General features: G+C 62.8%; 50 protein-coding genes and 1 tRNA gene (2 of these 51 only partly in view). 18 read left to right on the top strand and 33 right to left on the bottom strand.

The annotated features are described in order from the left end of the window. The 13 genes from tssH to ACYASU_RS00500 form a co-directional block, all read right to left on the bottom strand. A protein-coding gene (tssH, locus tag ACYASU_RS00560) for a type VI secretion system ATPase TssH (protein WP_463581571.1) crosses the window boundary here: on the bottom strand, positions 1-1,669 show its 5' portion. The gene continues 965 nt to the left of window position 1, outside the view; the window shows 1,669 of its 2,634 coding nt (coding positions 1-1,669); its start codon is at positions 1,667-1,669; its stop codon lies off the left edge, out of view. A gap of 192 nt (positions 1,670-1,861) precedes the next feature. Then, positions 1,862-2,353, bottom strand: a complete 492-nt coding sequence (locus tag ACYASU_RS00555) for an Hcp family type VI secretion system effector (protein ID WP_065991578.1) — start codon at positions 2,351-2,353, stop codon at positions 1,862-1,864. A gap of 19 nt (positions 2,354-2,372) precedes the next feature. After that, entirely contained in the window at positions 2,373-4,154 is a 1,782-nt protein-coding gene (locus ACYASU_RS00550; protein ID WP_463581570.1) for an OmpA family protein, read from the bottom strand. A gap of 7 nt (positions 4,155-4,161) precedes the next feature. After that, positions 4,162-4,833: a type VI secretion system protein TssL, short form gene (gene tssL / locus ACYASU_RS00545; RefSeq protein WP_463581569.1), complete on the bottom strand. Its 672-nt coding sequence runs from the start codon at positions 4,831-4,833 to the stop codon at positions 4,162-4,164. 8 nt (positions 4,834-4,841) lie between these two features. Then, positions 4,842-6,197 (bottom strand): type VI secretion system baseplate subunit TssK, encoded by a 1,356-nt coding sequence (gene tssK / locus ACYASU_RS00540; RefSeq protein WP_463581568.1) that lies wholly within the window; start codon positions 6,195-6,197, stop codon positions 4,842-4,844. 23 nt (positions 6,198-6,220) lie between these two features. Further along, a complete protein-coding gene (gene tssC, locus ACYASU_RS00535; RefSeq protein WP_463581567.1) occupies positions 6,221-7,759 on the bottom strand; it encodes a type VI secretion system contractile sheath large subunit in 1,539 nt (512 codons plus the stop codon). 31 nt (positions 7,760-7,790) lie between these two features. Continuing rightward, positions 7,791-8,294, bottom strand: a complete 504-nt coding sequence (gene tssB, locus ACYASU_RS00530) for a type VI secretion system contractile sheath small subunit (protein ID WP_463581566.1) — start codon at positions 8,292-8,294, stop codon at positions 7,791-7,793. Positions 8,295-8,682: 388 nt separating this feature from the next. Beyond that, positions 8,683-10,308 (bottom strand): NADP-dependent glyceraldehyde-3-phosphate dehydrogenase, encoded by a 1,626-nt coding sequence (locus tag ACYASU_RS00525; protein ID WP_346628198.1) that lies wholly within the window; start codon positions 10,306-10,308, stop codon positions 8,683-8,685. A gap of 142 nt (positions 10,309-10,450) precedes the next feature. Next, complete coding sequence (locus tag ACYASU_RS00520; RefSeq protein WP_463581565.1) at positions 10,451-11,575, bottom strand: GGDEF domain-containing protein; 1,125 nt, start codon at positions 11,573-11,575, stop codon at positions 10,451-10,453. 149 nt (positions 11,576-11,724) lie between these two features. Further along, positions 11,725-12,492 (bottom strand): DUF72 domain-containing protein, encoded by a 768-nt coding sequence (locus ACYASU_RS00515; RefSeq protein ID WP_463581564.1) that lies wholly within the window; start codon positions 12,490-12,492, stop codon positions 11,725-11,727. After that, positions 12,489-12,920 carry an HhH-GDP family DNA glycosylase gene (locus ACYASU_RS00510; protein ID WP_463581563.1) on the bottom strand — a complete coding sequence of 144 codons (432 nt, stop codon included), beginning with the start codon at positions 12,918-12,920 and terminating at the stop codon, positions 12,489-12,491. Before ACYASU_RS00510 ends, ACYASU_RS00515 begins: the two co-directional genes overlap by 4 nt. Positions 12,921-13,006: 86 nt before the next feature. Next, entirely contained in the window at positions 13,007-13,699 is a 693-nt protein-coding gene (locus ACYASU_RS00505) for an RES family NAD+ phosphorylase (protein WP_463581562.1), read from the bottom strand. Beyond that, on the bottom strand, positions 13,693-14,097 hold the full coding sequence (locus ACYASU_RS00500) for an antitoxin Xre-like helix-turn-helix domain-containing protein (RefSeq protein ID WP_463581561.1): 405 nt from the start codon (positions 14,095-14,097) through the stop codon (positions 13,693-13,695). The genes ACYASU_RS00505 and ACYASU_RS00500 overlap by 7 nt, the downstream gene beginning before the upstream one ends. A 348-nt stretch (positions 14,098-14,445) precedes the next feature. Here ACYASU_RS00500 and ACYASU_RS00495 point away from each other — a divergent pair, with 348 nt between their 5' ends. Both ACYASU_RS00495 and ACYASU_RS00490 read left to right on the top strand, forming a co-directional pair. Continuing rightward, positions 14,446-16,503, top strand: a complete 2,058-nt coding sequence (locus tag ACYASU_RS00495; RefSeq protein ID WP_463581560.1) for a TonB-dependent siderophore receptor — start codon at positions 14,446-14,448, stop codon at positions 16,501-16,503. Positions 16,504-16,750: 247 nt separating this feature from the next. After that, positions 16,751-16,826, top strand: a tRNA-Asn gene (locus ACYASU_RS00490). A gap of 114 nt (positions 16,827-16,940) precedes the next feature. Here ACYASU_RS00490 and ACYASU_RS00485 read toward each other — a convergent pair. From ACYASU_RS00485 to ACYASU_RS00450, 8 genes are all read right to left on the bottom strand, one after another. Continuing rightward, positions 16,941-17,627, bottom strand: a complete 687-nt coding sequence (locus tag ACYASU_RS00485) for a RibD family protein (protein WP_463581559.1) — start codon at positions 17,625-17,627, stop codon at positions 16,941-16,943. A 433-nt stretch (positions 17,628-18,060) separates the two neighbouring features. After that, positions 18,061-18,468, bottom strand: coding sequence for an SRPBCC family protein (locus ACYASU_RS00480; RefSeq protein WP_423574546.1), 408 nt, complete (start codon positions 18,466-18,468; stop codon positions 18,061-18,063). Positions 18,469-18,627: 159 nt separating this feature from the next. After that, a complete protein-coding gene (gene ycaC, locus ACYASU_RS00475; RefSeq protein ID WP_463581558.1) occupies positions 18,628-19,251 on the bottom strand; it encodes an isochorismate family cysteine hydrolase YcaC in 624 nt (207 codons plus the stop codon). 125 nt (positions 19,252-19,376) lie between these two features. After that, a complete protein-coding gene (locus ACYASU_RS00470; RefSeq protein ID WP_463581818.1) occupies positions 19,377-21,215 on the bottom strand; it encodes an amidohydrolase in 1,839 nt (612 codons plus the stop codon). 145 nt (positions 21,216-21,360) lie between these two features. Continuing rightward, complete coding sequence (locus tag ACYASU_RS00465) at positions 21,361-21,990, bottom strand: antibiotic biosynthesis monooxygenase (protein ID WP_463581557.1); 630 nt, start codon at positions 21,988-21,990, stop codon at positions 21,361-21,363. Beyond that, positions 21,983-22,399: a DoxX family protein gene (locus ACYASU_RS00460; RefSeq protein WP_463581556.1), complete on the bottom strand. Its 417-nt coding sequence runs from the start codon at positions 22,397-22,399 to the stop codon at positions 21,983-21,985. The genes ACYASU_RS00465 and ACYASU_RS00460 overlap by 8 nt, the downstream gene beginning before the upstream one ends. Before the next feature lie 1,069 nt (positions 22,400-23,468). Beyond that, positions 23,469-24,389: a LysR family transcriptional regulator gene (locus tag ACYASU_RS00455; RefSeq protein WP_133771037.1), complete on the bottom strand. Its 921-nt coding sequence runs from the start codon at positions 24,387-24,389 to the stop codon at positions 23,469-23,471. Positions 24,390-24,522: 133 nt separating this feature from the next. Then, positions 24,523-24,945 (bottom strand): helix-turn-helix domain-containing protein, encoded by a 423-nt coding sequence (locus ACYASU_RS00450; protein ID WP_463581555.1) that lies wholly within the window; start codon positions 24,943-24,945, stop codon positions 24,523-24,525. 225 nt (positions 24,946-25,170) lie between these two features. On the opposite strand from ACYASU_RS00450, the gene ACYASU_RS00445 reads away from it, so the two are divergent. Further along, positions 25,171-25,815, top strand: coding sequence for a phosphohydrolase (locus tag ACYASU_RS00445; RefSeq protein WP_463581554.1), 645 nt, complete (start codon positions 25,171-25,173; stop codon positions 25,813-25,815). A gap of 67 nt (positions 25,816-25,882) precedes the next feature. Here the strand turns inward: ACYASU_RS00445 and ACYASU_RS00440 are convergent, their stop codons facing one another. From ACYASU_RS00440 to ACYASU_RS00425, 4 genes are all read right to left on the bottom strand, one after another. Beyond that, on the bottom strand, positions 25,883-28,168 hold the full coding sequence (locus tag ACYASU_RS00440; RefSeq protein WP_463581553.1) for an ATP-binding protein: 2,286 nt from the start codon (positions 28,166-28,168) through the stop codon (positions 25,883-25,885). Positions 28,169-28,371: 203 nt separating this feature from the next. Then, positions 28,372-28,989, bottom strand: coding sequence for a response regulator transcription factor (locus ACYASU_RS00435; RefSeq protein WP_282369867.1), 618 nt, complete (start codon positions 28,987-28,989; stop codon positions 28,372-28,374). 22 nt (positions 28,990-29,011) lie between these two features. Then, entirely contained in the window at positions 29,012-30,538 is a 1,527-nt protein-coding gene (locus ACYASU_RS00430) for an ATP-binding protein (RefSeq protein WP_463581552.1), read from the bottom strand. Between the two features lie 301 nt (positions 30,539-30,839). Further along, the gene (locus ACYASU_RS00425) at positions 30,840-31,850 is read right to left on the bottom strand and encodes an MBL fold metallo-hydrolase (RefSeq protein WP_463581551.1); all 1,011 of its coding nucleotides are present in this window, start codon (positions 31,848-31,850) and stop codon (positions 30,840-30,842) included. A 235-nt stretch (positions 31,851-32,085) separates the two neighbouring features. Here ACYASU_RS00425 and ACYASU_RS00420 point away from each other — a divergent pair, with 235 nt between their 5' ends. Next, positions 32,086-33,516 carry a cyclic nucleotide-binding domain-containing protein gene (locus ACYASU_RS00420; protein ID WP_463581550.1) on the top strand — a complete coding sequence of 477 codons (1,431 nt, stop codon included), beginning with the start codon at positions 32,086-32,088 and terminating at the stop codon, positions 33,514-33,516. Between the two features lie 122 nt (positions 33,517-33,638). On the opposite strand, the gene ACYASU_RS00415 is transcribed toward ACYASU_RS00420, so the two are convergent. After that, complete coding sequence (locus ACYASU_RS00415) at positions 33,639-34,124, bottom strand: Dps family protein (protein WP_282369874.1); 486 nt, start codon at positions 34,122-34,124, stop codon at positions 33,639-33,641. A gap of 210 nt (positions 34,125-34,334) precedes the next feature. Here ACYASU_RS00415 and ACYASU_RS00410 point away from each other — a divergent pair, with 210 nt between their 5' ends. Continuing rightward, positions 34,335-35,282 (top strand): VTT domain-containing protein, encoded by a 948-nt coding sequence (locus ACYASU_RS00410; protein WP_346629907.1) that lies wholly within the window; start codon positions 34,335-34,337, stop codon positions 35,280-35,282. A 248-nt stretch (positions 35,283-35,530) separates the two neighbouring features. Here the strand turns inward: ACYASU_RS00410 and hemB are convergent, their stop codons facing one another. Then, entirely contained in the window at positions 35,531-36,505 is a 975-nt protein-coding gene (gene hemB / locus ACYASU_RS00405; RefSeq protein ID WP_205483174.1) for a porphobilinogen synthase, read from the bottom strand. Positions 36,506-36,726: 221 nt separating this feature from the next. Here hemB and ACYASU_RS00400 point away from each other — a divergent pair, with 221 nt between their 5' ends. Beyond that, positions 36,727-37,971: an MFS transporter gene (locus tag ACYASU_RS00400; RefSeq protein WP_463581549.1), complete on the top strand. Its 1,245-nt coding sequence runs from the start codon at positions 36,727-36,729 to the stop codon at positions 37,969-37,971. 9 nt (positions 37,972-37,980) lie between these two features. Here the strand turns inward: ACYASU_RS00400 and ACYASU_RS00395 are convergent, their stop codons facing one another. After that, entirely contained in the window at positions 37,981-38,514 is a 534-nt protein-coding gene (locus ACYASU_RS00395; RefSeq protein WP_463581548.1) for a GNAT family N-acetyltransferase, read from the bottom strand. A 182-nt stretch (positions 38,515-38,696) separates the two neighbouring features. Here ACYASU_RS00395 and ACYASU_RS00390 point away from each other — a divergent pair, with 182 nt between their 5' ends. Next, positions 38,697-39,635, top strand: coding sequence for a class I SAM-dependent methyltransferase (locus tag ACYASU_RS00390; RefSeq protein ID WP_463581547.1), 939 nt, complete (start codon positions 38,697-38,699; stop codon positions 39,633-39,635). Between the two features lie 636 nt (positions 39,636-40,271). On the opposite strand, the gene ACYASU_RS00385 is transcribed toward ACYASU_RS00390, so the two are convergent. Both ACYASU_RS00385 and ACYASU_RS00380 read right to left on the bottom strand, forming a co-directional pair. Next, positions 40,272-41,891 carry a methyl-accepting chemotaxis protein gene (locus ACYASU_RS00385; protein ID WP_463581546.1) on the bottom strand — a complete coding sequence of 540 codons (1,620 nt, stop codon included), beginning with the start codon at positions 41,889-41,891 and terminating at the stop codon, positions 40,272-40,274. A 265-nt stretch (positions 41,892-42,156) separates the two neighbouring features. Beyond that, positions 42,157-42,993 (bottom strand): IclR family transcriptional regulator, encoded by an 837-nt coding sequence (locus ACYASU_RS00380; protein WP_463581545.1) that lies wholly within the window; start codon positions 42,991-42,993, stop codon positions 42,157-42,159. 246 nt (positions 42,994-43,239) lie between these two features. Here ACYASU_RS00380 and ACYASU_RS00375 point away from each other — a divergent pair, with 246 nt between their 5' ends. Genes ACYASU_RS00375 through ACYASU_RS00345 form a run of 7 tightly spaced genes read left to right on the top strand, consistent with a single transcriptional unit; the run spans position 43,240 to position 49,875 of the window. After that, the gene (locus ACYASU_RS00375; RefSeq protein WP_463581544.1) at positions 43,240-44,268 is read left to right on the top strand and encodes an ABC transporter ATP-binding protein; all 1,029 of its coding nucleotides are present in this window, start codon (positions 43,240-43,242) and stop codon (positions 44,266-44,268) included. Next, a complete protein-coding gene (locus tag ACYASU_RS00370) occupies positions 44,265-45,125 on the top strand; it encodes an ABC transporter permease (RefSeq protein ID WP_463581543.1) in 861 nt (286 codons plus the stop codon). The genes ACYASU_RS00375 and ACYASU_RS00370 overlap by 4 nt, the downstream gene beginning before the upstream one ends. A 6-nt stretch (positions 45,126-45,131) precedes the next feature. Further along, entirely contained in the window at positions 45,132-45,926 is a 795-nt protein-coding gene (locus ACYASU_RS00365; protein ID WP_037010374.1) for an ABC transporter permease, read from the top strand. A 43-nt stretch (positions 45,927-45,969) separates the two neighbouring features. Further along, positions 45,970-46,260: a (2Fe-2S)-binding protein gene (locus ACYASU_RS00360; protein ID WP_423574827.1), complete on the top strand. Its 291-nt coding sequence runs from the start codon at positions 45,970-45,972 to the stop codon at positions 46,258-46,260. Then, a complete protein-coding gene (locus tag ACYASU_RS00355; RefSeq protein ID WP_463581542.1) occupies positions 46,257-47,633 on the top strand; it encodes an FAD/NAD(P)-dependent oxidoreductase in 1,377 nt (458 codons plus the stop codon). Before ACYASU_RS00360 ends, ACYASU_RS00355 begins: the two co-directional genes overlap by 4 nt. After that, a complete protein-coding gene (locus tag ACYASU_RS00350) occupies positions 47,630-48,826 on the top strand; it encodes an NAD(P)/FAD-dependent oxidoreductase (RefSeq protein WP_463581541.1) in 1,197 nt (398 codons plus the stop codon). The genes ACYASU_RS00355 and ACYASU_RS00350 overlap by 4 nt, the downstream gene beginning before the upstream one ends. After that, positions 48,823-49,875 (top strand): ABC transporter substrate-binding protein, encoded by a 1,053-nt coding sequence (locus ACYASU_RS00345; RefSeq protein ID WP_463581540.1) that lies wholly within the window; start codon positions 48,823-48,825, stop codon positions 49,873-49,875. Before ACYASU_RS00350 ends, ACYASU_RS00345 begins: the two co-directional genes overlap by 4 nt. Before the next feature lie 985 nt (positions 49,876-50,860). Here the strand turns inward: ACYASU_RS00345 and ACYASU_RS00340 are convergent. Continuing rightward, entirely contained in the window at positions 50,861-51,397 is a 537-nt protein-coding gene (locus ACYASU_RS00340) for a GNAT family N-acetyltransferase (RefSeq protein WP_463581539.1), read from the bottom strand. Between the two features lie 322 nt (positions 51,398-51,719). On the opposite strand from ACYASU_RS00340, the gene ACYASU_RS00335 reads away from it, so the two are divergent. Next, positions 51,720-52,517: a CAP domain-containing protein gene (locus ACYASU_RS00335; RefSeq protein WP_407073224.1), complete on the top strand. Its 798-nt coding sequence runs from the start codon at positions 51,720-51,722 to the stop codon at positions 52,515-52,517. 43 nt (positions 52,518-52,560) lie between these two features. On the opposite strand, the gene ACYASU_RS00330 is transcribed toward ACYASU_RS00335, so the two are convergent. Both ACYASU_RS00330 and ACYASU_RS00325 read right to left on the bottom strand, forming a co-directional pair. Further along, a complete protein-coding gene (locus tag ACYASU_RS00330) occupies positions 52,561-53,160 on the bottom strand; it encodes a hypothetical protein (protein WP_463581538.1) in 600 nt (199 codons plus the stop codon). Between the two features lie 146 nt (positions 53,161-53,306). Continuing rightward, positions 53,307-54,458: an ABC transporter ATP-binding protein gene (locus ACYASU_RS00325; protein ID WP_463581537.1), complete on the bottom strand. Its 1,152-nt coding sequence runs from the start codon at positions 54,456-54,458 to the stop codon at positions 53,307-53,309. Positions 54,459-54,679: 221 nt separating this feature from the next. Here ACYASU_RS00325 and ACYASU_RS00320 point away from each other — a divergent pair, with 221 nt between their 5' ends. From ACYASU_RS00320 to ACYASU_RS00310, 3 genes are all read left to right on the top strand, one after another. After that, entirely contained in the window at positions 54,680-56,014 is a 1,335-nt protein-coding gene (locus ACYASU_RS00320) for an ABC transporter substrate-binding protein (RefSeq protein ID WP_463581536.1), read from the top strand. 155 nt (positions 56,015-56,169) lie between these two features. Continuing rightward, positions 56,170-57,075, top strand: coding sequence for a carbohydrate ABC transporter permease (locus tag ACYASU_RS00315; protein WP_463581535.1), 906 nt, complete (start codon positions 56,170-56,172; stop codon positions 57,073-57,075). A gap of 1 nt (position 57,076) precedes the next feature. Further along, on the top strand, positions 57,077-57,146 hold the beginning of the coding sequence (locus ACYASU_RS00310; RefSeq protein WP_192171927.1) for a carbohydrate ABC transporter permease. 797 nt of this gene lie beyond the right edge of the window; only the first 70 of its 867 coding nucleotides appear in the window; it begins with the start codon at positions 57,077-57,079; its stop codon lies beyond the right edge, outside the window.

Genomic DNA, 57,146 nt, shown 5'->3' with positions numbered 1-57,146 from the left:
TGAGCAGGCTGCTCAGGGGCACGCCGGTCCAGTCGGCGATGACCTGGGCGACGCTGCGATCGTCGACGTCCAGCGACAACAGCGGTGCGTCGCCCTGAACCGCCTTGAGCCGGGCCTGTAGATCCGCGCAGATGTCGGCGTCGAAGACCTCACCATGGCGGGCCGCGAGCAAGGTCTGCGCGAGATCGAGTTCGTTGGCATGCTGGTCCTGCAGTCGCGCCAGCTCATCACTCAGGGATAACAGCTGCTCGGCGATGGCCGCCAGACGTTCATCGACGCTGCGTCCGTTGTTAATGCGCCGATCGTCTTGCAGCGCCTGACGTTCCTGCTCCAGCGCAGACTGCCGGGCCTTGCTCGCGATCAGCGCCTGGGGCTCGCAATCCAGGCTCATGCGCACCCGGGCGCTGGCGGTGTCGAGCAGGTCGACGGCTTTGTCCGGCAACTGCCGACCGGGCAGATAACGGCGCGACAGCACGACTGCAGCCTGTATCGCCGCGTCCTCGATGTGTACGCCGTGGTGGCTGGCGTAGCGGGCCTTCAACCCGCGCAGCATGATCATCGCCGTGGCGTCATCCGGCTCGTCGACCTTGACCGTCTGGAAGCGCCGCTCCAGCGCCGGATCGCGCTCGAAGTACTGCTTGTATTCGCTCCAGGTGGTTGCGGCGATGGTGCGCAGTTCACCTCGGGCCAGGGCGGGCTTGAGCAGATTGGAGGCATCGGCGCCTCCCGCCTGATTGCCCGCGCCGATCAGCGTGTGGGCTTCGTCGATGAACAGCAGCACCGGGTGCTCGGCCTGCTGCACGGCCTCGATCACGTCTTTGAGGCGCTGCTCGAATTCGCCCTTCACCCCGGCGCCGGCTTGCAACAGCCCGAGATCCAGTGTCCGGACGCCGACCGGTTTCAGGCTGGCCGGCACGTTGCCCTCGACGATGCGCAGGGCCAGCCCTTCGACCAGCGCGGTTTTGCCGACGCCCGGCTCGCCCACCAGAATCGGGTTGTTCTTGCGCCGACGGCTGAGGATGTCGATGACCTGACGAATCTCGTCGTCACGGCCCAGCACGGGGTCGATCTCGCCCTTGCGCGCTTTCTCGGTGATGTCCTGGGTAAATCTTGCCAGCACAGGGTTGTCCGCAGCAGTCATCACCGAACCCACAGGCACAGGATCGGGAACAAAATCCAACCCCTGCCCCGCCTGCGCACGCTCATCGGAATGCTCGTCCAAAAACGGCAGCAAATGGCGCAACTGCACCTCGCTCAAACTCAGCAACGGCCAGGCCTCTACGCACGCCATCAAGTCGGGGCTTTCGATCAGCGCGCCCAGCACGTGGGCCGAACGCAGTTGCTCGTTGTCCTCGTCCAGCGAGGCGCGCACCCAGGCGTTCTTGATCAGCCGCTGCAATTTGTCGCACAGCTGCGGCTTGGCCTGGACGCTGCGCGGCAGGCGATCGAGGTGGTCGAGCAAGCCGGTCCACAGCGCTTCGATGTCCCACTCGTAACGCCGGCCGATCAGCACCAGATCGCCGTCGCCCTGCCCCAGCAGTTTCAGCAGCCAGTGCTCGATGGTGATGTGGCCGTGGCCGCGGCTTTGGCAAAGCGTCGCGGCCGCACTCAGGGCCTGGGCGCAGAAAGGGTTGAGGCGGCGAAGCAAACGGGAGGAGCTCTGTGCCATGGGTCATCGTCCTTGAACGGAAGGAGTAAGGAGCGGCGACGACCGTTGGCCGGTCAACGCCTCGCTGTGTTGTCTGGGGACACGTGCCGTGCCGATGTGCTTGGCGCAGCGACCGCGAACGGACGCTCGACCCAGCACACCGCGGCCGGCAGACAGGCACATAAAAGCTGCCTGTCTGCCGGCCATGCAGCGTCAGGCGGTCTGGCGTTCGTTCCACGAATCGGAGTGGATGATGTTGCCGTCCTTGTAGGTCCAGGTGACCTTCTCGTAGCGCAGCTCGACCATCTCCAGGTGGTTGTGCTTCTCCTTGGCCGGGTCCTTGACGTCGTGCATTTTCGGCGCGACGCGGACCACCTTCACGTTCTCCAGCAGGGTGTTGAAGTACTCGACTTCCTGGCCGGCGTCGTCGATGCGGTACCACTTGAACTCGGCGCTTTTCAGGGTCTGGCCGGTGCCGACGGCCTTGTACAGGTACGGGCTGCTGGCATCGATTTCCTTGGTGAACAGGAACGGCGTGTGCACCCGGGCGCCGGTCAATTTGCCGGTGTTGTTGTCGGTGGGGATGTAGACGCTGTGGTCCTGGGCGACCACTTCGACGCTGCCTTCCCGGGACTGCACGTTGACCGAGCCTTTGATGTCAGCGCCGCCGTCATCTTTGAGCCAGAGGTAAACGGGAATTGCCATGTGAAACTCCTTGCTTGGGTTATCGAGTGCCGCGAAATGCGACGGGGGTAGCCGGCCCGGCCCCGGCAGAAAGCGACCCGCAGGCCCCCTCTTCCGGCACCAGGCGGATGTCGACGCGGCGATTGGCCCGGCGTCCGTGTTCGGTGTCATTGCTGGCGATCGGTTGACTGGCGCCGAAGCCCTGCACGGCAAAGCAACTGCCGGGAATGCCGCCCATGCGTTGCATCCAGTCGCGCACCGAGGCGGCGCGGTCGCGGGACAGGCGCAGGTTCTGTTCTGCACTGCCGTTGGCATCGGTGTGTCCGGTGACGACGATCAACCAGCCGGGTCTGGCCTTGATGCCGACCAGTGCGTTGATCAGCACCTGGGTCGATTCCGGCTTCAGCTCGGCGCTGCCGATGTTGAACAGCGACAGCGTGTCCAGACGCACGGGGCCGGCCGCCTGCACCGTCTCGGTTGGCGGTTGGTAACGGCCGATGGCGTGCCAGACCCTGATGCGCAGCTGTTCGGCGCGGTACAGGCCGAGGCCCAGTGACCGAGGCTCGCCGCGGCGGTAGTAGTCATCCAGCCGTCGGGCGTCGTCGTGCAGGACGGTCAACGCCGCTTCGCGCAGCGCCACCGCCTGCGGGTCCTCGCGGGCGGTTTCGTTGATCGAGGCATAGCGGCGCAGGTCGTCACCGACCTGGCGGATCAACAAGGTGTTCTGCCGGGCCGAGCTCGACATCGCGATGACGGCGGCGAAAGCCGTCAGCCAGATGCCGATGACACTGGCGCGCCGCGCGGCGGTGTTGCCGGTGTGTCGGGGCAGCAGCTCCAGCAGGCAATCCGGCATGGGCAAAACACCGACCGTGCTGCCCGTCAAATGGGTCGGCACCAGCGCAGTCTTCGCCTGTATCCAGTGCTGCCAGACGCTGCCCGGAACCTGTTCCGGCAAACGCGGCACGCGGCAGATTGCGTAGGCCACCGGCAGCCGCGTGCTTTGACGGCCAAGGCGGGTGAAGTGCGGGGCTACAGACTGCTCCAGCCACGCGCCGTGGGTATTCATCTGCACCGCGATGTGCATTCGATGAGTGAGAGCGGCGCGGTCCTGTCGTTGCCAGTCCTCGACGCTGGCGCAGGTGCCGTTGCTTCTAACCCGCGCCGAGGGCCTGCCATTTTCCCAGCTGAACCACACAGATGGGTCGCTCGAACCGGCCTCTTCCCGGGTGAAGCCGGTCCCACAAACATCGCGCGTATCCTGGGACGCTTGCTGATAACTCACGACCCATAGCGGCAACGTCAGCGCGCGCTTGCGGACCACGGACAGCTGATGGGTCAGCGCACGAAGCTGGCCATCCAGTTCCGAGCTGTCAGTGTGTTGAGATGGATTGACCACACACATGACGCTCATCTGCGCACGCCATTGCGAACGCGTTGCCAGCAGCGCTGCGACCAGACCGGGCAATCGCTCAATGTTCGGCACGCTGACGTAGCACCCGCTCGCCGTCGTCCGCACGGCGGTTTGCTCGGCGATATCGACATCTGGATCAGCGGCAAAAAGCGCCGACGATCCCTCACCGCACACCAGCACCACGGGCAGGCTGTACTCACTGCCGGGCAAGGCTCGAAACTCATCCAGCCTTGGCGGACCACCTAGACGGGAAGAACCTCGACCCGCCAGCAGCCACGCCCCGGCTGCCAGCCCCAGGACGGCCGTGACAGCAAGGGCTTGAGCGACCAGGCTCAGGGGCAAGACGCTGATCAGCATCAGCGCCATAAACCCCGACCACAGCGCAAGTGCACGCATCAACTTGAGTGTCATGGGCGCGTCACACCCGCTCGGTCACAAGGGAGGCCACCAGAGCCGCCAGATGCGAATCCAGCACCCACCAGACGCCCGCCAGCAGCAAACCGGCCACCAGCAGATGCAGCAAGGGTGCGCGCAACCATCCCGGCAAAGGCTTGCGGCCCCGTGCGTCGATCCACGTCGGCAGCGGCTGATCCAGGGTCACCGGTGCAACCCGGGTGGTCAACTCAGCCATCAGTTGCTGACGCTCGGGGTGGTTCGGCTCTTTGTAGCGACCGAGAAAGCCCAGCATCAGCACGCGGTGATACACCCGCAGCACGCTCGGGTCCGGAGACGGCTCTTGCAGCACTTCGCGCATTTCTTCGTAGAGAAACTGTCCCGCCTGATGACGTCCGAAGTAATGCGCCTGAAGCGGTTCGTGGGTCCATTTGGCGCGGGCACTGGCATCGGCGTGGACCAGCACGGTTTCGTCCAGCAGCGCGCATTGCGCGTGGCTGATGAAATCGACATTGCGCTGGCTGACGCCGGCTTGCGTCAGCGCATCGCGGACCCCCACCACCTGCCGGGTGCACACCTCCCAGAGCGCGTCGCTGTCCGGAGCCGACGCGCCGTGGCGCAACTCGACCACCAACAGGTAACTGTCCTGCAGCAGTTGGTCGACATCGACGGACCCGGGAGCCGATTGGCTTTTCATTGGCCGGCTCATGAGCGCAGTACCGCAAACAGCTCAAGCTTCACGTCCGGCAACGTCGCCGGGACGTAGAACGCGCAGACCCCTTCGGCGAGCACCGCCTGACCGCTCGGATGGGCAAAATCGAGGGCGAAATACTGGTTTTCGAGACGCAGCGGGATCGCCGCCGGCACGTGACTCAACGGCTGCAGCGGAACACCGTCCAGCGCGGCATTGATCAACTGATCGACGTCGTCCGGTGTGCCGATTTTGCACAGCCGCGGGAACTGCGCCTGCAATTGGGCCGGGGCCTCGCGGCAGCGCACTGACAGGTAAAAGTCAGCAGCGTCGGCTTCGCGCAGGCGCGGGTCGTTGAACGTCACTTGCCAGCGACCCGGGATCACCCGCTCCAGCTCCAGGGCAATGACTCGCGACGGCAGACTGGCTTCCAGCAACGTCGAGATCATCTGCATCAACGGCGGCAACACCGTTTCCAGGTCGTCGTGGCGGTAGGCCGGAATGGCGTCAACGTCGTGTTCGAGGGAAAACGTCAGCAGCGCCCCCGCCAGCTTCACCAGTTCTTGATAGACCTGCTCGGGATGGCGCGCCGGGCTGGCCTTGAAGTCGGCGAGCACGGGTTGGTAGGTGTTCAGCGCATTGAGCAGCCAGAACAGCGAGACGTCGGCCACCGCGAAGTCGGCCATGCGCTGATTGCTTTCACGGCGCATGCCCATCAAGCGCTGGCGCTTGGACGCCAGTTGGGTCAGCAGATTGTCCAGTTGGACCTGCAAACCGGGGTGCCCGGCGAAGCTCAACAGCGGCGGCACGAAGGCTTCGTCCAGGCACGCGCGGCCCTGCCCGTCACGCACCAGCCGGGCGACCGGACAGGTCAGGTAATCAGCGTTGTCATCGCTGGCCAGGCGCAGGCTGAGCATGTGCTCGAGCACACCGATCGACTGTTGATCGTCGCCGTACAGATCCTGCACCTCGCGCCAATTCTGGCGGTAACGCACGGGCCGGTCGGCGCGGGCGCTCTCGAACAGGCAATTGCCGCCGTTGGCCTGCTCCAGCGGCAGGCACAACAGCACCTTCTCGCCCTGCCCCGAGTCGATCGGGATCTCTTCGAGGGCCAGCGCGGCGGGCAGCCGGTCAACGCTGTCGGTGTCGATCAGCGTGCCATCCGGCAACCGCGCCCGCAGCGCGGACGCCTTGAGTTTGCCCAGCCGCAACGCCTCAAGATCAAAGGTCGCCGTCTGCACACCCCACGGGTGAACGAGCGACAGATGGGCGATGCATTCGTTGGTCCAGGCTTCCCAGCGCGCTTGCTGCTGGAATTGCTGCTGGGACAACAGCGCCCCGGCAGCCCAGAGAGGTCGGTCGATTTTCATGTTGTGCTCACCTATGGCCGACGTCAGGTTTTGGCTTTGGGCATCTGGGAAACCAGCGAAAGGTTCACGTCCATGCCTTCCACCTGGAAATGCGGCACGGCGTACGACTTCACGCGGAAGAAGCCGGGGTTGTCGTCGATGTCTTCCACCGTCACCCGCGCGTCGCGCAGCGGATGGGAGGCTTGCAGATCGTCCCCCGGGTCCGTCATTTCGGTGACCAGCCCGCTGATCCACTTATTCAATTCCAGTTCCAGCAGACGCCGGTCCTTGGTGGTGCCGATGTTCTCGCGCTGAATCAATTTCAAATAATGCGCAATGCGCGACAGCAGAAAGATATAAGGCAGGCGCGAGTTGATCCGGCTGTTGGCCGTGGCATCGGCGGTCTCATACAACGCAGGTTTTTGTGTTGAATTGGCGGAGAAGAAACAGGCGTAATCGCGGTTCTTGTAATAGGAGAGCGGAATAAACCCCAGATTGGCGAATTCAAACTCCCGGGTTTCCGGGATCATCACTTCCGACGGAATCTTCACCTGACTGCCGGTGCCGAGGTCATATAAATGAATCGGCAGATCCGTCACCGCACCACCGGACTGTGGCCCGCGAATTTGCACACACCAGCCGTTATTGACGAAACTCTTCACCATATTTGCAGCGAAGGCAAAAGAAGCATTGGTCCACAGGTATTTGCTGTGATCGGTGCCTTTTACACTTTCCACATAATTGAAACTGCGCACCGGAATGGTGTCCGGCCCATAGGGCAGCCGTCCCAGCACACGCGGCATGGTCAAACCGATGTAACGGGAATCGTCGGTGTCGCGGAATGACTTCCATTTGATGTATTCCGCGCGATCAAAATAATTACCGATGTCTTTGATGGCGGCGACTTCTTCCATGGTGTCCTTGCCGAAGAAGGCCGGCCCCACCGAGGCAATGAACGGCATGTGGGCTGCCGCCGCGACTTTCGATATGTTGCGAAGCAGCGCGATGTCTTGCGGACTGCGGTCAAACTCGTAACTGGAAACAGCCGCCGCAATGGGTTCACCGCCGGGCGTGTCGTATTCCTGGGTATAGGTGTGCATATACAGACCGCTCTGGGCGATTTCGGGGGCGTCTTCGAAATCCTGGACCAGATGGTCCTTGCTGATGTCCAGCAACTCGATGCGCACGTTCTGCCGGAAGTCGGTCTGATCGATCAGCGACTTCACCCCGCGCCATGTTGACTCGACGCGCTGGAAGTCCGGGTGGTGCATGACGGCATCAAGCTGACGGCTGATCTGCGCGTCCAGCGAGGCGATGTGTTCGTCGAGCAGGGTTTTGTCGAGGCGCTGCACCTTGCGCGACGAGCCCTTGAGCAGGTTGAGGAACACGCTCACCGCCGCGGTCACGCGCTCATCGGCGGAGATCTCCGACAGCGCCTCGTTGTTCTGAAATGCCTCGATATCGCCGAGGGCTGAAACCGGGTTGAGGTTTATTTTTGAAAACAGCGCGCTATAGACACCCGTGCTTTCTTCGGACAAAACGGTGCCACCGCCTGATACTGCGGAAGAGTGTTTCGAGGACATGTTTGATACCTGCTATCAGAGACCCGGGTGATTAACGCTCTGGGGGTGCGGCGAGTACGGCCAGTTCGGCGCGCAACTCATCACTGAGCGTTTCGTCTTTGACGATGCGTTCAAGTTCATGACGGAAGGTCGCGTTGTCGAGCAGGTTTGATTTGAGATCACGCAACAGGTTGCGGGTCGCCAGCAATGCGCGCAGTGACGGTATTTGTCTGGCCACCTGTTCTGGCTCGAAGTCTTTCATTTTCTGGAAGTTCAAATCCACGGAAGCATCCGAACCGTCGTCGGCGAAGGTGTTTTCAACGGTGAGTTTCAATGCAGGGGAAAATTCCGCCAGCACACTGTCGAAATTGTTTTTATTGATATTGATTTTGCTGCGTTCGGACAAAGGCCGATCTTCCCGGCCGTTGCTGTAATCCCCGAGCACCATCAATTTGAGCGGGAGTTCGACTTTTTTCTGCGCACCGCCCGTGTGCAAATCAAGTTTTATATTGACCCGCGCTTTGGGCACTTCATTTTGAAAGCTGTTTGAAGCCATAACTCCTCCGTCGAAAATGCCACACGTCACAAAGGGGAATATCTGGATCGCAGGGCCTTTTTAACAGCCGAGCGTCCGTGACCCAAGCGATCAAGTTTTAACAAGTGTGAGCAGCGAATGGGTTGATGAAGTTTTCATCGAATTCGGGAAGCGGCAAGGCTAATTCCCTACGAATAAAAACTCTACCCACCAAAGACAGGAAGAGAGGTGTCCTACGGAAGTCTAGAATCCTTCCTACAAAAATAATCCCGGACAGTCGAACGGCTGCAGGATTGAACAACCTGCGCAATACAGTGGCGGCGGGTTTTAAGGTACAGATATAAAAAACCGCAAGCGGTTGAACAGCATCAGCTGTGCAACACGCCTGCGGCTATTTCGAGCAAATGAATCAGAAGATGTAATCGGTGGTCAGGAACGTCGATTCGCGGTTATGGATGATGTCGCTGATCAGCGCCTTGTTGCTTTCCTGGAACTTGGTCGCCACCAGGGTGCGGATCGAGAACACGCGCAGCGCATCGTCCACCGACAGCGTGCCTTCGGCCGAATTCTTGCGGCCGTTGAACGGGAAGCTGTCCGGACCGCGCTGGCACTGCGCGTTGATGTTGATCCGCCCCACCTGATTGGCGAACGCGTCGACCAGACGCCCGACCTGCTTGGAGTCGTTGCCGAAGATACTCAGCTGCTGGCCGAAATCGGAATCCAGCACGTATTCGATCACCGTTTCCAGATCGCGGTACGCCACCACCGGTACCACGGGCCCGAACTGTTCTTCGTGGTAAACGCGCATGTCCGGCGTGACCGGGTACAGCACGGCCGGGTAGAAGAATTGCTCATGGGTGGTGCCGCCGCCTTCGTTGACCACTTTGGCGCCCTTGCTCACGGCATCGTCCACCAGTCCTTGCAGGTAGTCGGTCTTGCCCGGCTCCGGCAGTGGCGTCAGAGAGACGCCCGGCTCCCACGGCATGCCCGGCTTGAGCTGAGCGAGTTTTTCTTCGAACTTCTCGAGGAAACTGCCGACCACGTTTTCGTGCACGAACAGGATTTTCAAGGCGGTGCAACGCTGGCCGTTGAACGACAACGACCCGGTAATGGCTTCCGTTACCGCGTTGTCCAGGTTCACATCCGGCAGCACGATCCCCGGGTTCTTCGCATCCAGACCCAGTGCGGCGCGCAGACGGTGCGGCTTGGGGTGGAGCTTTTTCAGGGCGCTGGCGGCCTTGTTGGTGCCGATGAAGGCAAACACGTCGATCTTGCCGCTGGCCATCAGCGCGCTGACGGTCTCGCGGCCGCTGCCGTAGATCACGTTGATGACCCCGGCCGGGAAGCTGTCGCGGAACGCTTCGAGCAACGGACGAATCAGCAACACGCCGAACTTGGCCGGTTTGAACACCACGGTGTTGCCCATGATCAGGGCCGGAATCAGCGTGGTGAAGGTCTCGTTCAGCGGATAGTTGTAAGGCCCCATGCACAGGGTCACGCCCAGGGGCACGCGGCGAATCTGGCCGAGGGTGTCCTGTTCCAGCTCGAAGCGGCTGGAGCGACGGTCGAGTTCCTTGAGGGCGTTGATGGTGTCGACGATGTAATCGCAGGTGCGGTCGAATTCTTTCTGCGAGTCCTTGAGGTTCTTGCCGATTTCCCACATCAGCAGCGTGACCACCGCGTCGCGCTGCTCGCGCATCAGCTTGAGAAAGGTCTCGACGTGATGAATGCGATCGGCGACGCGCATGGTGGGCCAGGCGCCCTGGCCCCGGTCGTAGGCGTTGACGGCGGCGTCCAGTGCAGTCATTGCGGTGTCGGCGTCCATCAGCGGCGTGCTGCCGAGCACCACGGACTCAAGGCCCGCGTCGGTTTTCAGCGAGACCGGGCTCAGCACCGGTGCCAGCGGCCCGTGCCATTGGTGCAGTTCGCCGTTGACCAGGTAATCGCGCTGCTCGATGGCGGGGCCTGCGCGAAACTGCTCAGGGATCTCGTCGGCGCGCGGGTACAGGTTGTCCAGGCGGTTTTGCAGGGTCATCTCATTTACCTCTTCCAGTCGGTCATCGTGCCAAACAGGCTGGACACACTACGCCACAGCCGCCGCCGAATGAAAAGCATCGAGATAAATGTCACGTCCGGGTGACACGAAAAACGTCTGCCGACGGTGCCAGAGGCGCTGTTCAGGCCACCGCGGTCTGGTTGCGCCCGGATGCCTTGGCCCGGAACAGCGCCTTGTCCGCCAGTCCCAGCAGCCCGTGCACGTCCTGACCGGTGTTGCTCAGCGCGGCGACACCGAGGCTGGCGGTGACGCCTTCGTCGTGCTGGCAGGTGATGTCGGCGATTGCCTGGCGCAGCTTCTCGGCGATGACATGGGCCGCGTCGAGGGACGTATTGGCGAGCAACAGCGCGAACTCCTCGCCGCCCAGCCGACCGCAGACGTCGCCTTCCCGCACGGACTGGCAGATGACCCGGCCGATCTGCCGCAACACTTCATCGCCGGCCTGATGGCCGTGGCAGTCGTTGATGCGTTTGAAATGATCGATGTCCAGCATCAGCGCGCACAGCGGTAACCGGCTGCGCTTGCAGGCGTCGTACGCGCGTTCGGCCTGATGGAAAAAAGCCCGGCGGTTCTTCACCCCGGTCAGTTCATCAGTCTGCGCGGCGTGGTCGGCGATGCGATGGGCATGTTCCATTTCGCGGCTCAGGCGAAAGGCCCGTTCCATGGCCTGGCACAATTTGCGCGTCGCGCTGACCACAAATCCGGCAAAGATCAGCGACGCAACCGCCATACCCTGCTGCGCGGTCTGGGGTTGAAACAGCAGCCAGGTCGAGCACGGCAAGAGCACCAGTGCAATCGACACCAGGGTCATCGAGCGGTACGCCGAATAACAGGACACCGCGCTCACCGACATGCCAACGGCGAACAGCAGCACCAGCGTCTGGATCAATAAATCCCCGGCGTGCATCAGCGCCAGCGCGCCGCTGCCCCAGATGCCGGCCGACAACACCAGCGTGACCCAGTAAGTGGTTTCCCAGCGCTCCAGGGTGCGGGCGGTTTCCGGCATCCGGAAATAGGCGGTCAACATGATCAGGCGCAAGGTGGTCGAGGCACCCAGCAGCCCGAGCCACCCGAGAATCAGGGAGTGTTCCAGGCGCTCCCAGCAGATCCACGAGAGCATTACAGCCGCCAGCGCGCTGCCGAACACCGAGAAAAAACTCTGACGGAAAAGCAACTGCAAACGATCGTTGCGCACCTGGGCCCGTATCAGGGCCTCGCGCGCCGGTTGAGAATCATGGAGGTACATCGAATTCGCCCGACCCTGGCATTGGATGGGTCGGATTGTGGCATCGTGCTATGACAGTAAACAACTCGCGCGCCAACTAATTGCTGCGCCACGCAGCGGATGCGGCAATTCGCCGGAAAAATGACGGTTCGACCCCCACGGCGTCAGCCTTACTCCTCACGCGCGGACGGCGGTTGACCGAGGATTTCAATCAAACTCAGGGCATTGCCCGTTGCGGCGCCGCTGGCGGTGTTATCGAAAATACACCACGTCGGCGCACCGCTTAGCGCCTTGGCTTTCAGCTCGACGGCCAGACGCATCAGGAAATCTTCTTCATAGGCGCTGTAATAGATGCGCGGCGCGCCGTGCAGTCGCCAGTAGCGCAACCCTGGCCAGCCTGCCGGTTGGCGGTCATTGCTGAGCCTCGATGGGTCCACTGTTGCTTGCGCAATGCGGTAAAGAGCAAGCATCGGCTCGGCCTGCACCCAGGTTTCATGGCGCGGCTCAATGATCACATGCCCATCAAAGCGCTCGCGCAGCTGGATGAAAAACGCTTCGGCCACGGAGGGCTCGAACCCCAGCGAAGGCGGCAACTGCAGCAGCAGGCAGCCCAACCGTTCGCCCAGTTCACTGCATTGTCCGAGAAACTCATCCAGCGCATGGCCGCTGCCCTGCAACTGTTGTTCATGGGAAATGAGTTTGGGGATCTTCACCGAAAAGCGAAAATCCTCCGGCACTGAGTCGGCCCAGCGGGCGTAGGTCTGCGGCCGATGGGGGCGGTAGAACGAGCTGTTGATTTCTGCGGTATTGAATTGCCGTGCGTAGCGCTGCAAGTGGGTGCCGTCGCCCGGAAAGGCCGGCGCGTGCTCGCGGCCCAGACTCCACCCGGCGCAGCCCACGAAGATTCTTCCAGGCGCGGTGGAGATGGCATCGTTCAAAACAGCACCTCCCCAGCTTCGCCCATGAAGATCTCTGCCGTCTTCGGCCCGATGCCGTTGAAGTCCTGCAGGCGCTTTTCGAACTCGCGACGGTCGGTGCTGGCGGCGACCATGGCGCTGACCGTGCCGTCATATTCGTGAGTCAGCTTGTTCGCCAGTGCCAGCAGGCGCACGGCGGTGGATTCGTCATAACGCGCATAACCGCCCTCGCCCAGCATCCTCACCAGCTCCCGGTGAGTGCACGCGGCCAGTTTGCCCGGCGTGTCGCGCCCGTGCCTGTCGACGATGACGTGATAGGTCTGTACCGCCGCCTGCGCCCGAATCCGTTTGCCCATCAGAAAACTGGCGATCAGCCATTTGAACAGCGCCTTTTCACCGCCCTGCACTAGGTCGATGCCCAGCTCCTGCGCTGTGATGTTCTTGCCCATGAACGCTCCTCGATTTCCATTGCTGGAGTGACTGCTCAAGGGCCAGATGAGTTCGATGTTTTGGGCGGTGTCTGGATCAACGCCCCTCAGGCGTTGGATATCTGGTTGATGCCGATGACCTCGCCGCTCCAGATCATCTCGTAATGGGCGCTCTGCACTATGGAGGTGACGTGGCGCGGGGTCAGCAGTGCCCAGCAGTGATTGCCCGGCGAGCGCACCGAGTGGTAGCGCAGGCCGGCCACGCCCGACTGCTTGGCTGCCTCGCCCAGCACATGGGACTGCGCGTAGTCGTCAGGTGCATAAATCGGGTCGGAGAGCGGAATCGAGGTGGCGTCGACACTGCCCTCCTCGCTGAAACTGCAACTCAGGCAGCGGAACACAAATCGCTCGTACTTCAGGGCCGCGACCCGCGACCAGTACAACTGCTGATGGTGGCGCACTTCGGCGATGGCCGTGTCGACGGTGTCGGCCAGGTACAGCACGCCAAACTCGCCGCTGCTGAAGCGCGACCCTGCCGGGTTAACGTGGGTGAACGGCGCGACGGCATAAGAGCATCCGGGAATGCCGAACGGAATCTCGGCCAGGGGAATCAGCTCGATGCGGCCGATTTCGTTCTGCAGGCGAGGATTGGTCAGCGCCTGAATCCGGTACAGCGTCTCGAACTCCGCGGCATCGGCAACGTCGCTGAACAGGTCGATGGGCGGGAATTTGGAATTGACCAGGCGATAGGCCTGCTGCGTCTCCCCGGCGAGTACGGGGAGCGCGTCCGGCGTCACCATTGGGCGCCCCGGAGGGTGTCGATGCGGCGGAAGGTTTCGTACAGCGCGATCATGTCGCCCTGGGCCATGACGTCCAGGGGCTTTCTGCCGTTGAAGAACTCGTTGTGGTTTTCCATCGACGGGAAACCGTAGGCGTTGTCGGGATTATCAAACAGGGTTCGGAGGGCGGCGTGGATGTTCAACACAAAGCTGACCCGCTGCATCTGATCCTGATCCAGTGCGACCGACCACTGCGCGTCGTCCTGGCGAGCGCGGGTGTACGTGCTTCGGGAAATACGCAGGATCTGGCAGGCCTGCTCGCTGGAGGCCTTCCACTTGTCCAGCACCCGCAACGCCGCTCGCAAACCGACCACGCACTCGGATTTGGACAGTTGCCGCGCTGGAATGGCGGTGGTCATGGGCGTACCTCTTGATGGCTACAGCTTAATGTCTGTGGACGCAACTTTAATTCAATTGCATCCATAGATTCAATGTCAAGTTTCGACAGCGTTGATGTGCGGCGCGACACCTGAAGCGTTAGCCGGTCCCACAACCAAGGTCCGATCCGAGGACCCAGAATACAGTGATACCTGAAGGTGCATTCCAGGGCCTCCAAAAGTGAAAAAAAGGTGAAAATTAAGCTTAGTCACATCTGGTAATGATTCGCATGTTGATTCAGAATCGCGCTCCCCACCGCGCCTTCAGGAATTCCCATTTTGATCCCTCGCCTTCCCGCCACCTTTCTCTTGGCCGGTGTCGTCGCCGCCATGTCTACCGCCCACGCAGCCGACGACGTCACGCTGCCGGCGATGCAGATCCAGGACACCGCCGCACAGGACGACGGGCAAAGCGTGGGTTATCAGGGCAAGCCGTCTTCGAGCACCACCAAGCTGGGGCTGACCAACAAGCAGACGCCCCAGGCGATCACCACCATCACCCGCGCTCAGATGAACGATTTCAAAATGAACGGGGTCAAGGACGCGCTGCGCTCGGCGCCGTCGGTGACCGTCGAGCAAAGTGAAAGTGACCGCACGGAGTACACCTCCCGCGGGTTCGACATCGGCAGTTTCGAGTACGACGGCATGGGCATGCCCTTCGCCCAGACGATCATGATCGGTGACCTGGACATGGCCGAGTTCGAGCAGATCGACGTGCTCCACGGAGCGAACGGTTTGATGAGCGGCACCGGCAACCCGTCGGCCACGGTCAACTTCATCCGCAAGCGACCGACCCGGGATTTCCAGGCGCAGATCGACACCAGCGTGGGCTCGTGGGACAACCGTCGCATTGATGTCGACGTGTCGGGGCCGTTGACCGACACCGGCAACGTCCGCGGCCGCTTCATCTATGCCCACGACAAGGGCAACTCGTGGATGGACCGCTACAGCCACGAAAAGAACGTTGCCGCCGGCCTGCTCGCCTTCGACCTGTCCGACGCCGACACCATGACCGTGGGTTTCACTCAGCACAACAGCGATTCCAACGGCAGCACCTGGGGCAACCTGCCGCTGGTCGACAGCAACAACAACCCGATCCACTACAGCAGCCGCTCGTCCAACGTCGGCCAGCCGTGGACCTACTGGAACATGCACACCCAGCGGGCGTTTGCCGAATGGAAGCATGACTTCGGCAACGGCTGGAACGCCACGGTCACCGGCACCGGCATTACCGAATACCAAGACACCAACATGCTGTACGTCGCGAGCGTCACCGATGACGACGCCTCGGTGTTCGCCGCTGATACCTCCAGCAAGGCGCACCAGTTGCTGGGCGAAGCGAAAGTCTCCGGCCCGTTCAGCCTGTTCGGCCGTGACCATGAGCTGACCTTCGGCGCCGCCTACGGCCGCACCCATCAGAAAGCCCGGGAATACGACGCCGGCGGGGGCACCTACTTCGACACCTCGTTCGCGGGCATTCTCGCCGGCAATACCCCTTCGCCGCAGTTTGGCTACACCAGTGACATCACCAACACCCAGAACTTCGAGGACCGGCAGAAAAGCCTGTTCGCCGGTGCCCGCTTCAGCCTGGCGGATGATCTGCACTGGATCGCCGGTGCGCGCATGCTCAGCGTCGACGGCACGGGCGAGAGCTATGGCACCGATCACTCCCAGCGCGAGCACGGCAAGGTCACGCCCTACACCGGCCTGGTCTATGACCTGACCCCGCAGTGGAGCCTGTACACCAGCTGGACGCAGATCTTCAATCCGCAATACGGCACGGTCGGCGTCGACGGCAAAGTGCTCGCGCCGCTGGAAGGCAAGAGCCTGGAAGCCGGCGTTAAAGGCAGCGTCATGGACGATCGCCTGAACCTGACCGCCGCCGTGTTCAAGACCAAACAGAGCAACGTCCAGTCGGCAGACTTCATTGAAGTGGGTTCGCAGTTCCGCTACTTCACCGATGATTACAAAAGCCACGGCATCGAACTGGAAGCGTCGGGCGAGGCACTGCCGGGCCTTGACCTGCTGGCGGGTTACACCTACGTGCACATCGAAAACGACGATGGCGACAAGGCCCGTCGTTATGTGCCGACCCACGCCTTCCGTGGCATGGCCAGCTACCGACTGCCCGGCCTGCCCCAAGCCCGAATCGGCACCCGGGTCAGCTGGCAGAGCGGGATTCAGAACGACAATTACAGCGTCATCCGCCAGAACGCTTACGCGCTGGTCGACCTGATGACCAGCTACGACATCGACAGCAACTGGAGCACGGCGCTGAACTTCAACAACGTCACCGACCGCAAATACCTGACTTCGCTGTACAGCGGCACGGCGAGCAACTATGGCGCACCGCGCAATCTGACGGCGTCGTTGACCTGGCGGTACTGATCCGGGCAGTTGTCCGGTGCTGGCAACCGTGCACCCTCCTGTGGGAGTGAGCTTGCTCACGAAGATGGCATTCCAGCCGCTGAAAATTTAGCGGATGTACTGGCCTCTTCGCGAGCAAGCTCGCTCCCACAGGTTGCTCAACAGCGGCAACATCCTGGATGACTTCATTTGATGAACGCATCCGTCCGAGAATTTTTTTGAGTCGCTCGCTTGACTTCCCTTTTCCAATCAGTAAGATAGCGCGCATTCCGCGATAGCTCAGTTGGTAGAGCAAGTGACTGTTAATCACTGGGTCCCTGGTTCGAGTCCAGGTCGTGGAGCCAGACAGAAGTAAACGAAAAGGCCAGCGCTTAGCTGGCCTTTTTCGTTTCCGATCGCTTTTCCCGGGCGCTCCCTGCCTGAAGCGGGACTGCATCAGCCCCGCTCCGCCCTTATCGTCAGGCCTTGGTGTAGCGCAGCCACACCGCGCCGCCGTCCTGCACCTCCGCCGACGTCAGTTTCAAGTGAGCCGGTTGTTTCCACGCCTCGGTCGATACCTCGAACGACGCCGGATGCTCGCCCCGCCCGTCGATCAGCGGCAGGATCAGCACGCTGACTTCATCGACCAGCCCGGCGTTGACGAACGAGCCACTGACATGGGGGCCACCCTCGACGATCAGGCGCTTGCAGCCCAGTTCGCTCGACAGGATCTGCACGACCTGCTGCAGATCAATTTCGCTCTTCCCGGCAAAAATGTAAGACACCTGGATCGACTGCAGGTACGCCAGATAGTCATCCGACACGCCTTCGGTCAGCACCTCGACCACGTGGGAATCCAGCGCCTGATTCTTCTTCCAGCCTACCTTGCCCTGGGGGTCGATCGACACGGCGTAGGCCTTGGCATTGCGGTCAGCAAAATAGTGGCTGCGCTCGATGGGGCCTGTGGCGAGGCCTTTGGGATAGCCCTCGTCGTGGGCGATTTCCTGCATCGTCACGCGCCCGCAGATCCAGGCGTCAAACTCAAACGTCTGGGCGAGCTTTTCGTACAGATTACCGGCGTCTTTCTTGAACGCGCGATCCCAGCCGTCGGTAAGGGCGTGGCCGTCGAGGGAGGACATCATGTGGCAAATGACATAAGGCTGCATGGCAGGCTCCAGGCTGATAAGTGTGTAGAGCCGACCTGGATCACGCGGAAATAGTTCACCCCGTCACTCGACCTGCCCTTCACAACCTGCTGCCCATCATTGCCGGTGATGTAGACCATGAAGCCTATTGTCTTCAGCTTCGGCAGGGCTCGCGTAACATCGCGTCATCCCAGACCCGACACGGACTTACTCCCATGACCCTGCACATCATCAATGCCGTCGCCCTCACTGCCGTGACCGTTTTCCTGGTCAACCGCGCGCTCGCCCTGTACGACCTGATCAATGCAGCGACCGTGTCCGAGCATCACTGAGGCGCTGTACTCAAGCGTGACGCAACAACGATTCAAGCAAGGCACCGAAATGCCAGGCCGCAATGGCCTGGCGGTCCCGCGATTATCGGCGGGTTAAATCATCGGTGGCTCGTATTGACGGGTCAGAAATTGGCCTTTAGCGCCTCAAGCCCCCCCTCGTAAATCCCCTTGAACAATTCCTCGACTTCACCATCGGAAACACCGTCCGGCGTAAATACCCCTGACCATTCGACCCATGTGCTGTCGGCGCCATCTTCTTTGACTTTGAACGTTGCCAGATAGTCGTTGATTGGAAACGGTCCCTTGTCGATGGAGTAGCTGTAAGTGCGCGCCGAATTATCGTAGGTCTGCAGGCGCTCGATGATTTCAGCGCCGTCGTCGGTGGTCAGGTGACGAACGCGCCCGCCTTCCTGTGCCTCGCTTTGCTTGATGAACGGCAGCCAGTCGTTCAAGGACAGGAAGCCGCCCGTCAATGCCCAGACCTGGTCGGCCGATACCGGGATGTGAATGGATGCAGATGCTTGAGCCATGTTGCTTTCTCCAGAAATGGGGGGGCAGCGACCGATCAGCCAGCGCTGGATGGCGTGGCGGGCCGCGCCCTCCCTGATAGGCGGTAAACGCGAGCAATCTTGTCACGGTTACCGCTGATTCGGGAGGGTGTGCGCCGCAAAAAGGCGGCGCACGGGGTGTTACTTGGCGGTGAAGGCCGAGTAGCTGTTCATCAGGTTGCGGTAGTTCGGAATGCGCTGGGACAGCAGGTTCGCCAGGCCTTCCATGTCGTTGCGCCAGTCGCCCTGCAGCTCGCAGGCCACCGAGAACCAGTTCATCAATTGCGCACCGGCTGCGGTCATGCGCGCCCAGGCGGCTTTTTGCACCACGTCGTTGAAGGTGCCCGACGCATCGGTGACCACAAACACGTCGAAGCCTTCTGCCAGCGCACACAGGGTCGGGAACGCCACGCAGACGTCAGTCACGACGCCGGCGATGATGATCTGCTTGCGGCCGGTGGCCTTGATCGCCTTGACGAAGTCTTCGTTGTCCCAGGCGTTGATCTGGCCGGGACGGGCGATGTACGGCGCGTCCGGGAACATGGCTTTGAGCTCGGGCACCAGCGGGCCGTTCGGGCCGGTTTCGAAGCTGGTGGTGAGGATGGTCGGGAGTTTGAAGAACTTTGCGCAGTCGGCCAGGGCCAGCACGTTGTTCTTGAACTCGTTCGGCGTGAAGTCCTGGACCAGCGAGATCAGGCCGGTCTGGTGATCGACCAGCAGAACGACGGCATCATCTTTGTTCAAACGCTTGTAGGGAACGGTCATGATTGACTCCATTGAGTGGGTGACGGATGAGTACAAGGCCAGCGCATCACACTGGCAGAGAGCCCCGCCGGTCAGTGCCGACGAGGCCTTTCATGCTCTTTTCAATTGCCCTGTTCAGGCGCCGGTCAGAAAGCGAAGCACGAACAGCCAAACGCGCCCCAGAAACCCTGGAAGTCGCTGACCGGTACTTTCGACTGGCGCGCTTTATCGTGGCTGTGGGCATGGACGCCGCAGGGGCCGCTGCACTGGTGAACCGCCGCGGCCATCGGTGCGCCTTGGCGCCAGTGGCCTGGAACTTTGGAAACCGGCGACCAGTCCGGCAGCACCGGCACGCTCGGCGGCGCCAGATCGTCGAACTCGCCGGCGCCGTACACCACCTTGCCGTCGACGATGGTCAGCACCGATTCGATCCACTTGATCGACTCCTCCGGCACGCTGAAGAAGTCCTGGGACAATGCGACCACGTCCGCCAGCTGGCCGACCTTGATCTGGCCTTTCTTGCCCTGCTCGGAGGAAAACCAGGCGCTGCCACGGGTGAACAGTTCGAGCGCGGTTTCCCGGGACAAACCTTCCGGGTACAGCTCCAGGCCACCGACGGTGCGACCGCTGACCATCCAGTACAGCGAAGTCCACGGGTTGTAGCTCGACACGCGGGTGGCATCGGTCCCGGCACCCACCGGCACGCCTTCGGCCAGCATGCGTTTGATCGGTGGCGTGTGCTCGCCGGCCTTGGCACCGTAGCGCTCGACGAAATACTCGCCCTGGAAGGCCATGCGGTCCTGAATGGCGATGCCGCCGCCCAGCGCCTTGACCCGCTCGATGTTCTTCGGCGTGATGGTTTCGCAGTGATCGAAAAACCACGGAATGCCGTTGAACGGAATGTCGCGGTTGACCTTCTCGAACACGTCGAGCATGCGCGAAATGGACTCGTCATAGGTGGCGTGGAGGCGGAACGGCCAGCGGTGCTCGACCAGATGGCGCACTACCGGCTCAAGGTCCTGCTCCATACCCGTCGGCAAATCCGGGCGAGGTTCAAGGAAGTCTTCAAAGTCTGCTGCCGAAAAGGTCAGCATCTCGCCGGCGCCGTTGTGGCGCAGGAAGTCATCACCCTGGTGCAGCGTGACGGTGTTGGTCCAGTGCTTGAAGTCTTCCAGCTCTTCCTTGGGCTTCTGGGTGAACAGGTTGTAGGCGATGCGCACGGTCAGCTGTCTGGCCTCGGCCAGTTGCGTGATGACCGCGTAATCGTCCGGGTAATTCTGAAAACCGCCGCCGGCGTCGATGGCGCTGGTCAGGCCCAGACGGTTCAGCTCGCGCATGAACTGGCGGGTGGAGTTGACCTGGTACTCCAGCGGCAGCTTTGGCCCCTTGGCCAAAGTCGAGTAGAGGATCATCGCGTTGGGCTTGGCCACCAGCATGCCGGTCGGGTCGCCATTGCTGTCGCGGACGATCTCGCCACCCGGCGGGTTCGGCGTGTCACGGGTGTAACCGGCCACCCGCAGCGCGGCGCGGTTGAGCAACGCGCGGTCGTACAAGTGAAGGACGAACACCGGGGTGTCGGGCGCCGCCTGGTTGAGCTCTTCAAGGGTCGGCATGCGTTCTTCGGCGAACTGGAATTCGTTCCAGCCCCCGACCACTCGGACCCATTGCGGCGTCGGCGTGCGGTCGGCCTGGGCCTTGAGCATGCGCAGCGCGTCGGCCAGGGACGGTACGCCCTCCCAGCGCAGTTCGAGGTTGTAGTTCAGGCCGCCACGAATCAGGTGCAAGTGCGAGTCGTTGAGGCCCGGGATCACCGTGCGCTTGTGCATGTCGATGACCTGCGTGGCCGGGCCGCGCTGGGCCATGATCTCGGCGTCGGAGCCCACGGCGACGAATTTCCCGCCGCTGATGGCCACGGCGCTGGCCTTGGGTTGTTCCTGGTCAACCGTGTGGAAATTACCATTGAAGAGAATCAGATCGACGTTCATCGCGCCTCCGTTCGTGGAAGATTTGGATGCCCCGACGGCAAGGCCGGTGGCAGGCAGTGAAGAAATCAGTGCGGCGGCCGCGCCGAGCAACGAGCCCTTGGCGACGAATCGGCGGCGGTCGCTGGAAGACGGTTGATCGGCGTCGTTATCCTTCATGATCGGCGCCCGCCACCGGCGTCGGCCGGGCATTCAGCCACGGGGCAAACAGCCGCGTCGCCCGGGGCATCAGCACATACACCACCAGCAAAACGATGGTCACGGTGACCAGTGCGGTGCTGATGATGTAATGGGCCAGCAGCGGGTACAGGCGGAACACCGGCCCCCAGACCAGCGGCACCAGCAGGGTCAGCGGGCAGATCACCAGGAAGGTCACGCAGGCCTGTTTCCAGCGCGGCGGCGGGTTTTCCGCGGCGGGAACGAACCAGAATTCGTTGTGCGGGTTGACCTCGGTGAAATCGCCGTCGGCCAGCATGGGCGACGCTTCGGCCACCAGTTCGCGGCGATGGGACGAGTCGAGCCAGCTGTGCATGGCGTCGGTCGAGCAGAAGCGCAGGACGCAGGTGAACATGTGCAGGCCGTCGGCCTTGCCGCGTATGACGTCGACGCCCAGATGCCCGGGGTAACTTGCCGCCATGGCGATGATGCGCCGCAGCCAGGCTTCGTATTGCGCTTCGAAGCCGGCCTTGATCCGGTGCTTGACCACCAGGGTGACGATCTCGTCAGCGGACAGTTTCGACGTTGGGGTAACGTCGGCGGTCGTGGCGTAATCAGGCATAGCGAAGCGCTCCGGGCAAACCATGGTTGAGCGCCAGACGACCGGGTCCGGCGATCAGCACACTGGTGAAGATGATCAGTAACAACCAGCCGAACTGGCCCTGTTCGACGCTCCACTCGCTGTGCACCACGACGAGCGCGACAAGCAGCAGGATGAGAATAGGCAGGCACGCCAGACGCGCCACTACGCCGGTCAGAATCAACAGGGGGCAGAGGACTTCGGCGAAGATGGCGATGCTCAGGGTCATTGGCGCGCCTAGATGGAACGGGTCTTCGATGAGGGTCAGTTGGGTGTTGAAGTCGAGGAGCTTGGGCAGGCCGTGGACGAACAGCAGGAACAGCGCGCCGGCGGACCTGAGGAAGAGCAGTCCGAGGTCTTGTGCGTGGTCGTTGAGGGTTGAGTAGGTCATCACACACCGTTGATTTCGTGGGCCACGACGCCTGAGGTGCAGGTGTGCGTGGCCGATGAAATCAGTGTGGCGGTGCGAAGGAGATGGGTATTGAACAGACGTGCTTTTGAGGATCCGGATCAAGATCAAGATCAAGATCAAGATCAAGATCAAGATCCTTAAGATCAAGGGCGTCGGCCTAACGGCCTCGGTTTCGCCTTCGGCGAGTTACTTGGAAAAGCACCCCAAGTAACCAAGGGTGCTTGCTCTCGGTTGGGCCCTTCGTTCCTCAGGGTTCCTTCACTCCGGTCTCGCTCCGTGGGCCCGCCGCCATCCGCCATCCATGGCGGGGGGCGGCTCTCGCGGCATCCATGCCGCTCGGCCCACTCCACGAGACCTCCGTTCAGCCTGCACCCAGGTCGCGATTGGCGTCGTCTGGGATTTTTGTGTTTGAAGATCAAAAGCAGATCAAGTGCAGATCAAGTGCAGATCAAGTGCAGATCAAGTGCAGATCAAGGGAGGGTCAAGCGCTAAGGACTTGTGGGAGTGAGCTTGCTCACGAAGGGCCGGTACATCCATCAGATATCTGGTGTTTTTGATAGAGCATTCGCGAGCAAGCTCGCTCCCACAGGATGGGTGTGAAATCAGCAAAATTGTTGGCGCCTGAGCTGGCCTCTTCCCGGCTAAAGCCGGTCCCACTAAAAGCATCGCGTACCCTCTGGAATCGCCTCCGACTGTAGGACCGGCTTCAGCCGGGAAGCTTTTGCTTTTGCTTTTGCTTTTGCTCTTGCCGTTGCTTTTGATCTTCAAACACAAGATGTCCATTCAACGCCAATCGCGACTTGGGTGCAGGCTGAACGCAGGTCTCGCGCAGTGGGCCGAGCCGCATGGATGCGGCGAGAGCGCCGTCAGGGCATGGATGCCCGTTCGGCGCGGGCCCACGGAGCGGGACCGGAGTGAAGGAACCCTGACGAAGGAAGGGCCCAACCAGGAGCACAAGCCCTTGGTTACTTGGGGCTTTATCAAGTAACTCGCCGAAGGCGAAACAGTCTGCCCCCAGGCAGACGCTTGTGATCTTAAAGATCTCGCCTCATGGCAAAGGCCGCGTCTCCTGAGACATGAACTCGGTAATCCGCGAACGCAGCCACCGCTCAGCCGGATCGTTATCGTGAACACCCGCCCAGACCATTGACAACTCCGCCGGCGCGATCGGGAATGGCGGATCTTCCGCGCGCAACGCGCAGCCTTCGATCAACGCGCAGGCCGCGTAATCGGGGACGGTCGCGATCAACTCGGTGCCGGCCAGCAACGCCCGCAAACCGCTGAACTGCGGCACCGCCACCACCACCCTTCTCGCCCGCCCGACTTTCGCCAGATCGATATCGATGTTGCCGCTTAGATCGCCAGAGAACGACACCATGGTGTGCGGCCGCTGGCAGAACTCGTCCAGCGTCAACGGCTCGGGGCGTTTGTCGCCGCGCAGGACCTTCACGCCGATGTCCCGCAGTTTCTTGCGCTTGGCGTTGGCCGGCAGTTCGGTGGTGTAGCTGATGCCCACTGAAATCTCCCCGGACGCCAGCAGTGCCGGCATCAGCAGGAAGTTCGCCCGGCGCACGACAACAATGATGCCCGGCGCTTCTTCGCGCAGGCGGTTGAGCAAAGGCGGAAACAGGCCGAATTCGGCGTCGTCCGACAAGCCGATGCGGAAGATGTCGCAGCTGGTCGCCGGATCGAACTCCTTGGCCCGACTCACCGCCCCGGAAATGGTGTCCAGGGCTGGCTGCAGCTCCTTGAGAATCGCCAGCGCCCGGGCGGTCGGCTCCATGGCGCGACCGTTGCGCAGCAGCAGAGGGTCGTCGAACAGGTCGCGCAGCCGCGCCAGCGCCGCACTGATCGCCGGCTGGCCCATGAACAGCTTCTCCGCCACCCGCGTCAGGTTGCGCTCGAACATCAGCGCTTCGAAGATCACCAGCAGGTTCATGTCGACGCGGCGCAGGTCGTTGCGGTTCATTCAGGGATTCCGGAGTAGGCGTTTTCGGGAGGCCTGACGATGCCAGACCGGCGCAGGTATACGCAGGCGCCGAGGGGGTGTCTTGAACATCGGTGCTGCCACCCGCCCGATGCAGCTGGAAGGATAGCCGTCCTCAAGAGGCATGCACGCTCTGCGCCACACACGCTTTGGCGGGCATAAGGGTCATGGTGCGACGCCAACTGAACGGGGTCAGTCCCACCACGCGGGTGAACACCCGGGTGAAATGGGACTGATCGGCGAAACCGCAATCCAGGCTGATCTGGGAGATGGTCAGCACTGACTCGCCAAGCAAGGCCCGGGCCTTGTCCAGGCGCATCTGCAAAAACCAGTCGCGGGGCGAGAGACCAGTGTTCTTCTTGAATGCGCGGGAGAAATGACTGCGTGACAGCGAACACTCGGCGGCAATCCGGGCAATGGACAGGCCCTTGTCCATCTGGCTGGACATCAAGTCCTTGGCCCGGCGCTCCTGCCACGGCGACAGGGCGACGCGTTCGAGAACGGATTCAGGGTTCAGCGAGGGGTTGAATGCAGTCATGCCAGGCACTCCAGCTTCACAGTTGGCGGTGAAAGAAGTGTCTACGGCGGCGTTCTTAAAGTCCTTCTCGGGGTATTAAACGTTCTGAAAAGTCGTACGACGACGTGCATCGCTGCGGTGCGCCGAGCCACGCTTCAGAACATTTAAGACCGCACCAAGGACGGCATTTGGCCTGCACACTACCCTGTTCACTCCAACGGTTCGGTTCGCTGCGAGGGACGGCATGTGACCACCCGATACGTGGCTGGCATTGTGATTCCCGACGGCGCGATGGCCCGCGCGGCGACCGACCTGATGCGCGTTCATCAGTCAGATCTGCTGCTGAACGCGGCCTGGCGCACGTTCGTCTTTGCCAGCCTGCTGGGGCACAGTCGCGGGCTGCGTGTCGATGCCGATCTGTTGTACACCGCCGCCCTGTTTTTGCGCATCGGCATTACCCGGCTGTACGCCCGGTCGCAACTACGGTTCGAGGTCGACAGCGCCAATGCCGCCGCCCAGTTCCTGCGCGGGCACGGGCGCTCGTGGGATGACATCGCCCAGGTCTGGGACGCCATCGCGCTGCACACCACGCCGGGCATCCCGCAGCACAAGCCGCCGTTGACCGCCCTGCTCTGCGCCGGCGTCGAAACCGACCTGACCGGCGCCCACTGCCGGTGCTTCAGCCCCGCCGCACAGGCACGGGTGTTGAGCGCGTACCCCCGCGAACCGGGGTTCAAATTCAAGTTGCTGCATGTGATGGCATTGGGTCAGGTGCATCGACCGCAGACGACCCTGGGCACCACCAACGCCGACGTGCTGGCGTTTCATGCCCATCGCCTGAACGCGGGCGGCTTCTGCGAACGACTGCTGGCCTCGACGTGGCCGTACTGAGCGGTGAGATTGGGCTTGAAGATTGAGCCGTGCGATTGACTGGGTGCATCTCGATGAGCCGTCGGCGTTACGCGGCGACCGGCAAGGTAAACACGAAGGTCGCACCGCCGTAGCGCGCCGGCATGGCGTAGAGGTGGCCGCCGTGGGCACTGATGATCGACTGACAGATCGCCAGCCCCATGCCCATGCCTTTGTCCTTGGTGGTGAAAAACGCGTTGAACAGCTGATGCAGGTCCACCGGGTCGATCCCGCGCCCGCTGTCTTCAACGCTGACCACCACGTAATCGCGACCCACCACTTCACTGGTGATCGACAGCCGCCGCAGCACGTGATCCCCGGCGCTCATCGCGTCCAGCGCATTGAGGATCAGGTTCAGCACCACCTGCTGCAATTGCACACTCGAGGCGCAGACCCGCAACGGTGAACAGGTCAGGTGGGTTGTCATCAAGACCCGCTGTTGCTCGACCTCGATGCCGGTCACCGCCACCACATGACGAATCACGTCGTTGACCAGCAGCTTGCGCCGGTGATGGGGCCCCTGCCGCGCCAGGCTCTGCAGCGCGTTGACGATTTCCCCGGCACGCCGGCCTTCGGCCACGATGTCTCGCAGGCCCGACAAGGCTTCGTCCACCTGCGAGTTTTCGCGATTGAGCCAGCGGATGCCGGCGGCAGCGTTGGACACCATCGAGGCCAGCGGCTGGTTGATTTCGTGGGCTATGGACGCCGCCAGTTCACCCATCACGGTCGTCTGGGCAACGCTGGCCAGCCGGGCCCGGGCGCCGCGCAGGGCGATTTCCACATCCTGACGCCGGGCGTTCTCCTGCTCCAGTTCCCGGTGCAGGCGCGCGGTTTCCAGGGAAATGGCCGCCTGACTGGCGAGCAACTCCAGCACTTCGGTGCGGCAGACCGTGAACACGCCCGGCGCGAGGTTGTTTTCCAGGTACAGCACGCCGAGCACCCCGCCCTGTTTGACCAGCGGCACGCACAACGCCGAGCGCACCGGATGCTGACGCAGGTATTCGTCGGCACTGAAATAGGCATCGGCGCAGACGTCGTCCAGCACCACGCGCTGACGGGTGCGCATCACCCGATACAGGATCGACAGCGGCAGGTGCTGTTTGTCGGGGACCGTGTCCGTCAGCTCGATGCGCAAGCCGTCGTTGCCGCTCTGGCCGATTGCGCAAATCACCGGTGCCTCGTCTTTCACCAGCAACAGCAGGGCCCGTTGCGCACCGGCGTGAACGATGGTGTTGCGCAGCAGGGTCTCGATCAGCCGGTCCTGCTCGCTTTCGTCGCGCAGGGCGTGGGCGGATTTCATGACGGAGGACAGGTCGAGGGCATCGCGTCCGGCCAGGGTGATCGATGTGCGCGGGGACGACACGTTCTCCAGCCCCGGCGCAAGGTTCGGACCCGGACCGAGCGGGATGGCAGACGCGCCATGTCGTCCGTCTGGCAGGTCGGACTGCAGATCCGGAATGTCCCGGAATTGCTGCCACTGCTGGTGCATCTCGCTTAGCGCCTGATGCAGCGCGGCGGCACTTTGATAACGGTCATGCGGGTTTTTAGCGATCAACCGATGCACAAGATCGGCCAGCGGCCCGGGGATGTCGCCACGGTGCTGGCTCAGCGGCGGCGGGATGCGCGCGACATGGCAATACACCCACTCCACTGCATCGGCGGCCTCGAACGGCAATCGCCCGGCCAGCCATTCATAAAACGTCATGCCCAGCGAATAGAGGTCGCCGCGTGGGTCGGCCTGACGCTGCACCCGGCGCGACTGTTCTGGGGCCATGTAGCCGAGCGAGCCGCAAAGCGTGTCGGACATCGGCAGTTGCGGCGCCGACTGCACATCCACACTCAAGCCGAAACCGCTGAGCCGCACCTCACCTTCGGCACTTTCGATCAGGTTGCACGGTTTGATATCGCGGTGCAGCAGGCCTGCCTGGTGAGCGCCCGTTACGGCGGCAGCGGCAGCGATGGCCCGCTGCAAAAAGCCCTCGATGGACAGCGGCGCGTCGGGTTGATCATGCAACGACACGCCGCTGGCATCCTCCAGCACCAGCAGCGTGCCGTCCGGCCCCGACAGCAACGCCACCGGCTGCACGGCCCATTGCGGCATCAGCCGGGGGGCGAGTGAGAATTCGTGTTCAAGACGGCGGACCGCAGCAATCGCGGCGCCGGTTGCGGGACGGACGATGCGCCAGTGGCGGTCTTCCTGCGTCTGCGTGACCCGGTAATGGGCGAGTTCTCCATCGACAAACAGCAACTGCCAGACGAGCTGCTCCAGCCACTGAGGCCCGAATGCCCCGGCGCTGGAGATCGCTGTGTAAGGCCCGTTGAAAATGCTGCTCATGAAGCCCCTTTATTGGAATCCCGCTGCTGGCACCGTCCTGGCCATTCCCGGCTGAAGCCGGTCCTACAAATACAACGCAGATCCCTGTAGGACCGGCTTCAGCCGGGAAGGCGTCGGACGTCACACCGCCAGTCTAAGGTTGCTCAATCCGGCCTCTTCCCGGCTAAAGCCAGTCCTGCAAAAACAACGCATATGCGCCGGGGTCAGTTCACGTGACAGCCCAGCCGGTCACTCATCTTCAGCAGCTCGATCACATTGCGCGCATTCATCTTGGTCAAAACGTGCCTTTTATGAACCTTGGCGGTGACTTCGCTGGTGCCCAGTTCCACGGCAATCTGTTTATTCATCTTGCCGGTGATCAGCAGCGCCATGACCTGCCGTTCCCTCGGGGTGAGGCTGGCGAAACGCGCTTTGACGCCTGCGGTCAGGCAGCGCTCGTCCAGGCTCGTCGCGTCGCTGGTCAGTGCTTCGCGCACCAGATCCAGCAATTGCTCCGGCTCGAAGGGTTTGGTCAGGAACTCGCGGGCGCCGGCCTTGATGGCGCGCACGGACATGGCGATGGTGCCGTAGCCGGTCATGAAAATGATCGGAAAGGTCTGGCCTCGATCCAGCAAGGTCTGCTGCAGATCGAAGCCGGTGCCCTGGGCCAGATTGACGTCCAGCAGCAGGCAGAGGGGGCCTTGGCTCAGGGGCTGGGCGAGAAACGCCTGAGCGCTGTCGAACACCTCGCAGACGATGTCCGCCGAATGCAACAGTCGCTGCAAAGAGGTGCGGATGGCGGCGTCATCGTCCACCACATAGACCTTGGGATTCACAGTCATGACGGGCTCATAAAGGGTTGCATCAACTGCCAACGGCCAGTGCTCTCTGATGCCGCGCATGATACCCGTCGGGCCCGGCCGGCACAGCCCTGATGCTTTGCAAGGTCGCCAGCGCCGAAGGTGCGTCGCAATCCTGTACGCGCGGCACGCTCAGCTCCGGCGTCACGGTGTCCTGAGCGCTGGCCGTCAGCAGGCAGGCGCGGGTTGTGCCGAGCATCCGGTAGAAACGGAATGGCCCCTGGGCGCTGACCATCAGCAACGACTTGGTCGCCAGCCGCACGATGCAGTCCATGACGCAGGCGCGCGGCAAGCGGGTGCGCTGCAAGGCATCGCAGGCACGTTCCAGGGTGAAGCGACCGTCCAGCTCGGCCAGCCGCCGCAGCACGGTGCGCTCTTCCCGACCGAGCAAACGCAGGCTCCAGGCCAGGGAAGCCTGCAGCGTTTGCTGACGCGGCGGCGCAGTGCGCAACGACGCCGAGAGCAGGTGCAGGCTGCCGTCCAGGCTCGCCACCAGCTGATACAGCCCCAGCGCGCAGGCCCGGGCGGCGGCCATTTCCAGTGCCAGCGGCATCCCGTCGAGGCGACGGCAGATTTCCCCCACCAGCTCGACGCTGTAGTCGTCCAGTTCGGCGTTGCCGTCAGCCGCCAGATGGCTGTCCAGCGCACGCCATTGGCGCAGGAACAATTGCGCCGACGCACTGCGCAAAATGGTCTCCGGTGAGGCGTTCAGCTCAGGGATATCGAGGGGCGGCACTTGCAGGCTGCGCTCGCCGGCAATGCGCAACGGCTCGCGGCTGGTGGCAATCGCGCGGACCGCCGGCGCGCCACGCAGGATGACTTCCAGCAGGCTGGCGACGCTTTCGACCAGATGCTCGCAGTTGTCCAGAATGATCAAACCCGGCTGTTGCTGCAGATAGCGGATCAGCCCTTGCAAATCCGGGTCGCCGCCGCTGCAGTCCACGCCGACCGCGCTGGAAAACGCTTCCAGCAGCAGTTCGGCGCATTGCAGTTGCGCCAGCGGCACGAAGTACACGGGGGTGGTGCCGGCTTCCAGCAGCGTCTGACCCAACTCGGCGGCCAGCGCGGTCTTGCCGACGCCGCCCGGGCCGATCAGCGTGACCAGCGCGCAGCCTTCCGCCAGTGTGTTGCTCACTTCATCCAGCAATGCCTGACGCCCGAGCAAGGCGACGCGGGCGGGCAGTGGGTGATGACAGCTGACGCCCTGAAGCACGACCGAGGTGCGGGTGTCGGTCTGTGCGCCATCCCCGCCCAGCAGCACGTAACCGCGGCCGGGCACGGTGCGGATCTGCTCGCGGTCGGTGCCCAGCGCCTTGCGCAACGCGGAGATATGCACTTGCAGGTTGTTCTCTTCAACCACGGTGTCCGGCCAGACACTCTGAAGGATCAGTTCCTTGCTGACCAACTGACCTTGATGACGCAGCAACAGGTCGAGTATGTCGAAGGCGCGGGTGCCGATGCGCATGGCGACGCCGTCCTTGAACACGTCTCTGTGCTCGCGGGAAATCATCGTCTGACCGAGACTTATCATTTCATGCTGTCCTTGGAAGTGGAGTCGCAGGCCCTGATTCGCTGACCATCGTCCGGGCGGGCTTGAATCCCGGAGACGTTCAGCGCAGCTATCCATTTTTAATAAGCGCTCATCTAACCAGTTAAAACCAGACACCGATATTAGCTGTAGGGATAGTGACCGAGGGATTAGGCGGCAAGCTGCAAGCGGTGATGACTGAACAGGAGGGTTGCGCGCAGTGGCCGATGCCTGGCCTCGAGTAAAACGCGCAATAAAAAACGCCCCGGCTTTTAGACCGGGGCGTTTTTATTGGATCGTCGAGCTATTTCAGCAACGGCACATGGGCCGCGCGTTGATACGGGCCGTACTCGACCGGCACCCACTGGAAGTGCTTGTCGATGGCGACGATGTGGCCGGTGCCGGGGAATGGCAGGTGTGCGGCGGCGACCCAGATCTTCTTGCTGGCCGCTTGAGTGAACACCTGATCGCGGCTGGCGATGGCTTTCTGGCTGTTCTCGTCGAAGGCGATGCTGACGTCCGGGTGATCGAACTGCACGGCGAGGCTGTGGATCAGGTCACCGATGAACAGGATGGTCTGGCCTTTGGAGCTGAACTGATACGTGGTGCTGCCTGGCGTATGCCCCGCTTCCAGCGCCGTGCTGACTTCCGGCACCGGCGACTGGCCTTGAGTGAAGGTCTTGAACCGGCCAGCGGCGACGTAGGGTGCGGTGGAATCCTGGGCGATCTTGAAGTAGGCCCTGGCCTGTTCCGGCACGCGGCCAATGGCGGTCGGGTCGAGCCAGTAATCCGCTTCGGGTTTGGCGGCATAGACCGTGGCGTTGGCAAACACGGGCTTTTTGCCGGCGTCGACCAGGCCGCAGACGTGATCGAGGTGCATATGGGTCAGGAGAATGGTGTCGACCTGATCCGGCTGATACCCGGCGGCCTTGATGTTCTGCGAGAGCATGCCGGCCGTCTCGCCGATGCACTGGCCGGCGCCGGTGTCGACAAGGATCAGGTGCTCGCCGGTGTTGACCAGAAAGGCGTTGAACGCCGTCTGCATGCCCGGTGTTTCGATGGCGCGGCGGGCCAGCAACGCGCGGATGGCGTCGGGCTTCATGCCTTTGAGCAGCTTGGGCGACAGGTCGTTGTAGCCGTCAAACAGTGCCGTGACTTCATAGTCGCCGACGGCCAGCCGGAAATAACCGGGCACCTGGGTTTTCTGCTGGGCGGGCGCCTGAGCCAGCGCGACGCCGGAGCACAAAGCGGCTGCGAGAGCGACGGAGCCCGCCAGAGCGACGGAACGGGCGATTGGAAGAACGGATGCGCGCATGGGGATGCCTCGAATCGGAGAACGTGAGACGTCCGATACTGCGCGGCTCAGGGGCAAGGGTCTTGAAGCAATGTGCTGGAAGCCATGTGTTTTTTGGCAGGATCACCAGGCCCCATCGGTTATAGACATCGATCAGAGCGGTGCCTACATTGTGCGCGCGCCTTCGCGCGGGTCGGTCCTGCCCTGCACTTGGCCCCTGCATTTCAGCCCTGCACTTTTCCTGCGGATATCTCCCATGTCGACCGTCGTTCCCCATTACTCGCTGGCGTGGAGCCTGCTCCTTCTACTCGCTGACGTGCTGGCCTGGCACTTGCTGGCCGACCGCAACCGGCTGGCACGCATCGCCACGCGGCTGGCGGCATTCGTCGCCTACAGCCTGGTGATCATCAACGCCGGCGTGAGCCCGCTGGAAGCGCCGGCCTGGCCTGACGACAGCGCCCTGCAATTCGGCGCGACCGCGCTGGCAATCGTCTGGTGGCTCTACGCCGCACGCACCCTCACCGTGGTACTCGGGCTGGCGCTGACCAGTCGCGTGGGACACAGCGGTCGGCTGTTGCAGGAAGTCATCGGTGCGGTGATTTTCCTCATCGCCATCGTAGCGGCGGCGGGCTATGTGCTGCAGCTGCCGGTCAAGGGCTTGCTGGCGACGTCCGGCGCGATGGCGATCATCGTCGGCCTGGCCCTGCAGAGCACGCTGAGCGACGTGTTCTCCGGGATCATCCTCAACACCACCAAGCCCTATCAGGTCGACGATTCGATCTCCATCGACGGCATGGAAGGCAAAGTCATGGACATCGACTGGCGCGCCACGCACCTGCTGACGGGCGTCGGCACCATGGTGGTCATTCCCAACTCCGTGGCGGCCAAGGCCAAGATCGTCAATTTGAGCCGACCGGTCCATATTCATGGCGTGTCGATCAACATCATGATGTCGCCGCACATTCGCCCACGCCGGGTGCTCGATGCCCTGGAGCGCGCGCTGCAGGGTTGCAGTGCGTTGCTGCAGACGCCCAAGCCTCGCGCGGTGGTCAAGGAAACCAGCCCGACCACCATCGAATACGTGATCACCGGTTTCATCAGCGACCTGAACAACAAGAGCGACGTGCGCAATCTGCTGTTCGATCTGGCCTATCGGCATCTGGAAGCCGCGGGTATCGCCTGGCAATCGGAAACCACCGCCGAAGCGATGTCCCGGCCGCGCGCCTTGCTGGACGAGGTCAAGGTGTTCCGCACCAGCACTGCCGAGGAGAAAAATCAGCTGGCCCAGAGCATGGTCGCGCGCGAGTACACGGCCGGGCAGACGATTATCGAGGTCGATGAGGTCACCGATGGCTTGCTGGTGATTGCCACGGGCGTGGTGTCGGCGAGCGTCAAGGACGGGAATGAGATGGTGGAAGCCGGGCGCATGGGCCCGGGCGAAGTGATGGGTGAGCAGAGTGTGCTGGCCGATACGCCTTCGCAAGCGAGCTTCACCGCCCTCACCTCCTGCGTGGTTTACCGCATCGACAAAGCCGCCACGCGGCAGGCTATGGAACAGCGGGTTGAAATTGTGACGGCGTTGAACAAGCTGCAAGCAGTGCGCCAGCAAGGCACCCAGCATGTGCTGACGCGTAAGCCGGTGGTGATCAAGAAGAATAATTTTCTGGGGTGGTTGCAGAAGCGCTAGGTAAACGGCGAATTCAGTGGGACCGGCTTTAGCCGGGAAGAGGCCGGTTTGTCCACCATAAATGTTGCGGTGTAACACCTGACGCCTTCCCGGCTGAAGCCGGTCCTACATTGAATTGGCTTTCAGGCAACGAACCCGTCACCTTCCAGCAGCGAGCGGAGCATCCACGCCGCTTTTTCGTGGACTTGCATGCGCTGGGTCAGCAGGTCGGCAGTGGGCTCGTCACTGACTTTCTCCAGCAGCGGGAAGAGTTCGCGCGCGGTGCGTACCACTGCCTCCTGCCCTTCGACCAGTTGCTGGATCATGTCAGTGGCAGCGGGCACGCCCGGCTCTTCCTTGATCGACGACAACCGCGCATAGGTGGAATAAGTGCCCGGCGCCGGGAAGCCCAGGGCGCGGATGCGCTCGGCAATGGAGTCCACCGCCGTCGCCAGTTCGGTGTATTGCTCTTCGAACAGCAGGTGCAGCGTGCGGAACATCGGGCCGGTGACGTTCCAGTGAAAGTTGTGGGTTTTCAGGTACAGCACGTAGGTATCGGAAAGCAGTCGCGACAGTCCTTCAACGATCTCTGCACGGTCCTGCTCGTTGATTCCGATTTCAATAGCCATGAATTGCTCCCTAAGGTCTGTTGATTGCTGAGGGGTCGATTCTAGTGGGGACGACCGAGGGACGGAAATCAGCCATGGCAATCGCGGCCATCGACGCGGCCTATGAAACGTCCTCGGCCCAAGACATTCAGCGTTGACACAAACGGGCGGTTCAGGCGACGTTACGGCCTGCCCTTTTTCGCTCCCTGAACCTTCCGAACAGGCACCGCCATGAACGAACTGCAGCAGCTGAATGAAAGCCACGGGCTGTTGCTGGTGTTCGTCAACGTGCTGCTGGAGCAGATCGGCTTGCCGGTGCCGGCGTACCCGACGCTGATAGTCACCGGGGCGCTGGCCATGCAGAGCAAGCCACTGCTGGGCGCCGGGGTGCTGGTGGCGATGGTCGCCTGCCTGATTGCCGATGGGCTGTGGTACTGGGCCGGCAAGCGTTATGGCGGCGTGCTGCTGAAAACCATCTGCAAGATTTCTCTCTCTCAGGACTCCTGCGTTCGTCAGGGGTTGACCGTTTATGAGCGCGTCGGTCCGCGGGCGATGCTGCTGTCCAAATTTCTCCCCGGCGCCGGTGCGCTGGTCACCACCGTGGCCGGCATGAACGCCACGCCGGTCTGGGTGTTCGTGCGCTATTCCCTCGCCGGTTCGTTTATCTGGGCGGGCTCGGCGCTGCTGCTGGGCATGCTCTTCAGTGACGCGCTGATCCCGATGCTCGACTGGTTGAGCGGTTACATACCGATCGCTATCGTCAGCGTGCTGGCGGTGCTGGGGCTGTTCATTGGCTGGAAGTACTTCAAGCGCCGCCGGCTCAAAACGCGCACGGCGCGAGTGCCGCGCATCACCGTTCCCGAGCTGCTGGCCCTGCGCGACACCGACGATGCGCCGGTGGTCATCGACGTGCGACCGAGTTTCCATGCGGCCGTTATCGAAGGCATTCCGGGGGCGGTCTCGATCAGTCTCGAGGAGCCGATCGCCCCGTGGATCGAGCGCCTGGGGGATGTGGACATGGTGTTCTATTGCGCCTGCCCGAATGAGCTGTCGGCGGCATTGCTGGCGGAAAAGCTCCACGCCCACGGCCTGACCCGGGGCAAGGCGCTCATCGGTGGGCTGGATGCCTGGCAGGCTGCCCATGTGCAGCCAGAGGTGTCGGACAGAACGGCGGCGTGAGTTTGGGATTCAGCCGGGAGTGCCTGCCGGGATGCGGTTAATGTGGGAGCGAGCTTGCTCGCGAAGGGTGCTCCAGGCGACAGACCTCTGCTGAATGTGCCGGCCTCTTCGTGAGCAAGCTCACTCCCACAAAATCTGCGGCCTGTCCCGGAACTGTGACCCACATAACACCCGGCCCCTCCCAGGGGTCCGCAGCACGTTTCAAAACCGCGGTCTGCCCCGCCCAAACACTCTCCAGTGAGTGAAAATCAGATCCCGCTGAGCGCCAGGTCCATCGCGAAGTACGTGAAGATCAAATCCGCACCCGCGCGCTTGATCGCGCCGAGGGTTTCGCGCACGACGCGGTGTTCGTCGATGGCCCCGGCCTGGGCGCCGAACTTGATCATCGCGTACTCGCCGCTGACCTGATACGCCGCCAGCGGCAGATTCGAGGCTTCGCGGATGTCGCGGATGATGTCCAGGTACGCGCCGGCCGGCTTGACCATCAGCGCATCGGCGCCTTCGGCCTCGTCCAGCAGCGATTCGCGCAGGGCTTCGCGGCGGTTCATCGGGTTCATCTGGTAGGTTTTACGGTCGCCCTTGAGCGCCGAGCCGCCGGCTTCGCGGAACGGACCGTACAGCGCCGAGGCGAACTTGGTCGAATAGGCCATGATCGGCGTCTGGGTGAAACCGGCGGCGTCGAGGGCGGCACGAATCGCCTTCACCTGGCCGTCCATCGCCGCCGACGGGGCAATCACGTCAGCACCGGCACGGGCCGCCATCACCGCCTGCTTGCCAAGGTTTTCAATGGTCGCGTCGTTGTCGACATGGCCGCCGTGCATCACGCCGCAATGGCCGTGGTCGGTGTACTCGCAGAAGCAGGTGTCGGACATCACGATCATTTCCGGCACGGCGGATTTGATGGTCCGCGAGATCCGCGAGACCAGACCGTTTTCCTGCCAGGTGTCGCTGCCGGTAGCGTCCAGGTGGTGGGAGACGCCGAAGGTCATGACCGACTTGATGCCGGCCCGGGCGTAACGCTCAACCTCCTGCGCCAGCTTGGACTCGGGAATGCGCTGTACGCCGGGCATGCTGTTGATCGGCACGAAGTCGTCGATTTCTTCTTCGACGAAGATCGGCAGCACCAGATCATTGAGGGTGAATTCGCTTTCCTGAAACAGCGAGCGGAAATTTTCGTTGCTGCGCAGACGGCGTGGACGGGCAGCGGGAAACAGGCTGGACATAGCGGTTCCTGAGTCAAGAATATCCGGAAGATCGCCGGACCCAACACGTCCGGCGATATCAATGGCGCGAAGCTTATGCCTGGGACGGTTTCGATTCAAACGCCCTGACAAGAAAGTCCGTTACGTTAGCCGCAACAGTGCGCAGAACCAAAACAATGGCGCCGGGTCATTTAGCAATGCCGCAGCCGTTTCGCTTGCGCACCGTCAGAGTGAGGCCGACCTTGAGCAACCCATCCGATCAGCGCAATAACCGTTCTCTGGACGGTCTTAACTTCTTTCTGGCGGATGTGCGCGACGGCCTTGGGCCCTATCTCGCGATCTATTTACTGGCCGTCCACAATTGGGATCCGGCGAGCATCGGGCTGGTCATGACCCTCGCCGGCATCGCCGCGCTGGTCACACAAACCCCGGCGGGTGCGCTGATTGACCGCACCCGCAGCAAGCGGCTGGTGGTCATCGTGGCAGCGTTGCTGGTGACGGCGGGCTGTCTGGTGCTGCCGTTCATTCACTCGTTCACCTGGGTGGCGATCACCCAGAGCATCAGCGCCATTGCCGGCTCCGTATTCGCCCCCGCCATCGCGGCCATCTCCCTGGGCATCACCGGGCCGAAAGCCTTTACCCGCCGGACCGGGCGCAACGAAACCTGGAATCACGCCGGCAACGCCGTCGCAGCTCTGCTGGCGGGCATCTTTTCATGGATGTTCGGGCCGATTGCGGTGTTCTACCTGATGGCGTTCATGGCACTGGCGAGCATTGTCGCGGTGGCGTTCGTCGATGCCTCGGCAATTGATCACGACGTCGCCCGAGGCTTTGACCCCAGCCATGACCAGGGCAAGGACCAGCCCAGCGGGTGGGCTGTCCTGCTGCATAACCGACCGTTATTGGTGTTCGCCATCTGCTGCGGGCTGTTTCACTTGGCCAATGCGGCGATGCTGCCGCTGGTGAGTCAGAAGCTCTCGCAGATCGACGTCAACCTCGCCACGCCGCTGACCTCCGCCTGCATCGTTGCTGCGCAGCTGGTGATGGTGCCGGTGGCCTGGCTGGTGGGCGCCAAAGCCGACGTGTGGGGACGCAAGCCCTTGCTGCTGGCGGGTTTCATTTTCCTGCCGCTGCGGGGTGTGCTGTATGTCATGTCCGACAACCCTTACTGGCTGGTGGGTGTGCAGTTGCTCGACGGCATCGGCGCCGGGGCGTTTGGCGCGCTGTTGCCGTTGGTGGTCAAGGACCTGACGCGGGGCACCGGGCGCTTCAATGTCAGTCTCGGTGCCATCTCGACGGTGTTCGGCCTGGGCGCGGCGCTGAGCAACGGCCTGGCCGGGCTGGTCGTGCGCGAGGCAGGCTACAGCGCGGCGTTCCTGACGTTGGCGGCCATTGCGGCGGTGGCGTTTGTGCTGTTGTGGCTGGCGGTGCCGGAAACCGGCGACCGCGTGGCGCAGGATCAACCCGAGGGCGCGCCGGCCACCTGATCGGCAGGGTTAACAGTCGGGGGTCGTGCTCGCGCCCTCCCCCAGTTCGCGCTGCATGATCACCGTGTCCAGCCAGCGGCCGTGCTTGAAGCCGACCGACTCGAACACGCCGACCTGGCGAAAGCCCAGTCGCGTGTGGAGCCGGATAGAGGCGCTGTTCTCGCTGTTGCCAATGATCGCCACCATCTGCCGGCGGCCGGATGCCGTGCAGTGCTGGATGACCGCCGCCAGTAACGCGTGACCAATCCCGAACCCGGCCATGCCCTCGCGCACGTACACCGAATCTTCCACGGTAAAGCGATAGGCCGGGCGCGGCCGGTACGGGGTCGCGTAGGCGTAGCCGACCACCTCACCGTCGCGCTCGGCGACCAGATAGGGCAAACCGTTGGCGCAGATGTCGGCGCGGCGCTGCAGCATTTGCTCGAGGGTCGGCGGTTCCAGTTCGAAGCTGGCGGTGCCGTGAATCACATGATGGGCGTAGATCGCCTGCACGGCGGGCATATCGGACTCGCGAGCGTCGCGCAGGATCGGTTCGTCGGCCATGGCATTTCCTTTTCCGGATCAGAACGCAGAGAGCGCTGAGCTTGCCCGTGAAGCGATGGGCTGTGCAACCCGGTTAGCCGCGTGTGCCCGAGGGTTTCGCGGCGGACGCAGGGGCGACGAACGCGGGTTCCGCGATTGGTCTAGAATGCCGCCCTTTCCCATTGCCGACCTGCCGCCCACCGATGAATGCCGCCGCCCTCGACCTGCTCGACTCCCACCTTCAGACCGCCCTCGCCGACGCGCCCGCCGAGACCCGCCGGCTGTTTCACGGCCGTGGCCGACGCTGGCCGGGGCTGGAACAACTGACCGTCGACTGGATGCAGGGCGTGGTGCTGGTGTCGCTGTTCAAGGAGCCGGCGGCCGATGAGCTGGAAGCGCTGAAGCAGCGATTGTTCAGGCTGATCGAGTCATCGGCGTGGCAGCAATCCCGCGCCCATACGCTGTTGCTGCAGCACCGCTATCTGCCGGACAGCCACACCGAAGCGTTGTTGGGCGAGGTGCTGGAGGAATGGACGCTGACCGAGGGCGGCCTGCGCTATCTCGTGGATTTCGGCAAAAAACAGAACACCGGGCTGTTCCTCGACATGCGCTATGGCCGCGACTGGGTGCGGGCCAATGCGGAGGGCAAACGGGTGCTGAATCTGTTTGCCTACACCTGCGGGTTCTCGGTCGCGGCGATCGAGGGTGGCGCGGACTTTGTGGTCAATCTGGACATGTCGCGCGCGGCGCTGAGTCGCGGTCGCGACAACCATCGCCTGAATGGCCATGACCTGAGCAAGGTCACCTTTCTCGGCCACGAGCTGTTCAAGTCTTGGGGCAAGGTGAAAAGCACCGGGCCGTATGACCTGGTGATCATCGACCCGCCGTCGTTTCAGAAAGGCAGTTTTCTGCTGACCAAGGATTATCAGCGGGTGCTGCGCAAACTGCCGGAGCTGTTGACGGCAGAAGGCACGGTGCTGGCGTGCATGAACGACCCGTTGCTGGGCGCGGACTTTCTCATCGAAGGCGTGACCCGCGAAGCGCCCGGGTTGCAGTTTGAACAGCGCCTGGAAAACCCGCCGGAATTTGCCGACGCCGAGGAAGGCGGCGGGTTGAAAGCGCTGGTGTTTCGCCAGGGCTAACCGCAACGCACGGTGGCCTAGTGGGACCGGCTTCAGCCGGGAAGAGGCCTGTTCGTACGCCATCAATTCTGCGGTGTGACGCCCGGCGCCTTCCTGGCTAAAGCCAGTCCTACCAGGTGATCGCGCTGTGTCAGTGGGACCGGCTTTAGCCGGGAAGAGGCCCGTTTGTACGCTATCAATTCTGCGGTGTGACGCCCGACGTCTTCCCGGCTAAAGCCAGTCCTACCAGGTGACCGCGCTGTGTCAGTGGGACCGGCTTCAGCCGGGAAGAGGCCCGTTCGTACACCATCAATCCTGCGGTGTGACACCCGACGCTTTCCCGGCTAAAGCCGGTCCCACTAGGTGACCGCGCTGTGTCAGTGGGACCGGCTTTAGCCGGGAAGAGGCCTGTTCGTACACCATCAATCCTGCGGTGTGACACCCGACGCTTTCCCGGCTAGAGCCGGTCCCACTAAGTGATCGCGCTGTGTCAGTGGGACCGGCTTTAGCCGGGAAGAGGCCCGTTTGTACGCCATCAATTCTGCGGTGTGACGCCCGACGCTTTCCTGGCTAAAGCCGGTCCCACAAGGACGCGGAGCGTCCGGGGCTGCATGCCCACGCGGAGCGTGGGAACGATCATCATGTGAGGCCAGACGCTTAGGCACTCAACCGCGAGATCACGTCATTCAACCCCACCGACAACACATGCAGATCCTGGCTCGCGGTCTGGGTGCGCTGGACGTTGTCCTGGTTTGTGGTGGCGATGGCGGTGATTTCGGTCAGGTTGCGGGAGATGTCTTCGGCGACTGACGTCTGCTCTTCCGCCGCCGTGGCGATCTGGCGGTTCATGTCGCGGATGGCTTCCACGGCGCTGGTAATGCGTTCCAGCGAAGAGCCTGCCAGCGCCACCTGATCCACGCTTTCCTGGCTGCGGGCCTGCCCGCTTTCAATCGCCTGGGCAGCATCGACCGCGCCGGTCTGCACCGAGCTGATGATCTGGTTGATTTCCGCCGTCGACGCCGCCGTGCGCTGGGCCAGCGTGCGCACTTCATCGGCGACCACCGCAAAACCGCGCCCGGCATCGCCGGCACGGGCCGCTTCGATGGCCGCGTTGAGCGCCAGCAGGTTGGTCTGCTCGGCGATGCCGCGAATCACTTCCAGCACCTTGCCGATCCGCCCGCTGTCGGTTTCCAGACGACGAATGACGTTGGCGGTGTTGCTGATCTCGGTGCGCATCTGGGTGATGGCGGTGATGGTCGCGCCCATGACCTTGCTGCCTTCCTGGGAACTGCGGTCCGCTTCGTCGGCGGCCTGGGCGGCCTGAGCCGCATGGCGGGCGACTTCCTGGGCGGTGGCGGACATTTCGGTCATTGCCGTCGCCACCTGGTCGGTGCGCTCGAACTGCTCGTGGGTGCCCTGGGCCATCAGCGCGGCAATCGCTTTCAGCTCGCCGCCGGCACTGTCCAGGTCGGTGGTGCTGCGCTTGAGGCGGGTGAAGGTGTCGGCGAGGAAATCCCGCAGCGTGTTGGCGGCAACGGCCAGACGCCCCAGTTCATCCTGACGGGTGATGCTGACGCGGTCGCTGAACTTGCCCTGACTCAATTGCGCGACGTATTCGATCAGCAGGCGGATCGGGCCGACGATGTTGCGGTTGACCATCCATAGGGTCAACACTCCCACCAGCAGCGCCGAGGCGAGCATGACCAGCGTGCCGATGAGAATGGTCCGGTCAGCCGTGCTGCTGAGGATTTTCGACTGCTCGTCACTCTGCTTGCGCAGGCCATTCACCAGGCCGGTCATCTGCTCGCTGGCGGCACGGTCAACGCCTTTAACAGCTATGTCACCGGCGACCGGATCACCGCCGGCAGCGATGTAAGCGTCACGGCCTTTGCGATAAGCCACACCCAACGTGCGGTGCTCGGTGCGCAGTGCCTCGACCTGGGTTTTGGTGGCCGGATCCAGACCGTCCATTGCACTCAGCCTGCCGAGGGTGTCCTGCACCTGACGTTCCTGGTCTTCGAACTGCGCCCAGAACTTGTCGCGATCGGCCGGCTGTTTGCCGCGCAGCAGCACGTTCTTCCACTCCTGCACCTGAACCTTGAATTGCAGGTTGGCCTGATCGACCAGTTGCGAGGCGTGCAGCGGCCCTTCAAGCAGACCGCGATAGGCGTGCACGTTGCTGGACAGGAACTGGAAACACGCGAGGGCAATCAGCACGACCAGCACGAGGCTGCCGCTGAGCAGCGCGAGGATCTGCAATCTCAGGGATTTCGACATAGGAGGATCTCAAAAGGGAGGACAACCTGCTCCGAGGATCGCCCGGAGTTTTTTGCGGCTTGCCACATCCCTGTGCCATCGCGTCGGACCGATCCGAAAACGAGGCGCCTACACAGAGTGATTCGACCCCGCGCAGGGCTTCTTGAAGGCCGGTCGGGCAGATCCGACCAACGGCTGAAAAGCGCCAACGGCAAGGGCTGCAGCCCAGTCAAACGGTGGTCGAGACGTGCTGAACGGGATTCAGATGAGTGCGTCCAGGCAGCGATCACTCCCGCTGACCGAACACCTGGGAGGGTCTGCGCAACACCGGATCGAAGGGGTTGATTTTCTGGCTGATCGCCGCGGCCTCGCGCTTGAGCATGTCCACCACCGTGGGCATGCGGTCGGCACTGAGGCGGTCGCTGATGGTCGCCACACTTAACGCCGCCACTGCCCGGCCATCACGGTCCAGAATCGGCACCGCCAGGCCCGCCATGCCCTCCAGCACACCGGTGTTGCGCGCGGCATAGCCGGTACGCCGCACCGTGTCGATTTCCGAGCGCAGCATCACTTCGTCGTACAGATGGAAATCCCGCAGACGCGGCAGGTTGTAGCGGATCACGGTCTCGCGTTCGTCTTCCGGCAGAAAGGCCAGAATCGCCAGACTGCCCTGCCCCACGCCCAGCGCCACGCGGCCGCCGATATCGCCGGTGAAAGTGCGGATCGGGTACGGCCCTTCGCTGCGGTCCAGGCACACGGCGTCGAAACCACTGCGGGCGAGCAGAAACAACGAGTCCCCCAACGAGGCCGACAGGCGCAGCAAGCTCGGCCGCACCACGTCCCGCAGGTTGCCGGACTGCCCCGCGCGCGCGGCCAGGGCGAAGAATTCCAGGCTCAGGCGGTAACGCTTGCTGCGCAGGTCCTGCTCGACCATGCCCTCGTCCATCAGGCTGCGCAGCAAACGGTGGGTGGTCGGCTGCGACAGGCCGACCTGTTGAGCCAGTTGGGTCACACGCTCACTGCCATCGGGACAATTGCCCAGCGCCCGCAGCACGGCAAACAGGCGAGACACCGCACCAACCCCCGTTTCTTTCTCACCGCTCTTCCGCTCAGTGGAATCCATTTCGCTCTGCTCCTCATTTCTTTTCGCTGAATGAATGAATTCAAAAAAACGACTCACTCAATGAAATTGCTCGTTGAGCGCATCCTAGTCTTGGGCCTAGGATCGGTCCACAGGGCGATTTGAATAACAGCGGCAGCCGACACCGATCGAGCGCCAGCGTCCACGGCCACACGCAGCACTTCTCTTCGCATCTGCCCATAAAAAACGCGCGCCTTCGGTGCGCACGAAAAAAGGTGGAACGCAGCCATGGCTTTTCTTGAACTCCAGGCACTGTGCAAACGCTACGGCCCCGTCAATGCCGTCGTGGCCACTGACCTTTCGGTGGAGCAAGGCGAATTCGTCTCCCTGCTCGGCCCCTCCGGCTGCGGCAAAACCACCACCCTGCAAATGATCGCCGGCTTCGTTGATGTCAGCGCCGGACGCATCCTGCTGGATGGCCGCGACATCACCCACGCCAAGCCGGCCAGTCGCGGCCTCGGCGTGGTGTTCCAGTCCTACGCGCTGTTCCCGCACATGACCGTGCGCGACAACGTCGCTTTCGGTCTGAAGATGCGCAAAGTCTCGGCCGCCGACATCGAGCGCCGCGTCTCCCGGGTGCTGGAGCTGGTGCGCCTCACGCCCCATGCCGAACGTTACCCCCGCGAGCTGTCCGGCGGGCAGCGTCAGCGCGTGGCCCTGGCCCGGGCGCTGGTGATCGAGCCGCCGGTATTGCTGCTGGACGAACCGCTGTCCAACCTCGATGCGAATCTGCGCGAAGAGATGCAGTTCGAAATCCGCCGCATCCAGCGCGAAGTCGGCATCACCACCCTGATGGTCACCCACGACCAGGCCGAAGCGCTGTCCATCAGCGACCGCGTCGTGGTCATGCAGGCCGGGCGCATCACCCAGATCGACGAGCCCTACACCCTCTACGAACACCCGCGCACGCGTTTCATCTCCGGCTTCGTCGGCAAGGCCAATCTGCTGCGCGGCGATCGCGATGCCAGCGGCGCGGCCCAGGTCCGTCATCAGCCCGGCGATGGCGAACTGGTGTTGAGCCTGCGCCCGGAAAAAATCGATCTGGTGCCTGCCGGGACCGGTCGCCTGCAAGGCCGCGTGGTCATGCGCTACTTCCTCGGCAGCCAGTGGCTGTACCGCATCGAAACGCCCATCGGCGAACTCACCGTGGTGCGCCGCAACGATGGCGACGCGCCGATGAACGAAGGTTTCGCGGTGGGGCTGGACTGGCCGTCGGACCTGCTGCGGGTGTTGAGCGTCGACGAGGTGCCGGCATGAGTGTGCTGCGCGACACCGGACGCGGGTATCTGCTGTCGGCCCCGGCCCTGGCGTTGTTCTTCGGCCTGCTGGTGCTGCCATTGGCCTTGACGCTGGTACTGTCGTTCAACGTGTTCGACTACGAAGTCGGAGTCAAAAGCGGTGAATGGACCCTGGCGCAGTACGCCAATCTGCTCACCGATTCGTACTTTTACGAGATCTTCCTGCGCACCTTCTGGATCAGCGCCCTGGTGACCCTGCTCTGTGTGGTCATTGGCGTGCCCGAGGCCTACATCCTCAGCCGCATGGGCACCCCGTGGCGTTCGATTTTCCTGATCCTGATCCTCACGCCGCTGCTGATTTCGGTGGTGGTGCGGGCGTTTGGCTGGAGCCTGTTGCTAGGCGCCGACGGTCTGATCAATCAGGCGATTCAGGCCCTCGGCGGGCGTCCGATCAAGATGCTCTACACGCCGTTCGCGGTGATTCTGGCGCTGGTCCACGTGATGCTGCCGTTCATGATCATCCCGGTATGGACCTCGCTGCAGAAACTCGACGCCTCCGCCGAACAAGCCGCGCTGTCCCTTGGCGCGACTCAGGCGCAAGTGATGCGCATGGTGGTGTTACCCCAGGTCATGCCGGGCGTGCTGTCGGGGACGTTGATCGTCTTTGGCCTGTCCGCCAGTTCGTTTGCCATCCCGGGTCTGCTCGGCGGACGCCGGCTGAAGATGGTCGCCACCGTCGTCTACGACCAATACCTCTCGGAACTCAACTGGCCCATGGGCGCCGCGATTGCCGTGGCGCTGCTGCTGATCAACCTGTTGGTCATGCTGTCGTGGAACCGGCTGGTTGAAGGCCGCTATAAAAAATCCCTGGGGTAATGAGCGATGTCCAAGAACGGTCCTCTGGCCCTGTCGTTTCATGCCCTGGTGGTGGTGTTCATGCTGGCGCCGCTGGTGGTGGTCTGCCTGGTGGCCTTCACCCCGGAAAACACCCTCAGTCTGCCGTGGCACGGTTTTTCCCTGCGCTGGTTCAGGGCGGTGTTCGAGCGCGCCGACTTCATTCAGTCGTTCTACAACAGCCTGATTCTGGCGGTGGTCGCGGCCACCCTGGCGACGTTGATTGCCGTGCCGGCGGCATTGGCGATCACCCGCTATCGCTTTCCCGGCCGCGACTTTCTCAACGGCCTGTTCCTGTCGCCGATCATCATTCCCCATCTGGTGCTGGGGGTGGCGATGCTGCGTCTGTTCGCGCTGATGGGGGTGAACGGCAGTTTTGTCTGGCTGATGTTCGCCCACGTGGTGGTGATCACGCCGTACGTGCTGCGCCTGGTGATCGCCGCTTCCATCGGCATGGACCGCAGCGCCGAGCAAGCGGCTGAATCCCTGGGTGCCAGCCGCTTCACGCTGTTTCGTCTGATCACCCTGCCGATGATCCTGCCCGGTGTGGCCGGTGGCTGGCTCCTGGCGTTCATCAACAGCTTTGACGAGGTCACGCTGTCGATCTTTGTCACCTCGCCCTCGACCCAGACCTTGCCGGTGCGCATGTACGTGTACGCCACCGAATCCATCGACCCGATGATGGCGGCCGTGTCCGCGCTGGTGATTGCGCTGACGGCGGCGACCATGATCATCCTCGATCGGGTGTATGGGCTCGACCGTGTGCTGGTGGGGAGGCACTGATGACTCTTTCATCCATCGACATCTGTCTCAGGGAGCGCGCGCCATGGCATTGCTGAAACGACTGGCCGAACGCGATCGCGCCGTGGTCGCCTTTACCCTCGACGGCCAGCCGGCCAGTGGTTTGCAGGGCGATACCTTGCTCACGGCGGTGCTGACGGCGGAGGACTCGCTGCGCGGCAGCGACTTCAGCGGCGAACCCCGCGCCGGTTTCTGCCTGATGGGCGCGTGCCAGGACTGCTGGGTGAAACTGGGCGACGGCCGACGGGTGCGGGCCTGCTCGACGCTGCTGGAAGCCGGTGTGTGCGTGAGTCGCGAGCCGGGGCGCAGCGTATGAATGAGCCAACCCTTCAGGCCATGAACACCGTCATCGTCGGCGCCGGGCCGGCCGGAATTCGCGCCGCGCAGACACTGCTTGCCCACGGCCTGCGCCCTTGTCTGCTGGATGAAAGCCTGCGCGGCGGCGGTCAGGTCTATCGTCGCCAGCCGGAGAACTTCAAGCGCTCGGCCAAGGCGTTGTACGGTTTCGAAGCAGGCAAAGCCGTGTCGGTTCACGCCACCCTCGATCAGTTGCAGACCGAAATCGACTACCGCCCCGAGACGCTGGTGTGGAACGCCGAAGCACGCACCCTCGACACCCTGCGCAATGGCCGCACGGCGCAGGTGCCGTTCAAGCATTTGATCTTGGCCACCGGCGCCACCGACCGCATCTTGCCGGTGCCGGGCTGGACCTTGCCGGGCGTCTACAGCCTCGGCGCAGCGCAGATCGCGCTGAAGTTTCAGGGCTGCGCCATCGGTCACCGCGTGGTCTTTGCTGGCAGCGGGCCACTGTTGTATCTGGTGGCGTATCAGTACGCCAAGGCCGGTGCGACGGTGGCGGCGGTGCTCGACAGCTCGCCCTTTTCCGCTCAGACCCGCGCCCTGCCCGCGCTGCTCGGGCAACCGTCGACGCTGGCCAAAGGGCTTTATTACCGCGCCTGGCTGACGGCCCACGGCATCCCGGTGCATCAGGGCGTTCATCTGCACGGCATTCAGGGCGAGCGGCGGGTCAGCGGGGTCAGCTGGCAACAGGGCAATCAGCGGAAAAACCTCGCCTGTGACGCCGTCGCCTTCGCCCACGCGCTGCGCAGCGAAACCCAACTGGCCGATCTACTCGGCTGCGACTTCGCCTGGAGTCCGTTGAATCGCGCCTGGCTGCCCACCCGCGACGCCGCCGGGCGCAGCAGCGTCGAGGGGGTTTATCTGGCCGGGGATGGGGCCGGGATCATGGGCGCCGACGCTGCGGAAATGGCCGGCGAACTGGCAGCGCTGACCTTGCTCGGCGACATCGGTTACCGCATCGACCGCGCCCGCAGCATCGAATTGCAGCGGCAACTGGAAGCCATCCAGCGGTTTCGCCAGGGACTGGAAACGGCGTTCCCCTTCCCCGAAGACTGGGCGGCCAAGGCGCCGGACAGCCTGACGGTGTGCCGCTGCGAGGAAGTCAGCGCTGGCGACATCCGTCAGACCGTGGCCGAGGGTCACTGGGAGATCAACCGGGTCAAGGCCATGTGCCGGGTCGGCATGGGCCGCTGCCAGGGGCGCATGTGTGGACTGGCCGCGACGGAAATCGTCGCTCAGGCGTCGGGGCGCGACATCGCCAGCGTCGGACGATTGCGCGGGCAGGCGCCTATCAAGCCGCTGCCGTTTGGCGTGGAGGCAGAACAATGAGCCAGCCCGTTGAAGTGGATGCGGTGATTATTGGCGGCGGGATCGTCGGCGCCTCGGCGGCGCTGTTTCTCGCCCTGAGCGGCAAACGCGTGGCGCTGCTGGAGCGGGACTTTTTCGGCTCTCACTCAAGCGGCGTCAATTATGGCGGCGTGCGCCGTCAGGGCCGGCCGTTGTCGCAGCTGCCGCTGTCCCGGCGCGCCCACGAAATCTGGGGGGACCTGCGCGCATTCATTGGCACTGATGGCGAATACGTGCGCTCGGGGCATCTCAAGCTGGCCCGCAGCGACAAAGACATGGCCGCGCTAGTCGCGTATGAAGAGGCGTCGCGCGGGTTCGGAATGGAGCTGCAGTTGCTCGATCACGGCCAGTTGCGCGCGCGCTTCCCCTGGGCGGGCGATGTGGCGGTGGGCGCTTCGTTGTGCGCCGACGACGGCCATGCCAATCCGCGCCTCGTCTCCCCCGCGTTTGCCGCTGCCGCACGCCGCGCCGGTGCGCAGACGTTCGAACAGGCCCACGTCAGTGACGTCGCCCACGACGGGCAGTCTTTTCGGGTGAGGACCGCCAGCGGTCTGGGCTTTCGCGCCCCGTGGCTGCTCAATTGTGCCGGCGCCTGGGCGGCTCAACTGGCCCAGCAGTTCGGCGAACCGGTGCCGATGCGCGCGGGCCACCCGGCGATGCTAGTGACCGAACCGCTGCCGATGTTCATGGACGTCAGCACCGGCGTCGAGGGCGGCGGGATCTATGCGCGGCAGGTGGCGCGGGGCAATTGCGTGCTGGGCGGCGGTCAGGGATTTCCGCTGGACCCGGCCACCGCCCGCCCGGGTCAGGCGGCGATTCTGGAGATCCTGCGCAACGCCGTTGAACTGTATCCGCCGCTGGCCGGTGCTCAGGCCATTCGCACCTGGAGCGGCACCGAAGGGTATCTGCCCGACCGCGAACCGGTGCTGGGGGCCAGTTCGACCCAACCCGGTCTGCTGCACGGCTTCGGATTCGCCGGATCGGGCTTTCAGATTGGCCCGGCGGCGGGCGAGGCCTTGGCGCAGATAGTCTGCGTCGGGGCGTCGAACATCGAGCTGAGCCCGTTCTCGATCACACGCTTTCAATCGCAACCGCACACTTCATCGCCCGCCATCGTCGTGCCGTCCGGCACCGATAACGTCATTCCATTGCTCAGAGGAAGGTCGAACCCATGACTCACATGAAACGTGTTGCCGTAACCTGCTTGTCTTGCCTGCCGCTTGCCGTGTTGCTTGCTTCGATGCCCGCACAGGCCGAACCGACGCTGTACCTTGGCATGAACGGCGGCACCATGGAGCGCTTGTACGCCGACCATGTGCTGCCCGCGTTCGAGAAGGCCAACAACGTCAAGGTGGTGATCGTGCCGGGCACGTCCTCGGACATCCTCGCCAAGGCCCAGGCCAGCAAGGACAACCCGCAGATGCACGTGATGTTCCTCGACGACGGCATCATGTACCGGGCCATTTCCATGGGTCTGTGCGGCAAGCTGAATCCGAGCGCGAGCCTGGCGGACATTCCGGCCAAGGGCAAGATCAAGGAAGAAGCGGTGGCCGTGAGCCTGGGTGTCACCGGGCTGGCGTACAACACCAAGATGTTCAAGGACAACGGCTGGAGCGCGCCGACGTCCTGGGCCGACATGGCGGACCCTAAGTACAAGGAGAAGCTTGTGTTCCAGTCGCTGGCCTCCTCCACTTTCGGGCTGCACGGTTTTCTGATGTTCAACCGGTTGCAGGGTGGCAATGAAACCAACGTCGAGCCGGGTTTCAAGGCATGGCCGAAGACGGTGGGCCCGAACGTGCTGGAGTACATCGCCAGCTCGGCGAAAATCTCGGAGATGGTTCAGACCGGCGAAGCGGCGCTGTTCCCGCTGACGCCGACCCAGGTGACCGCGCTCAAGCTCAAGGGCGTGCCGGTGGAATATGCGCCGCCGAAGGAAGGCGGCGTGGTCTTGAACGTGGCCGAATGCACCATCGCCAACAACGACCAGCCTGAACTGGCGCAGAAGCTTGCGGCGTTCCTGCTGACCCCGGAAGCCCAGGCGCCGGCCCTGGAGATGGGCGACCAGATCCCGTCCAACCCGAAAACCCCGACCACCGACAAGACCCGCGGTCAGGTCGAAGCCATGAACAAATACCTGGAAACCGCCGTGACCATCGATTGGGATCAGGTCAACCAGGTCCGCCCGGAATGGAACGCCCGCTGGAGCCGCTCGATCGAGCGGTAGATGATCAAAGTGGGACCCTGATCCAACCGTGGGACCGGCTTCAGCCGGGAAGGCGTCGGAGGCCACACTGCAAAATGGATGGCGTACACACTGGCCTCTTCCCGGCTAAAGCCAGTCCCACTAGTCAACCGCGATCCCATAGTGGGACCGGCTTCAGCCGGGAAAGCGTCAGTAGGCGCACTGCAAAATGGATGGCGTACACACTGGCCTCTTCCCGGATAAAGCCAGTCCCACTCATCAACCGCGATCCAACCGTGGGACCGGCTTCAGCCGGGAAAGCGTCGGAGGCCACACTGCAAAATGGATGGCGCGCACGCTGGCCTCTTCCCGGCTAAAGCCAGTCCCACTCATCAACCGCGATCCCATAGTGGGACCGGCTTCAGCCGGGAAAGCGTCAGTGGGCGCACTGCAAAATGGATGGCGTACACACTGGCCTCTTCCCGGCTAAAGCCAGTCCCACTAATCGACCGCGATCCGGTGTAGGACCGGCTTCAGCCGGGAAGGCGTCGGAGGCCACACCGCAAAATGGATGGCGTACACACTGGCCTCTTCCCGGCTAAAGCCACTCCCACTAATCAACCACGATCCAACAGTGGGACCGGCTTCAGCCGGGAAGGCGTCGGAGGCAATGCCGGAAAATGGATGGCGCGCATGCTGGCCTCTTCCCGGCTAAAGCCAGTCCCACTAATCAACCGCGATCCGATAGTGGGACCGGCTTCAGCCGGGAAAGCGTCAGTAGGCGCACTGCAAAATGGATGGCGTACACACTAGCCTATTCCCGGCTAAAGTCAGTCTTACTAATCGACCGCGATCCAATAGTGGGACCGGCTTCAGCCGGGAAGACGTCGGAGGCCATACCGCAGAATGGACGGCGCGCACGCTGGCCTCTTCCCGGCTAAAGCCGGTCCCACTAACGCGCCGCGTATGCTGCAGGACCAGCTTCAGCCAGTCCCACCCAAGTGCCGCGTATCCTATGGCACCGGCTTTAGCCGGTCTCTGACCCGGAACGCCGCAAATCACACCACATATGCACCTTCGAGACGTACTGATCCCCCACCGCCACCGCATACGGCTCGACCCCAAACGCCTCAAACCCCATCCGCTCATACAAGTCCTGGGCGCCGCGGTTGCCGTCGGTCACCGTCAACTGGACAAGCAACAACTGCGGCAGGCTCCGCGCATAGGCCAACACGCTGCCAACCAGGTCATGTCCGATGCCTTTTCCCCGATGGGCGTGGGGAACGTACATCCCGAAGAGCGTGGATTTGTGGCGAGCTTTCTTTCTGGTTTCAATGGAAAGGCCGGCAACCCCCAGCAGGTTCCCTGCTTCAACGGCGCCGAACACCACCTCTGTCGCCTCAGGCCCGACCACGAGCCGTTTCTCCCACCAACTGATCACCAAGGCTTCGCGCTCGCCGACGTCGGACGTGAACGCATCAGGATGGAGGGCGTAGGCTTCAAGCATCAGGGCTCGATACGCCGAGGCATATTCCGGGGTCAGTCGCTGAATGGTCGTGGTCATCGAAGTCACACTGCAGGGTCGAGCGCTGATTATGTGTCTCAGCCCGCGTGACGACTACCGCCCAGGCGCAGAATCAACCAACGCCCTCTCCCTTCACGCCCGTTCGGTCACGCATCGGCGTGCAGCACGCGGCAAAACACCGGGTTTTCACGCCGGCTATTGCAAAAACCCTGCTCATCGCTGCAACCTCCACGGTTTGTGCGGCTCAGACTATTTCGCGACAGGTAAAATCGCGCAACGTGGGCGCGTCAGTTCGAGGGAGATTTCCATGCGTTTCAGATCATTCATCCAGTGTCTCGCTGTTGTGCCCCTGGCGCTGCTGATGGCAGGGACGGCCGTCGCCAGCGAAGAAACGCAACTGATCCAGTCAATCAACACCTATCGCAGCCAGGCCCAGCCCTGCGCCAATGTGGCGTCGACCGAGCTGCCGCCGCTGAACAGCGACCCGCGCCTGAACCTGCCCGCCAGTGGCACGGTGGATCTGCAGCCGATGCTGGCCCGGGCGTCGTATCCGATGGTCAGCGTTCAGGCCATCACCCTCTCGGGCCCGCGCGACGCGCAAGCGGCCATGGCGGCGATTCAGGAAAGTTTTTGTCAGGTGGTGCTCAATCCGCAGTTCGTCGACATCGGCGTCAGCCGCAACGACCGTGACTGGCGCATCGTGCTGGCGCGTCCACTGCTGGCGGGCGGACTGGGTAACGCGCAGGCCGAGGGCCAGAAACTGCTGGGGCTGATAAATGAAGCGCGCAAGCAACCGCAGCAATGTGGCACTCAGTCGTTTTCCGCTGCTGCCCCGCTGGTGTGGAACGACACCCTGATGAGCGCAGCCGAGAGCCATTCGCGCTCCATGGCCAACAACAATTATTTTGATCACAAGGGTCGCAACGGCGGGACGCCGGGGGATCGGGCGGAGCTGGCCGGGTATATCGGCCAGCAGATCGGCGAGAACATTGCCGCCGGGCAGGACAACGCGCGCAAGGTGGTCGAAGGCTGGCTGGCCAGCCCCGGCCATTGCGCCAACCTCATGAACCCGCAGTTTCATGACCTCGGCGCTGCGTACGCCACCGACCCGAAGAGCGACGCCGGCATTTACTGGACGGCGCTGTTCGGGGTGCAGTAACGCGGGTCGCTAGTGCGAGCTGCCTTGGCAAGCGGCTCTGCGATCAGAGGCCGTCAACGGCGTGCAACGTGCGCAGTTCAACGTCCGCCGCGCTTTTCTTCTGCCAGACCGGCCAGTACTCAACCCGCTTGGACTCGACCGAGGTCTTGTTGCTCTCGAACCAGCTCAGGGATTTAGGCGAGTTGGTCATCAGCTTGGTGTCGGCGATCCAGTCCTTGAAATCGCTGGACTGCGAGCTGTATTCCGCTTTCGGATCGCGGGCGACCGGCCACGGCGAGAACCGTGCTTTCCACATGCCCATGCGCGGGATGACCATCGAATAGTAGGTCTTGCCCGGGGCCAGGTCGGCTTCCAGGAAATCCGCCGCTTCGGAGACCACCATGAAGGTGTGGTGGCCCGGCGTCGTCGGGTAGGCGACCTTGGTGCCATTGGCGAGGATGCCGATGAACTGGGTCTTGCCACCGGTCACGTCATACACGGACGCGTCGATGGCCTTGGCCATGAACGCGCTGCGCATGAAGACGACCTGTGCGCCGTCCTGAGGACTGGCTTCGATGACTGGGTTGTCGGCAGGTTTCATCATGGACGAACAGCCGGTCAGCACCAGTGTGCCAACCAACGCCAGAATGTGGGTAATGCGCATTTACAGCTCCTTGGAAAAATATCCGGCCCGAAAACGGATCGGGCCCGGGGCTGTATCGGCGCTGACACTTTTCTCTTGAATGAAAAAAACACCGCGAGAGCTCTGGAACGGGCGTCCCAAGGCGTTTTGATCGAAGCGCAGGCCGCTTATCCCGCGTGGATCGCCGACGCCGGAACCTGCCCGTCACTCACGTTCGCCTCGGTGTAATGCCGCCGGTGCGCCAGTGCCTGACCCTGTTCATCGAACAGATGGCAACGGTGGCCCCGCACACCGACGCGCAGCAATTGCCCCGCCTTGACCGCCGACATTCCCTCGCCCTTGACCATCAGATCATGGCCATCGTCGGTCTGCGCGTGGGTAAACGTCTCCCCGCCCAGATGCTCGACCACCAGGGTTTTCACCGGAATCTGCGCATCGCCCTCGCCCCGATCCGACAGATGCTCGGGCCGCAGGCCCAGGGTCAACGGGTCGCCCGCTTTCACCTGCTCGCCCGTCACCGGAACCCACAACAGCTCGCCACCCGGCAGGCGGACCTGGACGCCTTCACCACTGATGGCCACCGCCGTGACCGGTAGAAAACTCATCTGCGGCGAGCCGATAAAGCCCGCGACAAAGCGGTTGCGCGGATGGTGATACAGCTCCAGCGGCGAGCCCACCTGTTCGATGCAACCCTTGTTGAGCACGACGATTTTGTCGGCCAGGGTCATGGCTTCGACCTGGTCATGGGTGACGTAAACCATGGTCGCCTGCAGGTCAGCGTGCAGCTTGGCGATCTCGATGCGCATCTGCACGCGCAGGGAGGCATCGAGGTTGGAAAGGGGTTCGTCGAACAGAAAGACTTCCGGCTCATGAACGATGGCCCGGCCGATGGCGACGCGCTGACGCTGCCCGCCAGACAATGCCTTGGGCTTGCGATCGAGCAGCGGTTCGAGCTGCAGGATGCGCGCGGCGTTGCGCACCTTGGCTTCGATCTGGTCTTTGGGGGTCTTTTGCATCTTCAGCCCGAAGGCGATGTTGTCGTAGACCGACATGTGCGGGTACAGCGCGTAGGACTGGAACACCATGGCCACGCCGCGATCGGCCGGCTCCAGGTAGGTTACATCGCGGGCGCCGATGCGAATCTGGCCCTGGGTGATGCTCTCCAGGCCCGCGATACAGCGCAGCAGGGTTGACTTGCCGCACCCCGAAGGCCCGACGAACACCACGAACTCGCGGCTCTCGATACTCAGGTGGATGTCATGCAAGACCTTGATCTCGCCATAGGCCTTCTCGACGCCACTCAAACTGAGCTCAGTCAAAATTGTATCCCCTGAATTATTGTTGTTTGGGCATTTTTCATGGCAACGGCGCGCTGATTTGACAGCAATGCATTTTGTCCTACGATCATTTGTAATTCGTAAATTACAAATGTCAAGGAACTCGCCCGAACCGGATTGACTGCCCCGTAGATCCACCTATATGCACCGTTAACACCTGTCCCCGCGTAACCCTCACCCACAACAATAATGAGGTCACGTAAATGAAGAAGCTGGTTTGGAATGCCCTCGCCCTGTCGATTGCGCTGGGTTCCGGCGCCGCACAGGCCTGGACGCTGGAAGAGGCCGCGGCGCCGTACAAGGGCACCGAAATCAAGGCGATTTTCCTCGACCGTCCCGGTTACGCCGCCGCCATCAAACTGCTGCCGGAGTTCGAAAAGAAAACCGGCATCAGGGTCAGCTACGAAACCATCCCCTACGAGAATAGCCGCGAACGCGAGGTGCTGAGTTTCACCTCCGGCGAGCAGCTCGACGTCGTGCTGACGGACGTGGTGTGGATCGGCGAATTCGCCGGCAACGGCTGGCTCGAACCGGTCACCACCTTCACCCAGGACGCGAAGCTCGCCGACCCGGACCTCAAGCTGGAGGGTTTCTTCCCGATCCTGCTGGAGTCGTTCGGCAGTTGGGACAAACAGACTTACGGCCTGCCGTTCGATAACTACTCCGGCCTGCTGTTCTACAACAAGTGCATGCTCAAGGACGCCGGCTTCGACAAGCCGCCGGCCACGTGGGACGAGCTGCTCAAGGACTACGCGCCCAAACTCACCGACAAATCCAAGGACCGCTACGCCTACGCCCTGCAATCGCGGCGCGGTGAAACGCAATCGGCGGACAGCTTCATGCGTTTCCTCTGGCCGTTCGGTGGCTCACTGCTGGACGATAAATTCAAATCCAACCTTAATTCCAAGGCATCTCAGCAAGGCCTGCAATTTCGTCAGGACCTGATGAAATACATGCCGCCGGGCATCGTCGATTACGACCACAACGAAGCGGTCAACGCCCTCGCCCAGGGCAAAGTGGCGATGATCACCGAATGGTCGGCGTTCTACGGCACCCTGGCCGACCCGACCAAATCCAAGATCACCGATTGCCTAGCCGTGGCCACCGAACCCAAAGGCCCGGCCGGTCTGAAGCCGGCCCTGGGCGGGTTCTCGCTGGGAGTAAACGCCAAGTCCGATGAAAAGCAGAAAGCCGCGGCGTGGCTGTTCATTCAGTGGGTCACCTCCGAAGCCATGGCCCGGCCGTACCTGGACGCCGGTGGCGTGAGCGGGCGGATGTCGGTGTACAAGGACGCCGACGTGCAGAAGAAATACCCCTTCGTGCAGCCGATGGTGACCTCGTGGGAAGGCGGCGTGCCTGACTACCGCCCCCGCTTCCCGCAATGGCCGGAGATTTCCGAAGTGGTCGGCGAGAACGGCACGGCAATCATGCTCGGCAAAACCAGCGTGGAGGCCGGGGCCAAGGCGATTGGCAGCAGGATGGAGGAGATCCTGAAGAAGGCCGGGTATTACGACGGCAAGGTCAAATTGCTGAAGTGACGGTTTGACCACACTCCCGTAGGAGCCGGTTTGCTGGCGAATGGAAAATGTCTGACACCTCTGCGGTGAATGGCAGAGCGTGTTCGCCAGCAAGCTGACTCCCACAGGGGTTCAGCGTAACGCCGTGAGATGCCCGCACCTTCGAGACCCAACACATGCCGAACAAGAAAAAACCACCCTTCCCGACCCTGTGGAACAACACCCGCGCGGCCTTTGCCTTCCTCGCGCCGGCCACCGTTGCTCTGGCGCTGATCGGCATCTTTCCGACGGTGTTCGCGCTGGTCAATTCGTTCCGCCAGTACAACCTGGCCCGGCCAAAAGACGCGACGCCTTTCATCGGCTTCGACAACTACCTCAACGTGCTCAACGACGCTTCGTTCTGGGCGGCGCTGGGCCGAACCGGGCTGTTTCTCATCACCGTGGTGCCAATCCAGCTGGCGCTTGGGCTGATCATCGCGCTGATGCTGCACAAGCCCGGCCTGTCCGGTTTCAAACTGCTGGCGCGCATGAGCCTGGTCATCCCGCTGGCCACCGCGCCCGCCGTGGCCGGGCTGATTGGCCGGCTGATCTTCAACCGCGATTTCGGCGTGGCCAACGCACTGCTCTCAGTGTTCAATACCGGGCCGGTCGAATGGCTGGGCGACACCACCAACGCGTTCATTGCCGTGGCGCTGATGGACATCTGGCAATGGACGCCCTTCTGCGCACTGGTGCTGCTGGCCGGGCTGACCATGGTGCCCAATGAAATCGAAGAGGCCGCGCGCCTGGAGACCCGCAGCCGCTGGCAGATCGTGCGTTACGTGCAACTGCCCTTTCTGCTGCCCAGCGCGACGGTGATTCTGATTCTGCGCACCGCCGACATCCTCAAGATGTTCGACACCGTGTTCACCATGACCCGCGGCGGCCCGGGCGCGGCGACCGAGCTGGTCAGCGTCTATATCCAGCGCATCGGCTTTCGCGTGTTCGATCAGGGCGTTGCCTCGGCGCAGGCGATCCTCATGCTGATCCTGACCATCGTGCTGGCCCGTCTGTACATCAAATTCGTTTACCGGGAGATCTGACATGGCCACCGTTGCGACTGCGAAAAACCCGGCCACCCCCGCCCGGGTTCGCCCACGGGCGAGCGTCAATG

The organism is Pseudomonas sp. HP_12 (genome assembly GCF_055283955.1).
The sequence above is the reverse complement of the archived record's forward strand: the minus strand, read 5'-3'. Positions and strand labels throughout refer to the sequence as shown.

Bases quoted from the DNA above. Each gene is read 5' to 3' on its own strand.
- ACYASU_RS00455 (WP_133771037.1), bottom strand. From the start codon at position 24,389: ATGAACCGCAACGACCTGCGCCGCGTCGACATGAACCTGCTGGTGATC.
- ACYASU_RS00355 (WP_463581542.1), top strand. From the start codon at position 46,257: ATGAATGAGCCAACCCTTCAGGCCATGAACACCGTCATCGTCGGCGCC.
- ycaC (WP_463581558.1), bottom strand. From the start codon at position 19,251: ATGACCGTTCCCTACAAGCGTTTGAACAAAGATGATGCCGTCGTTCTG.
- ACYASU_RS00520 (WP_463581565.1), bottom strand. From the start codon at position 11,575: ATGTACCTCCATGATTCTCAACCGGCGCGCGAGGCCCTGATACGGGCC.
- tssL (WP_463581569.1), bottom strand. From the start codon at position 4,833: ATGAAAAGCCAATCGGCTCCCGGGTCCGTCGATGTCGACCAACTGCTG.
- hemB (WP_205483174.1), bottom strand. From the start codon at position 36,505: ATGTCCAGCCTGTTTCCCGCTGCCCGTCCACGCCGTCTGCGCAGCAAC.
- ACYASU_RS00330 (WP_463581538.1), bottom strand. From the start codon at position 53,160: ATGCGCATTACCCACATTCTGGCGTTGGTTGGCACACTGGTGCTGACC.
- ACYASU_RS00505 (WP_463581562.1), bottom strand. From the start codon at position 13,699: ATGGTGACGCCGGACGCGCTCCCCGTACTCGCCGGGGAGACGCAGCAG.
- ACYASU_RS00370 (WP_463581543.1), top strand. From the start codon at position 44,265: ATGAGTGTGCTGCGCGACACCGGACGCGGGTATCTGCTGTCGGCCCCG.
- ACYASU_RS00555 (WP_065991578.1), bottom strand. From the start codon at position 2,353: ATGGCAATTCCCGTTTACCTCTGGCTCAAAGATGACGGCGGCGCTGAC.
- ACYASU_RS00480 (WP_423574546.1), bottom strand. From the start codon at position 18,468: ATGGCTCAAGCATCTGCATCCATTCACATCCCGGTATCGGCCGACCAG.
- ACYASU_RS00360 (WP_423574827.1), top strand. From the start codon at position 45,970: ATGGCATTGCTGAAACGACTGGCCGAACGCGATCGCGCCGTGGTCGCC.
- ACYASU_RS00485 (WP_463581559.1), bottom strand. From the start codon at position 17,627: ATGCAGCCTTATGTCATTTGCCACATGATGTCCTCCCTCGACGGCCAC.
- ACYASU_RS00365 (WP_037010374.1), top strand. From the start codon at position 45,132: ATGTCCAAGAACGGTCCTCTGGCCCTGTCGTTTCATGCCCTGGTGGTG.
- ACYASU_RS00385 (WP_463581546.1), bottom strand. From the start codon at position 41,891: ATGTCGAAATCCCTGAGATTGCAGATCCTCGCGCTGCTCAGCGGCAGC.
- ACYASU_RS00390 (WP_463581547.1), top strand. From the start codon at position 38,697: ATGAATGCCGCCGCCCTCGACCTGCTCGACTCCCACCTTCAGACCGCC.
- ACYASU_RS00395 (WP_463581548.1), bottom strand. From the start codon at position 38,514: ATGGCCGACGAACCGATCCTGCGCGACGCTCGCGAGTCCGATATGCCC.
- ACYASU_RS00470 (WP_463581818.1), bottom strand. From the start codon at position 21,215: ATGAACGTCGATCTGATTCTCTTCAATGGTAATTTCCACACGGTTGAC.
- ACYASU_RS00460 (WP_463581556.1), bottom strand. From the start codon at position 22,399: ATGACCTACTCAACCCTCAACGACCACGCACAAGACCTCGGACTGCTC.
- ACYASU_RS00495 (WP_463581560.1), top strand. From the start codon at position 14,446: ATGTCTACCGCCCACGCAGCCGACGACGTCACGCTGCCGGCGATGCAG.
- ACYASU_RS00415 (WP_282369874.1), bottom strand. From the start codon at position 34,124: ATGGCTATTGAAATCGGAATCAACGAGCAGGACCGTGCAGAGATCGTT.
- ACYASU_RS00500 (WP_463581561.1), bottom strand. From the start codon at position 14,097: ATGACCACCGCCATTCCAGCGCGGCAACTGTCCAAATCCGAGTGCGTG.
- ACYASU_RS00450 (WP_463581555.1), bottom strand. From the start codon at position 24,945: ATGACTGCATTCAACCCCTCGCTGAACCCTGAATCCGTTCTCGAACGC.
- ACYASU_RS00465 (WP_463581557.1), bottom strand. From the start codon at position 21,990: ATGCCTGATTACGCCACGACCGCCGACGTTACCCCAACGTCGAAACTG.
- ACYASU_RS00420 (WP_463581550.1), top strand. From the start codon at position 32,086: ATGTCGACCGTCGTTCCCCATTACTCGCTGGCGTGGAGCCTGCTCCTT.
- ACYASU_RS00525 (WP_346628198.1), bottom strand. From the start codon at position 10,308: ATGACCCTGCAAAACCGCCTGGACAACCTGTACCCGCGCGCCGACGAG.
- ACYASU_RS00430 (WP_463581552.1), bottom strand. From the start codon at position 30,538: ATGATAAGTCTCGGTCAGACGATGATTTCCCGCGAGCACAGAGACGTG.
- ACYASU_RS00435 (WP_282369867.1), bottom strand. From the start codon at position 28,989: ATGACTGTGAATCCCAAGGTCTATGTGGTGGACGATGACGCCGCCATC.
- tssK (WP_463581568.1), bottom strand. From the start codon at position 6,197: ATGAAAATCGACCGACCTCTCTGGGCTGCCGGGGCGCTGTTGTCCCAG.
- ACYASU_RS00410 (WP_346629907.1), top strand. From the start codon at position 34,335: ATGAACGAACTGCAGCAGCTGAATGAAAGCCACGGGCTGTTGCTGGTG.
- ACYASU_RS00425 (WP_463581551.1), bottom strand. From the start codon at position 31,850: ATGCGCGCATCCGTTCTTCCAATCGCCCGTTCCGTCGCTCTGGCGGGC.
- ACYASU_RS00345 (WP_463581540.1), top strand. From the start codon at position 48,823: ATGACTCACATGAAACGTGTTGCCGTAACCTGCTTGTCTTGCCTGCCG.
- tssC (WP_463581567.1), bottom strand. From the start codon at position 7,759: ATGTCCTCGAAACACTCTTCCGCAGTATCAGGCGGTGGCACCGTTTTG.
- ACYASU_RS00550 (WP_463581570.1), bottom strand. From the start codon at position 4,154: ATGACACTCAAGTTGATGCGTGCACTTGCGCTGTGGTCGGGGTTTATG.
- ACYASU_RS00340 (WP_463581539.1), bottom strand. From the start codon at position 51,397: ATGACCACGACCATTCAGCGACTGACCCCGGAATATGCCTCGGCGTAT.
- ACYASU_RS00510 (WP_463581563.1), bottom strand. From the start codon at position 12,920: ATGGGCAAGAACATCACAGCGCAGGAGCTGGGCATCGACCTAGTGCAG.
- ACYASU_RS00320 (WP_463581536.1), top strand. From the start codon at position 54,680: ATGAAGAAGCTGGTTTGGAATGCCCTCGCCCTGTCGATTGCGCTGGGT.
- ACYASU_RS00380 (WP_463581545.1), bottom strand. From the start codon at position 42,993: ATGGATTCCACTGAGCGGAAGAGCGGTGAGAAAGAAACGGGGGTTGGT.
- ACYASU_RS00375 (WP_463581544.1), top strand. From the start codon at position 43,240: ATGGCTTTTCTTGAACTCCAGGCACTGTGCAAACGCTACGGCCCCGTC.
- ACYASU_RS00350 (WP_463581541.1), top strand. From the start codon at position 47,630: ATGAGCCAGCCCGTTGAAGTGGATGCGGTGATTATTGGCGGCGGGATC.
- tssB (WP_463581566.1), bottom strand. From the start codon at position 8,294: ATGGCTTCAAACAGCTTTCAAAATGAAGTGCCCAAAGCGCGGGTCAAT.
- ACYASU_RS00335 (WP_407073224.1), top strand. From the start codon at position 51,720: ATGGCAGGGACGGCCGTCGCCAGCGAAGAAACGCAACTGATCCAGTCA.
- ACYASU_RS00315 (WP_463581535.1), top strand. From the start codon at position 56,170: ATGCCGAACAAGAAAAAACCACCCTTCCCGACCCTGTGGAACAACACC.
- ACYASU_RS00440 (WP_463581553.1), bottom strand. From the start codon at position 28,168: ATGAGCAGCATTTTCAACGGGCCTTACACAGCGATCTCCAGCGCCGGG.